This window comes from Pseudarthrobacter sp. CCNWLW217 (genome assembly GCF_037203985.1).
Classification (GTDB): domain Bacteria; phylum Actinomycetota; class Actinomycetes; order Actinomycetales; family Micrococcaceae; genus Arthrobacter.
The window spans coordinates 212,184-257,095 of sequence record NZ_JBBCBT010000005.1; the positions used below are offsets into that span (position 1 = coordinate 212,184).

Consider the following 44,912-nt stretch of genomic DNA (forward strand, 5'->3'; position numbering starts at 1 on the left):
CGACATCAACCTCGGCCTCGGCCTCGGCAACAGCGTCCTCGGCGGCACCAACGACGGCGGAACCACCGCCGACGTGGCCGTCGCAGCCGACGTCGCACTCGGCCTCGGTAACGGCAGCCTGACCGGCACCGACACCACAGCCGATGTGGCCGCCGCAGCCGACATCAACCTCGGCCTCGGTAACGGCAGCCTGACCGGCACCGACACCACCGCCGATGTGGCCGCCGCAGCCGACATCAACCTCGGCCTCGGCACCGACGGCACAACCGGCACCACCGGTGGTGGCCTGGACGCCGCAGTTGATGTCGACCTGGGTCTGGACACCTCAGGTCTTTTGGATGACGTGACAGCCGGCGTCGGTGGATCCGTCATCATCGGAGGCGCCACGGACGGCAGTGTCACTCCCGGTACGGAAACACCCGGCACTGAAACCCCAGGAACCGAAACGCCGGGCACGGGAACGCCGGGCGGAACGGGCACTACCGGCGGCACCGATACCCCGGGAACCGGCACCACCGGCACCACCGGAAATACCGGCACTACCACCGGTACCACCGGCTCTGACAGCACTGGAATCACCGTTGTCCCGGCTGGGGGCACCACCGGCACCACTGCAGGCTCGGCATCCGCAGCGGCCAACACCCTGGGAAACGCCAGGGGCAGCACCACAGGCCAGAGCGGCACCGCCACGCTGGCCAAGACAGGAATCGATGCATCGCTGATCCCCGTCGCCCTGCTCCTGCTGGTTACAGGCCTGCTGATGTTCCGCCGTCGCAAGACGTCCTAATAATCAGAAGGTGGATCAAGAGGTTCTGAAACTCGACAAGCACCAACAATCGCTGCCGTTCGCGGCAGCCGGCGAAAGGAGGTGGCCGCCAGCCAGATAGCATATGTCCTTGTGACCAGTGGTCCGGGTGCGAAGGCCTCCATGCCTCTGCACCCGGACCGCAGGCGCGCACGATAACCACTTCAGGAGGCGTTACCGGCCGGTATAATTTAGGAACAATAGTGCCGCAGCGCACCGGAGGGAGCTGGTCATGGTGGCGGATTCGCCTAGCTCCATCAAGAATGAAGTGGTTGGCGGACGGTATCGCCTGGGAGAAGTGATCGGCCGGGGCGGCATGTCATCGGTGTACTGTGCCAGGGACGAGCACCTTGGCCGGGATGTGGCACTGAAGCTCTTCGCGCCGCAGGCCCCGGACTCCGATGAACTCAAGCGGCAGGAAGCCGAAATCCAGCTGCTGGCAACCCTTAACCATCCAAGCCTGGTAACACTGTTCGACGCCGGAATCGATACCCGCATCCCGGATGAGCCCCGGCCGTTCCTGACAATGGAGCTGGTGGACGGGCAAGACCTTCGCAGCCGAATCAGGCACAGTGCAGTTCCGCTGGACGAGCTCGCCGTCATTGGTGCAGGAATCGCCGATGCCTTGGCCTACGTGCACAGCCTGGGCATCATCCATCGCGACATCAAACCAGGCAACATCCTGTTGGTGCAGATCCGTCCGGGGGAACCCCTGCGGCCCAAACTGACGGATTTTGGCATCGCCAGGATCGCGGACTCAACACGGCTTACCACCACCGGAACCCTGGTGGGCACGGCCGCGTACCTCAGTCCGGAGCAGGCCATGGGGGCTCCCCTGTCACCGGCAACGGATATCTACTCGCTGGGCCTTGTCCTCCTGGAATGCATCAAGCAGACCATAGAGTACCCGGGAAGTGCCGTCGAATCAGCTGTGGCCAGGATTCATCGTGCACCGGAAATACCGGACGACGTGCCGGCAGAGTGGGCTGACCTCATCCGCTCGATGACTGCTGTCGAACCGTTGGAACGCCCTACAGCAGCGGATGTGGAAACGGCACTACGCCAGGCCCTCGTATCCCCCGTCTCCGCACCTGGCGAGCTCGCACCGGAAACCACGCGGGTGCTTCCGGCCATGCCGTTCAGGCCCCCGACAATCACCACTGAAACCAAGCTCCCCGGCTACCAGGAGCACATGGCCGAAGCGGCAGCGTCCAGCGGTTCAGAAGCGCGCGGCCGAGTCCCGGTACTCTCCCGGCTTCGCCACGCCGGAAAGCGAATCTGGCTCGTGCTCGTCCTGGGCATCCTCACCATAGGAGCCATCGCAGCTGCACTGACGTTCAGCCTGGCACCACAGCCAACGCCCGACGTCGTCCCGTACCCGTCCGTCACCGGCACCTTGGGTGACCACCTCAAGCAGCTTCAGGAGAGCGTCGAGCCATGAGTCCTGCCCCTAACGGACACCGTCGCATAGCCGCCGCCCGGGCCGTGGCCGCTGGGGCGGCGCTTCTAGTCGCCGGATTCCTGGCGGGTTGCGGCTCCGCGGATAGCGGCCTCCAGCCCGACGCCGCCCGGCAGCTCCAGCAACGTGTTCTTGGCGTGACCCAGGCCGCGGCGGGCAATGATCCGGCGAGCGGGCTTGCCGCTTTGGACAGTCTTGAGGCAGATCTAGCCTCCGCCGTCGGGAACGGACAGGTATCCGAAGACCGCAGGCGGAGCATCATGACCGCCGCCACCGCTGTCCGGGCTGACCTTGCGGCAGCCAAAGCGGTGGCCGACGCCGCCGCGGCGAAGGCTGCAGCGGAAGCTGCCGCAGCACAGGTGCAGGCCGAAGCCGAAGCTGCTGCTCAAGCCGCAAAGGAAGCCCCTGCCCCCGCGGCACCGGCGCCGGCCGACGGCAAAGGCAACGACGGCAAAGGCAAGGGCAAGGAGGACGACTGACAAGAGGCGGTGCCCCGGTTTCCCGGGGCACCGCCTCTTGTTTCGTCTGGCTTGGACCTAGTTCAGGGTCGCAATAACTTGGTTCAGCGTGGCCGACGGACGCATGACAGCGGAGGCCTTGGCCTCGTCCGGACGGTAGTAGCCCCCAATGTCCACCGGCGAGCCCTGGACCGCAGCCAGTTCACCCACGATGGTCTCCTCCTTGGAGGACAGCTCGTTGGCCACTGCGGAGAACGATGCCGCGAGGTCGGCGTCCTCGGTCTGCTTGGCCAGTTCCTCGGCCCAGTAACGGGCGAGGAAGTAGTGGCTGCCGCGGTTGTCCAGCTCGCCGGCGCGGCGGCTCGGGGATTTGTTCTCCAGCAGGAACGTGCCGGTGGCCTTGTCCAGGGTGTCAGCCAGGATCTGGGCGCGGGCGTTGTCCGTGGTGGTGGCCAGATGCTCGAAGCTGACGGCCAGGGCAAGGAACTCACCCAGGCTGTCCCAGCGCAGGTGGTTTTCCTTGAGCAGCTGCTGGACGTGCTTGGGGGCGGATCCGCCAGCGCCGGTCTCGAAGAGCCCGCCGCCGTTCATCAGCGGGACAACGGAGAGCATCTTGGCGCTGGTGCCCAGTTCCAGGATCGGGAACAGGTCCGTGAGGTAGTCCCGGAGCACGTTGCCGGACACGGAGATGGTGTCTTCGCCCTTGCGGATGCGCTCCAGGGTGAACGCCGTGGCCTTCACCGGAGACATGATCTGGATGTCCAGGCCTTCGGTGTCGTGGTCCTTGAGGTACTCCTTGACCTTGGCGATGAGGTTGGCGTCGTGTGCGCGGGTCTCGTCCAGCCAGAACACTGCGGGCGTCTTCGACGCGCGGGCACGGGTAACTGCCAGTTTGACCCAGTCGCGGATGGGGGCATCCTTGGTCTGGCATGCGCGCCAGATGTCGCCCGGAGCTACCTCGTGTTCGATCAGCACGGCGCCGGACGCGTCAACGATCTGCACTGTTCCGGCTTCCTGGATCTCGAACGTCTTGTCGTGGCTGCCGTATTCCTCAGCGGCCTGGGCCATGAGGCCCACGTTCGGGACGGTGCCCATGGTGGTGGGGTCGTAGGCGCCGTGGGCGCGGCAGTCGTCCACAACAACCTGGTAGATGCCGGCGTAGGAGCTGTCCGGCAGTACGGCCAGGGTGTCGGCTTCCTTGCCGTCGGGACCCCACATGTGGCCGGAGCTGCGGATCATGGCGGGCATGGAGGCGTCCACAATGACATCGGAGGGGACGTTCAGGGTGGTGATGCCCTTGTCCGAGTCCACCATCGCAAGGGCGGGACCCTCTTCGAGGCCCTTCTTGATGAGTGCCTGGACGCCCTCACGGACGTCTTCAGGCAGGTCTTCGAGGCTGCTCAGGATGGCGGCGAGGCCATTGTTGGGGCTGATGCCGGCGGCGGCGAGCTGCTTACCATAAGTGTCGAACAGCTCGGAGAAGTATGCCTTCACCACGTGGCCGAAGATGATGGGGTCCGAGACCTTCATCATGGTGGCTTTCAGGTGTGCAGAGAAGAGGACTCCCTCTTCCTTGGCACGGGCCACTTGTGCTGCCAGGAACTCGTCCAAGGCGGCGGCGCGCATGACCGTGCCGTCAATAACTTCTCCGGCCAAAACGGGGAAGGCCTTCTTCAGGACCTTGACCGAGCCGTCTTCGCGAACCAGCTGGATGGCGACGGTGCCCTCAGACTCAATAACCACGGACTTCTCGTTGGAGCGGAAGTCGTCCTTGCCCATGGTGGCCACGTTGGTCTTGGAGTCCGAGGACCACGCACCCATGGAGTGCGGGTTCTGGCGGGCGTAGTTCTTGACGGACAGCGGCGCCCGACGGTCCGAGTTGCCTTCGCGCAGGACAGGGTTCACGGCGGAGCCCTTGATCTTGTCGTAGCGGGAGCGGATGGCCGTTTCCTCGTCCGAGGAAGGGTTGTCCGGGTAATCCGGCAGGTTGTAGCCCTGGCCCTGGAGCTCGGCGATGGCGGCCTTCAGCTGCGGGATGGAAGCGCTGATGTTGGGCAGCTTGATGATGTTGGCTTCGGGCGTCTTTGCCAGTGCACCCAGTTCAGCAAGGGCGTCACCGATCTGCTGTTCCGGGGTGAGGTAGTCACCGAACACGGAGATGATGCGGCCTGCGAGCGAAATGTCACGGGTCTCCACCTCCACACCTGCGGTCGAAGCAAACGCCTCGATGATCGGCAAAAACGAATAGGTAGCCAGCATCGGCGCTTCGTCGGTGTGGGTATAGATAATCTTGGACATGCGCGGGCGTCTCCCTGAAGGTCGGCTGATTTTTTTCAAATCCGGTCTATTTCACCATGGTTAACTTACCCGAGGACGCGGCTTTGAACCCTACCCGCGAGCTTTGGCGCCGCTCCATTACTGCCGGATTACAGCGTTGGAAAACGCACGACGGCGGTCGCACGCCCAGGCGGGCAGGCCGTCGTCGCGCTTTGGTTGCGGGAGTCGCCGGTGACGGCGTGGGAGCAGTCAGCGCCGCCTGTGGGGAACATCACTGGGCCAGACCTGCACATACTTGGCATTCCGGCCGCGCAATTCCTCCGTTGAGGTGAAGGTGTGGACCGGGTCAACGTCACGGAGTTGGAAGGTTTCCGCCTGAGCTGCAAGGTCAACAGCCGCCGGCTGCGTCTCGGCAGCCGAGAAATGGCGGCCGTTGAGGGCGGGTTTCTTGCCGGACTTGCGGAAGGAAAACATGACGAGGACCCCAATCTCTATTAGGTCCGGAGCCCAGTCGGACAGCCAATGCTGTGGCTCAAATTACTCCGCTGCTAGGAGTTACCGCCAGAGCTGGAACGTGGTTTCAGAACATTATGCGGAATGTTTGTGGGAGTGCTGCGGCTTTCACGCAGGTCAGGGACCGCACCATACATGAGACGTCACTACTATTTACAAACTTGTCATATGCGGATAAATTCGGTAGGTCACTCGGCGGGCTTGACTGGAGCCCTCCCCCACCCGTTTAGACAGGACAACCATGACACGTACGAGGTCTCTGGCTACCAGCTTTCTGAGCCTTTCCGCAGCCGCACTGCTGGCGTTGACCACGGCCGGCGGAGCGACGGCAACACCCTCCGCATCCAGTGACAAGGAGCAACCCTCCGTCACCAGCGCCGTCGTGGACAGCACGGGAGCCGCAGATTACTGGACCGCCGACCGCATGCGCAACGCCATTCCCGGCGATGTCCTGGCGGGCAAGGCACTGGAACGGGGCAACACCAGCGCCGCGCCCGTGGAGAAAGGCAACAACACCAAGATCCAGGCTGGCAAGGGCAAGACCACCATCGCCGTCAGCGAAAACCCCGTGGACCATATTGGCAAGGTCTTCTTCACCCTCGCCGGGAGCAACTATGTCTGCTCCGGCAATGCCGTGGTCTCGAACAACAAGAGCACCGTTTCCACCGCCGGCCACTGCCTCAACGAGGGGCCGGGAGCATTCGCCACGAACTTCATCTTCGTTCCCGCCTACCTGAACGGTGCCGCCCCCTACGGCAAGTGGACCGCAAAGGCCCTCTACGCCCCCGCACAGTGGAGCAACGACGGCAACATGCAGTACGACACCGGGTTCGCTGTCATGAACACCCTCAATGGCAACTTCCTGTCAGACGTCGTGAACGAATCCGGCGTCGAATTCAACGCTGCCCGAGGCCTGACCTACAAGGCATACGGATACCCCGCCGCTTCACCCTTCAACGGTGAGAGCCTCAAGAGCTGCTACGGCCCGGCGTCCAACGATCCCAACAACCCGCAGTTCCTCACCCAGGGCATCAGCTGCGACATGACCGGCGGATCCTCGGGCGGTCCATGGTTCATCGGAAGCAACGCAGGCGGCCTCCAGAACTCCATCAACAGCTACGGTTACAGCCGGTCACCGGTCATGTACGGCCCTTACTGGGGCACCGTCATCCAGCAGACCTACACGAGTGCGGCCGCCTCCTAAGGAATCCTCGCCACAGGAGGACACCGTTAGCCACAGCAAAACGGATCAGTCGCACGAGGAGATCCTCGAGTACTGGACGGATGAGCGGATGGCGGAAGCCAGGCCCCGGGAGCTCCGGCTTCCGGAGGAGGGGTCCGCGCCTCAAGCAGCGGGGCGCGGATCCTCATGCGGTGATGATGACTAGCAGTTAAAGCCCGACGGCGTCCGTCCCCCTCAAAGGGGACGGACGCCGTCGGGCTTTAACTGGGCCACGCCGGCAGGGTTCCGTGGCCGAGCCTGCGGGGCGAGGGTGCCGGTGGGGCCTAGTGGAAGAAGTGGCGGGCACCCGTGAAGTACATGGTGATGCCGGCCGCGTTGGCGGCGGCGATGACTTCCTCGTCCCGGACGGAACCGCCCGGCTGGACCACGGCGCGGACGCCGGCGTCGATCAGGATCTGCAGGCCGTCGGCGAACGGGAAGAACGCGTCCGAGGCAGCCACTGCGCCGCGGGCCCGCTCTGGTGCGCCGCTCGCGGCGGCGTTCGAGGCACCGCCGGCACCTTCGACGTCGGACTCCACTTTCACGCCCAGAGTGTTGGCACGCTCGACGGCGAGGCGGCAGGAGTCCAGGCGGTTGACCTGGCCCATCCCGATACCCACGGCTGCACCGTCCGCGGCGATCAGGATGGCATTCGACTTGGCAGCGCGGCAGGCGGTCCAGGCGAAGGCGAGGTCTGCCAGAGTCTTCTCATCTGCGGCGTCACCGGCAGCGAGGGTCCAGTTGGCGGGGTTGTCGCCGTCGGCGTCCACCTTGTCCGACATCTGCACCAGGACACCACCGGAAACCTGACGCATTTCCGCCGGGTAGCGGCCGTAGCCTTCGGGCAGGGCGAGGAGGCGGATGTTCTTCTTCTTGGACAGGATCTCCACAGCTTCCGGCTCGAAAGCCGGCGCGATGACCACCTCGGTGAAGATGTTGGCCACGGTGCGGGCCATGCCGGCGGAGACCGTGCGGTTGGCGGCAATGACACCACCGAAGGCCGAGACGGGATCGCAGGCGTGGGCCTTGGCGTGGGCGTCGGCAATCGGGTCTTCAGCATCGGCTGCACCGACGGCCACACCGCACGGGTTGGCGTGCTTGATAACGGCGACAGCCGGCTCGGCGAAGTCGAATGCAGCGCGGAGGGCGGCATCGGCGTCGACGAAGTTGTTGTAGCTCATCGCCTTGCCGTGCAGCTGATCCGCCTGCGCAATACCTGCGGGAGCGGCCTTATCAACGTACAGTGCGGCCTGCTGGTGGGGATTTTCGCCGTAGCGGAGGACCTCTGAGCGCTCCAGCGCAACGCCTGCGTAGGCAGGCCAGTCGATGACGCCGTCGCCGTCCTCGTCCAGGAACTGGCTGGCGGTCCACGTGGCCACGGCGTTGTCGTACGTGGCGGTGTGGGCGAAAGCCTTGGCTGCGAGCCGGCGTCGCGTTTTTAGGTCAAAGCCGCCCTCGGCCGCGGCTGTGACCACTTCTCCGTAGAAACCGGGGTCAACAACAATGGCGACGGCGGCGTGGTTCTTCGCAGCGGAGCGCACCATGGCGGGCCCGCCGATGTCGATCTGTTCGACGACGTCGTCCTGCGCGGCACCGGACTTGACGGTTTCCACGAACGGGTAGAGGTTCACTACCACGAGGTCGAAGGTTTCGATCTCCATGCCGGCGAGGGTTTCCATGTGTGCCGGGACGCGACGGTCGGCCAGGATGCCGCCGTGCACGCGGGGGTGCAGGGTCTTGACGCGGCCGTCAAGCATCTCCGGGGAGCCGGTGACTTCCTCGACTTCCTGGACCGGGATGCCGGCCTCGGCGATCTTCTTGGCCGTGGAGCCGGTGGATACGATCTTCACGCCCGCTGCGTGCAGGCCCTTGGCGAGCTCCTCCAGACCGGTCTTGTCGTATACCGAGATGAGGGCCCGGCGGATGGGAACACGGTCAAGCTGCGTGAAGCTCACAAAAGTCTCCGTCTTATCTCGCGGAACAGTGCCGCGGTTGGTGGGGATACGGCCAGTTTATCGCGTTGCCGGACTTCCCCCCGTTTGCCCGGCGGAGTGTGAAGGTCTGTGGGCACGGATAGAGTTTTCACAGGAGGCCAAAATGAATACTTACACCACTGTGCCCAGCGGCGAACAGGTGGTCCAGGAACTGCCGTGGCGGTGGAAGGTCCAGGGGCGGATTTTCCTCATCGGGGGGCTGGGTTTCATGTTCGATGCCTGGGACGTGACGCTGAACGGCATCCTCATTCCCCTGCTGTCCACGCACTGGGCCCTGGCCCCGGGCGAGGTTGCGTGGGTGGGTACGGCGAACCTGATCGGGATGGCGCTGGGTGCCTTTGTGTGGGGCACCATAGCGGACACCATCGGGCGCAAGAAGGCCTTCACAGCCACGCTGCTGATCTTCTCGCTTTTCACGGTCCTCGGTGCTTTCTCCCCCGACTTCGTTTGGTTCTGCGTTTTCCGCTTCATGGCCGGCTTTGGACTGGGTGGCTGTATCCCGGTGGACTACGCGCTGGTGGGTGAGTTCACTCCGCGGAAACAGCGTGGGAAGGTCCTCACTGCCATGGACGGCTGGTGGCCTGTCGGCGCCGCCCTGGCAGGCTTTGTCTCCGCGGCGCTGGTGGCCGTGTTCGGCGATTGGCGTCTGACCATGCTGGTCATGGTGTTGCCGGCGCTCCTGGTGTTCTGGGTCCGCCGGAGCGTCCCGGAATCCCCCCTGTTCCTCATCCGCAAGGGACGGCGCGAGGAAGCCGCGAAGGTCATCGACGGCCTGGTGGCCGCAACCGGTGCCGAACCCCGCGCCTACAGCCTGCCCGATGCCCAGGAAGTTCCGCGTCTTTCCGCCGGCAGCGCCTGGCATCAGTTGCGGCTGGTGTGGCAGTTCAACTGGAAGATCACGGCCACGGCCTGGGCCCTGTTCTTCAGCATCCTGCTGGTGTATTACCTGTCGCTGACGTGGATGCCGCGGATCCTCATCGGTGCCGGCTTCGCTGAGTACAAGGCGTTCGTGACCACGGCGTCCATGGCCGCCGTCGGACTTCTGGGTGTGATCGTAGCCGCGCTGCTGGTGGAACGGGTGGGCCGCAAGTGGATCCTGGCAATCACAGGGCCGCTTTCAGCCCTGACCCTGGTGATCGTGGCGATTGTGGTGGACATCCCCACGGCCGCGGTGTTCTGGCTGCTGGTGTTCGGCTTCGTGGTCCAGGTGGCCATCCCGGTGCTCTACGCCTACGTTTCCGAGCTCTACCCGACGGAGCTACGCGGCACCGGGTTCGGCTGGGCGTCGACCTTCTCCAGGTTGGGCGCAGGCTTCGGCCCGCTCATTTTCGCGAACTATTTCTGGCCGGAGCTGGGCCTTGCCACCTCCTTCGCACTTGCCGGCGGGCTGGTCCTGGTGGCCGTGCTGTGGATGGCGTTCTTCTCCCCGGAGACCAAACAGCGCCGCCTCGAGTAAATCCTCCCCCCTCCCCAACTAAGTAGCAGCAGATGTCGTTTTGGGGGCTCAAAACGACATCTGCTGCTACCTACTTGGGTGACCAGCCGCGGCTCGTAAGCGCTGAGCGGACTTTGGCGACGGCGGCCCTGGCATCATTCAGCATGTGGCGTTTGGAAATTCGGACCAGCAACCAGCCGGCCCGCACAAAATCTTCCTCCCTTGCGATGTCCCGGACGATCTGCGCCGCCTCGGAATGGACTTCGCCGTCGTACTCCACGGCCACCTTTTGTTCCGGATAGGCCAGGTCCGGTTCACGCACGACGCCGGCGCTCAGGGCTGTGGGCACGTTCAGTTGAGCTTCGGGCAGGCCGGCATACACGAGTTCCAGCCGAAGCCTCGTTTCCGGGGCGGAATCCGAGCCCACGCGCGCCAGGTCCAGGGCAACCCGTGCTTTCTGGATACCGGGTGTCCCCTTGTGCCGGTCGAGCATGTCAGCAAGGTCCTCGCGCGTTGCGAACGGTTCCGATCTCGCTTCGAAGTCCGGCCTCGGAATCCTCAGCAAGTGATCGGCAACAACGGTCAGTTCCTCGATGCTCATCTTTCGGGAGCAGTCCAGCCAGGTCCTGGTTCGCGAGGTGATCAGGAGGCCGTTGTGTCTGACGATTTCATCGGCAAAGAACTGGCCTCGATGCCCCCGGACTCCGGTCCGGCGGGGCATGGCCAAGTTGTCCGGCCTGGAGATGTGGGTGAGGGATTCGTCCGCGCCCGGAAGGAAGCCCGGAAACTCCCACAAATTGAACGCCGTCGCATGGGAAGCAGCCGAGAATTCCGTGACCAAAGTCAGCGGCCGGACTACCGACGCTTGTTCGGCGAACGTGTGGTGCGCTGGCTGCCTGACCCCTCGGCTCGGTACGACCAACGAACGGTGCCGCAGACGCGCAACCGTTGCACCGGCGTCGACCGCTTCCTGGAAAGTAAATGCCGCCGCACGCAGCTGTCCCGGCAGTGGCTGCGGAGTTTTCATGGGGCCATCGTGGCAAATTTTGCGCCGGGCCGCATAAGTTATCCACAGGTACGCCCCACTGGCCCAACTAGGTAGCAGCAGATGTCGTTTTGAAGGCCCAAAACGACATCAGCTGCTACCTAGTTGGGTGGGGTAACGGGAGGGGTGTCGGGGCGGGGGCGGGGAAGGCGGTTAGGACACAGGAGCCGCGGCGAGGGCTGCGAGCGTGGAGACCAGGAGGCGGCGCTCCACCACTTTGATGCGTTCGTGCAAGGATTCCTCGGTGTCGGAGTCCTCGACCGTCACAGCTTCCTGGGCAATGATGGGCCCTGTGTCCACCCCTGCATCGGCCCAGTGCACCGTGCAACCGGTGACCTTCACGCCGTAGGCCAGGGCGTCGCGGACACCGTGGGCGCCCGGGAATGAAGGCAGCAGCGCCGGATGCGTGTTGAGGTACCTGCCGTGGAATGCATCGATGAACTCCGCGCTGACAATGCGCATGAAGCCGGAGGAGACCACCACGTCCGGGGCGTAGGACGCCACCCTCGCGGTCAGCGCTTCATCCCATTCGGCGCGGGTGGGGAACGAGTTGAAGTTGACCACGAATGTCTCCAGTCCCGCCTCGGAAGCGCGTTCGACGCCGTATGTCCCCTCGCGGTCGGAGCCCACGGCAGCGATCTCCACGTCCAGCTCCCCGGATTTGACGGCGTCGATGACTGCCTGGAGATTGGAGCCAGTACCGGATACGAGGACTACGATGCGCATGGGTCTAGCTTATGGGCAGGCTCGCGTAGGCTTGAAAACATGAACTCCCTCCCGGAACCCGCTGGTCGGCAGCGGACCAAACCACCGCTCAGCGAGGCAGCCAAGAGCTCGCTGAGCACCACGCACAATCTGTTCCGGGCGTTCATCGTCACCGTGCTGGGAGCCTTTTTCGTCTTCCAGCTCGACGTCAGCTACCTCTGGCTCACCGGCATCCTGACGGCAGCGAGCTTTGTCCTGGGCATTCTGCTGCTGATCCGCGCGGTCCGGCTCAAGGAGTCCAAGCTAGTGCTGGTCGGCACCATCTCCGGGCTGGTGGTTTCCCTGGTCATGGTGGTGGTCATCCTGGCAGCGTCCGTGTTCTTCGATGAGTTCCGCGATTACCAGCAGTGCATCCGACAGGCCATCACGGACCAGGCGATGTCCTCCTGCAGGGTACAGATGGAGAACTCGCTGCCGCGCCTGCCCTGACGCCGCCGGCAGCTAGAGCGCCAGCTCCGCTTCCTCTTCCACCTGCTGCTGGCGTTCCAACCACGGGCCTGCCGCGTACCCGATCACGACGCCGATGCCCACCTCAGCGGCCACCCAGGCTGCGGTCCACAGCGGGTCCGGCCCGATATCCGTTAGGCGTCCCAGGCCGGCTGAGCCGCGTGCCAGCCAGGCCAGTGCCGCGGACAGCAACCCGGCGACTACACCGACCAGCACGCCGAGCGCCAGCGTCGACACGGTCGCTGTGAACCAGCGGGCGTGGATCTTGATGGAAAGCCACTCGTCGAAGTGGTTCTCCCCTTCGCGCAGGAACCACCAGCCCGCCAGCGAGCCCGCCAGAACCGGCACCACCAGCGCCACAAACCCGTAGTCCAGCGAACCTGCAGGGATGGCAGCGAAGACGGGAATGGACGGCAGGGGCCCGGTGGCGGTTCCGAGCGGGCCCACCTGCGAACCAACGCCCATGGCAAACCCGGCTCCGGATGTCCAGGCGAGGGCAAAGACGGCGAGGTTGGGGAGGTACCCGAGTTGCGCGATGGTCAGCGCCGCACCTCCCAGGGCGCCGGCGTCGAGCGCTTCATAGACCGCCACCACCAGGTTCCAATGAATAAACAGGTCCGTAGCAAGTAACACGCACGCGAGCGCCAGCGCCGATGCCAACGCCACGAATCCGGCCTTGGCTGCGGAGGCCAGATAGGAACCAGCCCAGCGGGAATGCTGGCTGGTGCGGGAGATCCAGGCCACGGCGTCCACACCGATCAGCCGGCTCCACGACCCTGCCTCGCGCCGGGCACCCACCACCATCCCCAGTGCGTAAGGGATCAGCGGGACCAGCATGGCGTACCAGAGGTTGATGACGACGTCGGCGGTACGGCACACGAATCCGGTGGCCGCGCCGAAGGCGGCATAGACCATCCAGGACCCCAGCAGGGCCTGCCATAGCTGGTCAGTGTACGAAGCGCGCGCCAGCCGCCGTCCTGCCCGCCACGCGAGCAGGAACGGGATCAGTGTCAGTCCGAGGGGAACCAGGGTCAGCATGCCGGACCCTGCGCTGCCGGCCGCGCCAGACCCGACGTCGGCCAGTACCAGGGGAACGCCGTGGATCAGCAGCCACGCCTGGCCCGCAAGCCTGGCCAGGACGTCGAACTCGGCGTTCTGGAAACCGGCGGTAGCCCAGACGGCGATGATCGGCGCGATCACCACGAGGGCCGAAATGATGGCTGCCTGCGCCGTTTCAAGCGCCCCCTGCAGCCATAAGGGCATGGGAAGGCCTCGGTCTCCGGTCTGATCAGCGCGCAGTTTCATCGTGTTCCATGGTGTCACGGAGCGGCCTTCCCACGGGTCTGCGACAGGCTTAACGCGCCTACGAGACCCGGCTCACCAGAGTTCGTAGCTGCAGTGCGCCAGTTGGCCCGCGCCATGGCCCTACAGCGCTTTTTTCACACGTCAGCCGTAAAATTGGAATGTCCGCAATCAGTGGTTGGAGGCAGAAAAATGACTACCGCATCCCCACATGCACACGGCGTTCATTTCGGGCGCGCAGACGTCCAGAATGCCGGCATGGGTGTAGGTATTCTCTTGGTCGTGGTGGGCATCCTGGGCTTTGTCCCGGGCGTCACCACGCAGTACAGCGAATTGATGTTCCTTGGGCCTGATTCCCACGCCATGTTCCTTGGTTTGTTCCAGGTGTCCATGCTGCTCAATATTGTGCAACTGGCCATCGGCGCAACGGGCTGGGCGATGTCCCGGACCGAACATGGCGCGCGTAATTTCCTCTTGGGCGCCGGCGCGCTGTACATCGTCCTTGCCATTTTTGGGCTCAGTGTGGGTGTTGATTCGGCAGCCAATTTCCTGTCGTTCAACATGGCTGACAACTGGGCGCACCTGGTGCTGGGCGTTGCGATGATTGCTGGTGGCTGGCTGTTGTCCCGCAACATGGCCAGCGACAGAAGGTAACCCGGAACCGAACCCGGGAAATAGGAGCCGCGTATGAGGTTAGTTCAATAAATTCTGAATATTCGTCCTAAGGGCTGGTGCAGTTGGCGCGGTGACGCGGACAGCTGCACCGGCTTTCCTTGTGCCTCCTAAAATTTCTGCGGCAAGTAACGGCAAGTAACGGCAATCACGACGGCGGCACGAAGACGCCGGGGCCGCTCACGGCGGCTCCCGGCGTCGACCGTGCACGAGACACCCGGAAGTCAGCGGCTGTCAGCCGACGGCCCCCGGAGGTGCGTCAGCGGCGCATGTCGTCGATGTCGCGCTTGCCCTCAAGACCGTCCGTCTCGATGCGCTCCTTGCGGACTTCGTCATGGACCGTGACGTCATCCGTGACCACGTCCTTGTCGAGGCGTACCCGCTCCACCGGAACGGTTTCCTTCTCGACCACGGGGCGTTCCTCGTGGAGGGTCACCTCGTGTTCCTCTTCACTGATGTCCGGACCGGACATGGCCGCTCCACGGTTGGCTTCCGTGATCGGCTCGCGCTCCAAGCGGACTTCCTCGCGCTGCACGGGCACAGTCTTGGTGACATTCTCCGTGGTGACGTACTTCCGAAGCCGGACGCGGCCTGCGGCCTGCCGCTCTGTGCCGACGCGCAGGCGCTCTTCGGAGCGGGTCATGGCGTCGTCCGTCGTGGGACCCGACGTGTCGTGGCCGACGGCGCCGGCAGCCCGGGTGCCCGCATTCAGGTCGGCATCGCCTGCATAGTCGGTGTCCCTGTCGGTATCGGAGCGCGTCTCGGAGTATGTTCGGGCCTCGCGTTCGTAGTGGGCGTAGAGACGGTCCTCTTCCTCGGGTTCAAGGTGCCCGTCCGTATCCACCCGCGGGGCGCCTTTAACATGGTCTTTCGTGTACGGGACCACGAGGTCATCGCCTTCGGCCCGGGCGCCTTCCACCGGAACGAACGACTCGTGTGTGCCGAAGAGCCCGGTCTTGACGGTGACCCAGGTGGGCTCGCCCGTGTCGTCGTCGGCGTACAACTGGCCGATCGAGCCGATCTTCTCGCCGTCGGCTCCGATGACGTTTCCACCCCGATTGAGCAGGTTTTCGATGTTTTCCCTCGTGAGCATGACTTCTCCTTTGGATGGTTTCCTGGCTTGCGGTTGATCCACCAACCCGAACTACATCGGTGTCCGGAAAGGCTGGCATCCGCCCCATCTTCTTGAGGTTTCCGCTATAACTGCCCCTATACGATAAGCATGCTTATCATCGAAAGAAAAGCCTACTTAGTATTTTTTCCTCCCCTTCTTTGCGGGACCGCTAAGAAGGGGCATTTAGGGGGTCGACGGACGGCGCCACTCGGCGTAGCCTGTTGTCCACATCGAGAGGGGGGATGGGATGGGAGCGACACCGAAAGCCCGATGCCGCTCCGCCGTCCGGCCCCTTCTGCTTGCCCTCCTTGCCGCGGTGGCTTGGCTTGTGTGGGGAGCCGGAGCAGCCACCGCATCCAGCCTCGCCCCGGACGCCGGGGATCTCCTTAAGCCCGCGGCGTCCCCTCTTGCCGAGCCGCTCCCGGCCATTGAGCCTCCCCCCGTTGTCAGCGCCGGCGAACTTGCAGAGGCCACCGCAACCTCGGTCACGAATTCAGCAACAGGCGTCGTCACTCCGTTGGCCGCACCCGCCCTGCCGGTGGTCTCCGGCACTGTCGATACAGTCACCGACCTCGCGCCCTCGCTTCCAGAGTTGCCCCTGGTGCAGGCGCCCCTTCCGCTTCCCCTGACCGACGTCCTGCCTTTGCCCGACCAGTTGCCGCCGCTGCTGCCGGAACCCCTGCCCGCGCCCCTGCCTTTGCCGCTCCCGGACCTGGCGCCCGTTCCAGGGATAGCTCCGTTGCCCAGCCCGCCACCGCTCCCGACGCCGGCACCCGGCCGTGCGCCCACCGCGGCTCCCAGCCTCCCGGCGTCGGACGCTGTCGCGGCTGATGGCGTTGGCACCCAGGGCTCGGCGGCTGCCAACATCATCGCGACACCAACGGAACCGGCGAATGTCGCCGTCGAATCCAATACCTTGGGCTTCGGGTTCACCCCCGCCCAGGACCGCCCCGGAGTGGCCTCGCCTGCCGCGGCAACGGCCAGCCCTTCCGGGCCGGAAGACCGGGACCACATTCCCGGCAGGCTTGATCTGCCGGCCGCGGTTAATGCAGCGGGGACGGCCAGCTCCGGGTCGGCCGGAGGCGCCGACGGCGCGGCCGACCTTGGTGGGTCCTGGACAGCACTCCCCGCTGCCGTAAACGGACCAAAGATGTCCGGCGCCGAGACGTTGCCGGCCGGCCCTTCCTTCGATCCGGGGTCCTCACCCGACTGAACAGGTCACCCCTGCCCATTTCGCGGCAGAACATGACCACCGCCCACCATCGGTGCGCGGAAACCACATTCAGTCAGGAGACACCGTCATGTCCATCACCATCACTGTGATCAACCGCGCCTGCATCATCTCGACTGTGGGCAACTGGCCAGACCCGATGCGCAAGCTCGGCTAAGGGCCATGTTGGGTGGGGCGGTGCTGGGGGCCGCCCCACCGAACACGAGCCGCAGGACTAATGGAGCATTCCAGCCGCTCCACAGGCCGGGCACTGGAACAATGGGCGCATGAGCACCATCATCCTGGGCTGGGACCCGGTCCGCTGGAACCGCTGGAACTACGCGGCGGTTGTTGAACAAGTCGCCGATACAGGGCTGCACCTTGAGCCCTGGAGCGTGCGCCGCGGCTTTGCCACCGGCACCGACGTGTGGCTGCTCGTCGTGGGAGACCACGCTCCCGGGCTGATCGGTCACGGCGTGGTGCTGTCCCAGCAGCGGGAGCCCCTGGAAGAACCAGGGCCGCCCGAACCCGACGCCGCCCCGGACCATCCCGGATTTACGGTGCAGGTTGCCTTCGACGCGCTGCTGCCCCTCGGCGACCAGGTTCCTGCAGGACTTCTCCGGGAGGTGATGCCCGATGTCGCGTGGGATACCGCCGACGTCGCCGGCCTGGAACTCGGGCCCGGCGATGCTGCGGCCATCCGGGCCGTCTGGACCAGCTACGGCCCGTCGCAGGGAACTGACGCGACACAACCTGTTCCCGGCACCTACCCCGACAATGCTGTCGCACGCGTCGCGGTCAACCGGCACGAACGCGACCCCGAGGCACGGCGGGCCTGCATCGCGCATCGTGGCATCAACTGCGCGGCCTGCGGGTTCTCCTTCGAGATGGCCTACGGCGAAATTGGCGCGGACTTCATCCAGGTCCACCACGTGGTACCCGCTTCCCAACTGGGGAACGACTACGTGCTGGACCCGCTCACGGACCTCGTTCCGCTGTGCGCCAACTGCCATGCCATGGCCCACCACGGCGTCGGCTCACCGAGGACAGAAGCTGAGCTGCGGCACATCATCGCCAGCGCCGGATACCTGCGGGGAAACACCGTTGGCCCCGAAGAGCTTGAGGCCCAGCGGATTGCCCGCGAGATCCTTGGCCAACAGGCTGAATAAAGATCCCGGGCCCTGGCCGTGCGCCCGGTGCCACCAGGCGCCTCTGATCTGTTAACCCAAGCTTTCCCTGCGCTCTACTCCCGCGACCCCGGACCGTCAGCCCGGGCACCCACCGTGGAGGGGTGAGGATCGCAATTGTCGCTGAATCATTCCTGCCACTGATGAACGGGGTGACCCACTCCATCCTGCGGGTGCTGGAGCACCTGGAGGAACGGGGCCACGAGGTCCTGGTGATTGCCCCCTCAACACTGGACACCAGGGACACCGCGGTCCCAGAGGCTGTGAACGGTGCATTGGTGCACCGGCTTCCCTCAGTGCCGCTGGCCGGGTACACCAATGTGCGCGTGGCGATGGGCGGTGTGTACCGGGTCAAGCGAATCCTTGCCGACTACGCACCCGACGTCGTCCACCTGGCATCACCCTTTGTCCTGGGCTGGCGCGCGGTGCAGGCGGCGCACCAGCTGGGCATCCCCACCGTCGCCATCTACCAGACCGAAGTCCCCAGTTACGCCGCCCGGTACGGGGTGCCGTTCCTGGAGAACTGGGCCTGGAACCGGGTGGAGAACATCCACCTGCTGGCCACCCGGACGCTGGTCCCGTCCACCTTCGCCCTGAACCAGCTCCGCGGCCGCGGCATTCCGCGCGTGGACATGTGGCGGCGCGGTGTGGACACGGCCCGGTTTTCGCCTGGAAAGCGCGACGACAGGTGGCGGGCTACCGTGGCGCCCGGCGGTGAGCGGATCATCGGGTATGTGGGCCGGCTGGCCATCGAGAAGCAGGTCGAGGACCTGGCCGCGCTGGCCAATGTGCCCAATACAAAGCTGGTGATCGTGGGCGACGGCCCGCAGCGGGCAACCCTCGAGGAAGCCCTGCCGAACGCCACGTTCACAGGATTCCTCGGCGGCGAACAGCTTGCACGCGCGGTGGCCTCCTTCGATCTTTTTGTCCATCCCGGTGAGTTTGAGACGTTCTGCCAAACCATCCAGGAGGCCATGGCATCGGGCGTTCCCGTGGTTGCCACCGGACGCGGCGGTCCCCTGGACCTGGTGGAGAACTCCCGCACCGGGTGGCTGTACCAGCCCGGTGATTTGGCTGGACTGCGCGGACATGTCATGGACCTGATTGGCGATGACGCCAAGCGCCGCGCGTTCGCAGAGGCGGCCCATGCCTCGGTCCAGGACCGGACGTGGCCTGCGCTCAGCGCTGAACTGGTACGGCATTATCGCTCAGTGATCAGTGGTGAGCCGATGCTTGCGCAGGGCCCACGCCCACGGGTTCCTTTGGCCGAGCCTGCAAGTCAGAGCGCGGCCCTGACCTAAAATGCGTAACTATTGAAGGATTCGCGGGCCAGCCGCCGCGCGATTTCGGGCTTTTCGCGCCCCGCCGGGGCCAATAGTCCCGCAAACTGGGGCGCCAACGGGCTAATTGTCGCCTTTTTGATATCGGGGAGTCCTTGCGGAGTAGTAAGCACACTGATTGAATTGGATCACGGGGTGAGGCGTCGGCACCAATTAAATCGACAAGGAAGTGTGATCATGGGAATTCTTGGATTTCTCATTTTGGGCCTGATAGCTGGAGCGATTGCCAAGGCAATCCTGCCCGGCAGGCAAGGAGGAGGCTGGCTCATCACCCTCGTCCTGGGTGTGGTCGGCGCTATCCTGGGCGGCTGGATCGGCTCCCTGATCTTTGGGGGCGGACTGGCCGAATTCTTCGACCTGCGCACCTGGCTGCTGGCCATCCTGGGCTCCATCATTGTCCTGCTCATCTACGGCGCAGTCACAAGGCGCGGCAGCCGCGTCTGACACGTACGTCCTTGAGGCGAAAAGGCGCCGCTCCCCCGGACAGGGGACGGCGCCTTTGCCATGCCCGCCATATTGCGCACAGAACAGGAAACCGATTCCACCTGCCGCATTGATATCCCGGATTCGCACTTTATGATGTGCGTGGGGGTGATTGGGTCATGGGGGGTTCGGGACGGCACAGCGAAGATTTGCCGGTAGGAGCTTTTGGCGATGACGCTGCCGCGCCGGGGACTTCCCAGGCGGGCGGTTCGCCGCGCGTTGCTGGTGACCCCACGGGGAGCCACGCCATGTTCGAGGCCAGTCCCGATGCCCTACTGGCGATAGCCAAAGACGGCAGCATCCGGATCGCCAACGCCGCAGCGTCCCGGCTGTTCGGCGTCGCGGCCGATGAGCTCGTGGGGAGTGACCACCGGACCTTGCTGTCGGAGGGCTTCCGGAACGAGATCGAGCAGATCTTCCGGCGCCTCAGGGACCTGGAGCCGATCCCGCCACGTGAAGTTTTTGGCCTTCACAGTGACGGCACCGAGTTCGCAGCCGAGATGGCCGGCGCCTTGCTGGAAACCGACGATGGCCCCCAACTGCTGGTGTCGATCCGCAGCACCTCCCACCGGAAGGCTGCTGACGCAGACCTGCGCGAAGCCATGTCGCTGCTGACGGCAACCCTCGAATCCACCGCGGACGGCATCCTGGTGATCAGCTCGGACGGCAGTGTGGCCGGGTTCAATGACCAGTTTCTGAAGATGTGGGGCATCTCGCCCGAGCTTCTGGAAGGCGAAAGTGAAGAGCCCGTCATGCGGCTGATCGTCTCCCAGATTGAGGATCCTGAGGCTTTCATCGCGCGGCTCAACGAAGTAGCGTCCAGCCCGGATACGGAAAGCCATGACGTGCTGGATTTCAAGGACGGCCGGACCTTTGAACGATACTCCCGACCGAGGCGCGTGGGCGAAAAGATCGTCGGCAGGGTGTGGAGCTTCCGCGACGTCACCCCGCGCCGGAAAGCCCAGGAACAGGCACAGCAGGCCATGCTGGACCTCGCCGCCCAGGCCGAGAAACTCCGGGCGCTGGCCTTCCAGGATCCCTTGACCGGGCTGGCCAACCGGGCAGTCTTCAACGATGGAGTGGCCACAGCCCTGCGCGAACCCCGCCTCAAGACCGTGGACGTGCTCCTGATCGACCTGGACGATTTCAAGGAAGTCAACGACATCCTGGGCCATCAGGCCGGCGACGACATGTTGGTGGAAGTGGCCCGCAGGCTCCGTGGCTGTGTCCCCACCGCGGATGTGGTGGCCAGGCTGGGCGGGGACGAGTTCGTGGTGCTGCTGACCGCCTGCCCCGACGCCGATGCCATCGCGGCTTGCATCGTCAGGTGCCTGCACGTTCCCGTAACCATCAGCGGCACCGTGTTCCGCCCCAGCCTGAGCCTTGGGCTGGCATCGGCCAGCGCGGATGCCATTGGCCCGTCCGAACTGCTCCGCCAGGCCGACATTGCCATGTATGCGGCCAAGGCCGCGGGCAAGAACCGTTTCCTGCGGTTCCACCCCGAGATGATGACAGCCCTCGTGCAGCGCACGGACATGGAGGCCGGGCTCCAGTTGGCCGTGCCGCGCGGCGAAATCTCCGTCGCCTTCCAGCCCATCGTGTCCCCGCGGATGGGGCAGGTAGTGCAGTTCGAGGCGCTGGCCAGGTGGGACCGCGGCGGCGAGCGCGTCCCGCCGTCGGTCTTTATCCCCTTGGCGGAACGCAGTGGGCTGATCAGCGAGATCGGTGAGGAAGTGATGGCGCTCGGCCTGGTGCAGCTGGCGTCGTGGCTGAGCGAGGACCCCACACGCTCGCTCGCGGTGAACGTTTCCGGAGTGCAGCTGCAGGACGCCCACTTTGCCGACGGCGTCCTCCGCCTCACCGAGGCCGCCGGTGTGGGCGCCTACCAGCTGGTCCTGGAAGTGACCGAGAGTGTATTTTTCGACGCCGACCAAAGCCTGATCAGGCAGCTGAGCAGCCTGCGCGAGGCCGGCGTTCGGGTGGCACTGGATGACTTCGGCACCGGCTACTCCTCGCTGGGCCGGCTGCAGGAACTCCCCGTCGACACCGTCAAAATCGACCGGACCTTTGTGTCCATGGTACGGACCGGCGAGGAACGGCTGCCCATCCTCAGCTCGATGATCAATATGGCCCACAGCCTGGGCCTGACCGTCACCGCCGAGGGTGTGGAGACGGCGACGCAGGCCGACTACCTGACGGCGCTGGAGTGCGATTCGCTGCAGGGCTACCTGTTCTCACTGCCGGAAAATGGGAGCCGGCTGGAGCTGGCCGTTCGGCAGGCCAAACAGGCAATCGATGCGCTCGATGCCCGCACGGACCGCTCCTGAACGAGGGCATCACGCCCACCCAAGCAAGGCACAGCCGCGAATCCCGCATGCGAGGACAATGAATCTATGGACGTCGTTGTCATCGAAACCCGGCCGCTCGGGGACCGCAGCTACCTGGTCCATGACGGGCAGGTGGCGCTGGTCATCGATCCGCAGCGGGACACGGACCGGGTGGAGGCCGCTGCCGCGGAAGCCAACGTCAGGATCACGCACGTTGCCGAAACCCACCTGCACAACGACTACCTCACCGGCGGGCTCATCCTGGCCCGCGCCCACGGCGCCGCCTACCTCGTGAACGGAGCGGACGCCGTCGAGTTTGAACGCGTGGAGATGGCCGACGGCGGCACGGTCCAGGTGGGCCGGCTCACCGTGAAGGCGGTGGCCACGCCGGGCCACACCCACCACCACCTCAGTTATGTGGTGACGGACGGCCGGGAACAGGCGGTGTTTTCGGGCGGCAGCCTGCTGTACGGATCGGTGGGCAGGACGGATCTGGTCAATGATGGCGACACCGAACAGCTGACCCACGCGCAGTATTCCTCGGTCCGCCGCCTCGCCGCCGAGGCCAGGCCGGACGCAGCCCTCTACCCCACGCACGGGTTCGGCTCCTTCTGTTCGTCCGGGCCGGCGTCGGGCGTTTACGGCTCCACCATCGGCGAGCAGCAGGGAACCAACCACGCCTTCACGGATCCTGACGAGGAGCACTTTGTACGGGAGCTCATCAGCAACCTCACCGCCTACCCGTCCTATTACGCGCACATGGCCCCGGCCAACCGGAGGGGCCCGGACGCCCCGGACCTTGCCGTACCGGAGTCGTTGGATCCGGACGAGCTCACCCACCGGCTGGCAGACGGTGAATGGGTGGTGGACCTCCGCCACCGGGTGGCCTTCGCCAGCAGCCACCTGCAGGGTTCTGTCAGCTTTGAGTACGGCCGCGGTTCCAGCTTCACCGCCTACCTGGGCTGGGTCCTGCCGTGGAACCGGCAACTGACGCTGGTGGGAGCCCGCGACGACGTCGAAAAGGCCATCCGGGACCTCTCCCGGATCGGCATCGACTCCCCCGACGCCGCTATCGGAACCGAGCCGTCGGCACTTGCGCCGGGCACCGCCGTCGCGCACTATCCACTGGTGGGCTGGGCCGAACTGGAGCACGGGCGAGCCGCCGGAGATGTGGTGCTGGATGTGCGGCGGACGGACGAGTACGACGGCGGCCACGTGGCCGGGGCGGTCAACATCCCGCTGCATGAGCTGCTGGGGCGGATGGCCGAGATTCCAGACGGCAGGGTGTGGGTGCACTGCGCCACCGGGTACCGCTCCGGGGTGGCTGCCAGCCTGCTCCAGCGCGCCGGCCGGGACGTGGTCCACGTGGACGCAAAGTACGGCGCTCTTGAGGTGTGAGGGATATCATAGGGGTGCGTCTCCGCCCAGGTCTCGGGCGGGCCCAGGTCTCACGTTTTTATGGGTAAAGGGCGCACCTATGGGGAGGGATCCGCGTGTCTCAGACAGGTCTCCTGGAACATCGTCCCGCCACTGGCAGGCGCACGGCCAAACTGGGTTGGCTGATTGCGCTTGGTGCCGTGGTGATGGCGGTTCTAGGGCTATATTTTGCTGCCAACAGCAGCACTGCAACCGCCATCGTGGCGGGTGATTTCTCCATCCTCCTGGCCGCGATCCTGGCTGGTCGAAGCTGCGCACACGCCGCACGCCGCGGCGGCGTGAATGCCCGGGCCTGGACCCTGATGTCGGTGGCAGCCTACGTTTGGGCGGCCGGCATGCTCGTCTGGACGTACTTCGGCCTCACCAACAACCACGTCTACCCCTTCCCCTCCCTGGCTGACGCCCTGTTCCTGTCCTATTCCGTGCCGGCCGCCATCGCCCTCTTCAGCTTTAAGCGTCCCGGCGGCACCACCCGGGTGGGGATGGTCCGGACTGCCTTGGACGCCGCTGTGATCGCTGGCTCCGTCCTGGTGGTCAGCTGGTATACGGCGTTGGGCCCGGCCTTCAGCGCGGAAGGCGACTTCCTGACCCGGCTCACGTCCATGGGCTACCCTGTGGTGGACGTGGTCATGACGTCCCTGGTGCTGGTCCTCGGAATGCGCAGGCAGCCCGGTGAGCGCCTGCCGTGGCTGTGTTTCGGCGGCGGCCTGCTGGTCCTCACCATCACGGACAGCATCTATGTGCGGCTGACGTTCGAAGGCGTCGCGGGCGTCACCGGATCACCGCTGGCCTTGGGATGGATTGGCGCCTTCCTCCTGATTGCGCTCGCACCGCTGCTCCCCTATGCCGAGAAACCGCGGCCGGACCGCAAGGCCTTTGCACTGGCCCTGGAGCTGCTGCCCTACGTTCCGATCCTGGTGGCCGTGATCATGGTTGCGGCCCCGCACGTCAGCGAAATGAGCGCCTTCCTGCTGGTGGTGGCAAGAATCACCGTCGCCTGCATCCTGGTCCGCCAGGTCCTGATCATCATAGAAAACCTCACCCTCACCACCGGACTGGAGCAGGAAGTTGCTGCCCGGACGGCGGAGCTCGAGGGACTGGGCGCGATCGTCAAGTCCTCCTCGGACGCCATCTTCAGCACTACGCCGGAGGGCATCATCACCAGCTGGAACCCGGGGGCGGAGCGGCAGTACGGCTACATGGCCGCGGAAGCGCTGGGCCGCGACGCCCGGTTCCTGCTGCCGCCGGACAGCACAGCCGCGGATGATGAAGTGTTCGAGCAGCTTCGCGACAGCGGCGAAGCCATGAGCTTCGAGATCGAGCACCTACGCAAGGACGGGACAGTCATCCCGGTGTCGCTGACCATCTCCCCCATCCGTGAGGCCGGGAACGTGCGCGGGGTCGCCGTTATTGCCAGGGACATCACCCTGCGCCGGGCCGCCGAACAGGAGCTGCAGGCGGCGCGGGAAGCCGCGCTGGAATCAAGCCGGCTCAAATCAGAGTTCCTGGCCACCATGAGCCACGAGATCCGCACACCCATGAACGGCGTGGTGGGACTGACCGCCCTACTCCTTGAGACGCCCCTGGACGAGACACAGAAGCAATATGCCCAAGGCGTCAAGGGTGCCGGTGAAGCGCTGCTTGCCCTCATCAACGACATCCTGGACTTCTCCAAACTGGAGGCCGGCAAGGTGGATTTGGACGTCCGGCCGTTCGATCCCCGCATGCTCGTGGAGGAAGTGGCAGGCCTGCTGACAGAGCCGGCGCAGGCCAAGAACCTGGAACTCATCGCCTACTGCCAAGCCGATGTTCCCGCCAGGCTGAACGGGGATTCCGGGCGGATCCGCCAGATCCTGCTAAACCTCGCTTCCAACGCCGTGAAGTTCACCGCGGCCGGGGAGGTGTCCATCCAGGTGAAGGTGGAGAAGCCTGACACCAAGCCCGGCACCACCGCGATGGTCTGCTTCGAAGTCCGTGATACCGGTATCGGCATTGATCCCGCCCATCATGCGAGGCTGTTCGAGTCCTTCTCGCAGGCGGACGCCTCCACTACCCGCCGCTACGGGGGCACCGGCCTGGGCCTGGCCATCTGCCGTCGGCTGACTGAGGCCATGGGTGGCGAGATCGCGCTGGAAAGCGTGCCCGGGGAAGGCAGCAGGTTCTGGTTCCGGATCCCACTGCCGGTGGCACCGCCGTCGACCGATCCTGTTCCCGCAGCCGGCTTCCTCACGGGGCTGAGGGTGCTGGTGGTGGACGACAACGCCACCAACCGCCTGGTGCTGGAATCCCAGCTCCGCGGCTGGAAGCTCCAGCCGGAAGCGGTTCCCGACGCCAAAGCTGCCCTCGCCCGGGCACGCGAGGCATCAGCCGCGGGGAAGCCGTTCGACCTCGCCGTGCTTGACCTCTGCATGCCGGACACCGATGGCCTGGAGCTCGCCCGCACCATGAAGGCCGACGCCGGCCTGGCTAACATCCAACTGATCATGCTGACCTCTACGATGCAGGTCAACGCAGCGGAGATCGCCGCCGCAGGGGTGCGCGAATGGCTCATGAAGCCGGTACGCAGCTCCGAGTTCTATAACCGCCTGGTACGCCTGATGTCCACCCGGGAACTCGCCGCGGACCCCGCTGCGCCTGCCGGGTCGGTCCCGGAGCAGTCCTCCGCTGAGCTGACCATGGCGGAGGCGCCCTCCCGCGGCCGCATCCTGGTGGTGGAGGACAACGCGGTGAACCAGCTGGTGGCCCGGGCCACCGTGACCAAATTCGGCTATGCCGTGGACGTAGTGGCAGACGGCGCCGAGGCGGTCGCAGCCACCGCCCGAAGCCAGTACGCCGCCATTTTGATGGACTGCCACATGCCGGTCATGGACGGCTTCGAGGCTACCCGGGTCATCAGGGAACGCGAGGGCAAGCGGAGCCGCCTTCCCATCATCGCCATGACTGCCGGCGCCCTCGACGGCGACCGGGAACGCTGTCTGGCTGCGGGCATGGACGATTATCTCTCCAAGCCCGTGGACGCTGCGGAACTGGAGGCCGCGCTGGCCCGTTGGGTACCCGATCTGGCTCCCCAGCTGCTGGCTGTCACGGGCGGCGGACCGCCGTCGGTGGATCCGGACCGGCTGGCCATGCTGCGGGGCCTCGGCCCGGAGGATGGCCTGGGCCTGCTGCCGGCCGCCGCGGCGGCGTTCCGGAAGGACGTTCCGGCCCGGCTCGCAGTGTTGCGGGAGTCCGTGCACAATGGCGGCGGCCTGGCCCTGGCGCAGGCCGCGCACACGTTGAAGGGCGCGGCGGCCAACATTGGAGCAACGGCCGTGGCCAGCCTGTGCGGCCAGCTGGAAGAGATGGGGCGCAACGGAAATCACGACGGCGGCCCGCAACTGGTCAGCAGGCTGGAGGCTGAGCTCGCGCGGGTGAACTTCGAACTCGATCAAGCACTGGAGGTGGCGCAGTGAAAGTCCTGGTGGCAGATGACGACCCGGGCTCGCTCTTAGTGGCCAGGGCCGCCGTCGAACGCTACGGGCATGACTGCCTGGCGGCGGCCGACGGCGACGAGGCGTGGGCGCTGTACCTGGAACACCAGCCGGACGTGGTGGTCACGGACTGGATGATGCCGGGGATGGATGGGCTGGCGCTGTGCCGGGCCATCCGGGCGCGGGACGCGGACCTTTACACCTACGTGGTGCTGCTGACCTCGCAGGGGTCCCGCGACGACGTTCTCGCCGGGCTGGAGGCCGGCGCGGACGACTACGTCACCAAACCCCTGGACCCTTTCGTTCTGCACGCGCGGCTGCTGGTGGCGCTGCGAGTGACTACGCTTCACGCCGACCTGGCCCACTACCGTAAGGTGCTGTCGCAGCAGGCGAGGACGGACCCCCTCACCGGCCTGCACAACCGACTGAAGCTGGCAGAGGACCTGGAGCAGCTGCACGCCCGTAGCCAGCGGTACGCGGAGGTCTACTGCCTGGCCATGTGCGATGTGGACAACTTCAAAAGCTACAACGATATCTACGGGCACCAGGCGGGCGACCTCGCGCTCCGGGCCGTGGCTGCGGCCTTGGTGGGCGCGGCGCGCAAAAGCGACGGCGTCTACCGGTATGGGGGCGAAGAGTTCCTGCTGGTCCTGCCGAACCAGTCGCAGCTGGGCGCCAAGGCTTTTATGGAGCGGGCGCTGGTCAGCGTGCGCGACCTGGAACTGGCCCACTCCGGCGACCCTCGTGGGCAGCTGACGCTGAGCGCCGGCATCGCCGCCTACAGTGCGGATCACCAGGCCGACACCGAGACCCTCCTGGGTGAAGCCGATGCGGCGCTCTATGCGGCCAAGGCGGCCGGGCGGAACCGGGTGGAGCTGGCAGTGTAGGCGCTTTCACCACCAGTCCTGGCTGGCCGCTTTCACCACCAGTCCTGGCTGGCGGCTGGGCTACGCGGCTTTCTTGCGCTGTTTCGACTGGGCCGGCTTCTTGAGCGGCTGGCTCTTGGCCGGGCGGTTCTGCGTTGGCTGGTGGTTCGTTGACTGGTGGTTCGGTGCCGGCTGCTTGGGCACAGGACGGCCCTGCGGTTCGAGGCGGCCCTGCTCACGCTGGACCGGCACAGGCTCGGGCTCGGCTGACGGCACAACGGCAGGCTCCGCTGCAGTTTCCGGCTCATCCGCCAGGTCAACATCATCCTGCACGCCTGCCACAGCCTGCGCGTACTGACGGTTGCGCTGCCAGCGGCGGACCAGGTTGATGGCGGCCAGGACGCCGGCGAGCGGTGTCAGCACTGCGGCCGCGTAGACGAACAGCAGCCATGTCAGGGTAGCCATCGGCGGCTGGTTATTGTTCAGGAGCGAGAGCCCGCCGAACATGGCGATGACCCAAAACAGCACCACTGCCACGAGAACCGCGGCAGCAGGAAAATACTCGTTCTTTACAATCTTCTTCAGGGTTTCCACGCATTTCCTCCTGCCTGGCCGGGGGCTGCGGCGACAGGCCGCATCAACACCAGTATGGGGCTGCCGGAGCGCGGATTCGGGCAACACGCAGGCAGTGGTGACGAACCTAACTCCAGGCCGTCTCGGGGAGCGATTTCCGTGCCAAGGAAGGCTGCCCAAAATGCGTCATTTACGGACGCCTGCGAAGCCGCCGGCCTCGGATCTACGCCGGTGGCGGGTGCCCACTGGGCCTAAAGTTACGCATTCCGGTCGAGCTGCCGGAACAGTAGCCGGTTCCGCGGCCCTTCCCTGCCAAGGAAGCACCGAATACGGTGGATTTGTCCGGCCATGCCGCCGGACCGATACGCACCGTACGCACCCTTCTTGGAGGTCCTCATGCGCAAAGTAACTGCTGGCCTGTTCCACTCCGTTGATGGAGTGGTGTCGGACCCGAACCTCTGGCAGTTCGACAGCTTCGACGAAGACCTGGGCAAGGGCATGACGGAGATGATGGAGCGCGTGGACACCGGAGTCCTGGGCAGGGTGAGCTACCAGGAATGGGCGGGCTACTGGCCCAACGCGACCGTGGACGACGACTTCGCCGGCTTCATCAACCCGATGGAAAAGTTTGTGGCCTCCAGGACTCTGCCTGAGCCGCTGGAGTGGCAGAACTCGCACCTGATCCAGGGCCCGCTGGAAGACTTTGTCGCGGAGCTGAAACAGCGCGACGGCGGCGAGATCGCCGTGTTCGGCAGCATTTCCGTCACGCGTCAGCTGTTGTTCGCAGGGCTGCTGGACGAGCTCACCCTGATGACTCATCCGGTAGTGGCCGGCAGCGGCAGGCGCCTGTTTGAGGACGGCGACCCCGTCACCCGCCTCACCCTGAAGGATGAGTACAGGACCAGCAAAGGCAACGTCATCAGCACGTACAGCCTGCTGGGCGGCTGAGCCACGGTCTTCGAGCGGGCGGCCTACAGGAGTCCTACAGCAGGGACGGCGAGCGCGGGGCCTTCGGTATGCGGGGCACCCAGCAACGCACCGTGTCCCGGTATCGCTCGAAGTCTGCGCCGAAGCGGTCCAGGAGGTCAGCTTCCTCAAGCGGCCGGACAACATAGTTCCATACCAGGGAGCCAACCACCGCGTAGGCGATAACAAGCCACGACTGCAGGATGATGCCAACCGCGGCGCCCTGGACGATGCCTGCGACGGCCATCGGGTTGCGGATCCAGCGATACGGGCCTGCGATCACCAGGCGGTTGGGCATCGCCGCCGGCAGCGGCGTGCCATTTCCCAGGGCCGACATCACCACTGCGGACCAGATGCCCAGGGCGCTGGCGAGTACAAGAACCCCCACGCCCACAGGACCTGCCACTGAGGGAAAGGGGATTGCCACCGCCCAGCGCTGTTCGAAAAACGCGATGCCAAGCGGAATCATCGCCAGGAAAAACCCCCAGAAAAGGACGATTTGACCGAAAGTTGAAAGCACGTGGATTGCCGGGCTGGAGCGAACAGTGGCGGGACGGAATGCGAACGGACCACGGATGATCCACGAGGTCGGTACGCGCCCGCGCAGGATGACGCCGAGCGAGGCCAGCGAAGCTCCGGCGGCGGCACCCATGGTGAGCACGCCCCAACCCGCTTCGGTTGTGACCGTGGCGTAAACCGCCATGGCGATGGCGACGGCACACGTCCAGCCGGCACCCACCACCGCGGCAGCCCGGACGCCTGCTGCGGCCATAGCTGAGGCAATGACGAACAGTGGAATGTCTAAAATGGCCACGGTAATCGGGTCGAGATTTCCGAGGGTCGCTTCACGCACTGCTGGCGACATGAAGACCGCAACCCACCAGCAGGCACCGGCTACCGCCTGGACGCCAAAATAGGCCCGGGCCCACCGAACCAACTCCGTCACCGGTTCAACCCCCACCCATCGTCCTTCGGCTTGCTGGCCTAAGCCTACTGACTTCCAGCCAGCCTTCCGCTGGCTGGTTTTCGGCCGCGGGACGGTTGGCGCGGGCGGACCGGTGCGCAATAGTGGATACATGCCAGCTTCCCCGTCTCAACCCACGGTTCGACGTGCCCTCCTGACCGGGCCGGATTCGAGGCAAGTAGGACGCCTCATTGGGACTTACTTGCGACAAACGGAGCATGAGAAGGCCGTGAACCTGTCGCTTCCGTCGCTGGGGCCGGATGAGGAACTTCCGCCAAACTACCAAGCCGAGGTCGACTGCCCCGAAACGGTATTCAAAACGGCGTTGGTGTACCTGGCGGAGATCGACGCCGAAGCGGTTGGAGTCGCCATCGCCTCAAAGGCCCGCGGTGCCACCGAAATCAAGCGGCTTTGGGCTGACCCGCAGGTACGCGGCCGCGGCATCGGCTCCGCGCTCCTTGATGCTGTCCTGCGGGAGAGCACCGGCGTTGTGCGCCTCTCAGTTTGGGATTGGCGGACACAGGCCGCGCGGCTATACGAATCAAGGGGGTTCGTCACCGTCCCCTCGTGGGACGCACGGCCCGGGCTGGTGTGCATGGAGCGCCGCCCTGAAGCCCTAACCCCTGTTCCGCTCCAATGACTGGCCGATGATCCGGGCGCCTTCGGGAAAGGCGCCCGGGTTCGTTCCCGAGTAGTTGAGGCGGATAAACGGGCCGGCCGGTTCGGCGGGAAACCACTCGTTGCCGCCTGCGATGATCACTCCGGCCGCTTCACAATTGCGGGTCAGGCGTTCGAGGTCGGTCCCGTCGGGAAGCCGTGCCCAGAGGTTCAGGCCACCCTTGGGCACCTGCTCGATGTGTGCCTGCGGCGCGTGCCGGCGCAGGCTGGTGACCAGCAGGTCGCGTCGGGCTTCGAGCTGGTGGCGGAGGCTGCGAAGGTGCGTCTGCCACCCGGGCTGCGTGACGACGTCGAGCGCTGCCGCCTGCAGCAGGCCGCTGACGTACATCGACTCGGCCGCCCGGTCCGCCAGGATGCGCTCTCGCGCCGGGCCGCGGGCGATCACCGCGGCCACACGGATCGACGGAGAAACGCTCTTGGTCAGCGAGCGCAGGTAGACCACATGCCCGGAGTCGTCGCGGGAGGCGATTGGAACCGGGTTGGAGGTGATGCCGAAGTCGTGGGCCCAGTCGTCCTCCACAAGGAATGCGCCCTTCGCGCGCACTACGTCCAGGACCTGTTCGCGCCGTTCGGCTGACCACTGGGCACCAGTGGGATTTGCGTAGTTGGGCTGGGCGTAGAACAGCCGCGCGCCGGTCTCCTCGAAGGCGCGGGCCAATTCCGCGGTGTCCGGACCGTCCGGCCCGCTGGGCACCGGAACCACGCGCACGCCGGCCTGGGCCGCAGCCAGGATGGCACCCCAGTAGGACGGTGATTCCATCAGCAGCGGCTGTCCGCGGCCAGCGAGTGCGCTGAAGATGGAACTCAGCCCACTTTGGCTGCCGGGAAGTACGACGACGTCACTCGGGTTCGGCGGTGTGGTCCCGGCAGGCGTCAAGGCGCCAAGCTCCTGCGCGAACCACGACTGCAGTTCCGGCATACCGGCTGCGGGCGGGCGGGATAGCGCTGCGTCGCCGCGGGCTGCCCTGGCGAGGGCGGCACGGACCAGCCGTTCTGGCAGGAGTTCGCGGTCCGGGTAGCCGGAGTGGAAGGAGATGGCATCGTTGGCCACCGTGCGCATGGTGCTGGAGGCAGGGGGAAGCGGCGCCAGCGGTGACCGGAGGGCCGCGCTCTGCCAGCCGTAGTCGGACGGACGCGCGGTCCGGACCGCCCGCACGAACGTCCCGACGCCGGGCCTACTCTCAATCAGGCCCTGTGCCGTGAGGGTCTGCAGGGCCTTCTGCACTGTGACGGGACTTGCTTGGTACTCGGCCACCAGGGAACGGGTGGATGGCAGTTTCGCACCGGGCGCCGCTGCGGCGATCCATTTTTTCAAGTGCGCCACAATCCGGGAACTGCTATCGTAGTTCATGAGAGACAATAGTAGCGCTACTCAGTCGGGACGCATAGTGCTATCCCCATCACCGCCGACCGGACTCTGGTTGGGCCTGATCGGAGTAGCGGCCTTTTCCTTCACCGTTCCGTTCACCAAGGTCGCCGTCGCCGGCCTGTCCCCGCTGTTCATCGGTTCCGGCCGCGCAGTGGTGGCCGCCCTCCTCGCAGCCTTCGCCCTCGCACTTACCCGGCAGCGGCTCCCCCGAGGCGTGCAATGGGCGCGCCTGGCAGTCGTGGCCGCCGGCGTCGTCGTCGGGTTTCCGCTGCTCACGTCCTTTGCCCTGACAAGCACCCCAGCCAGCCACGGCGCCGTGGTGATCGCCCTGCTCCCCGCCGCGACCGCGACGGCGGCTGTCCTCCGCGGCCGCGAACGTCCGCCGCTGGCATTCTGGCTCATCACCGCCGTCGGAGTCCTCGCCGCCGTCGCCTTCGCCGCCCTGCAGTCCGGCGGCTTCGGACAACTGCACTGGGCTGACGTACTGCTCCTCGGCGCGGTGGTGGCTGCCGCTGTCGGTTATGCCGAAGGCGGTTTGCTGGCCCGTGAGCTCGGTGCGTGGCAAACCGTGTCCTGGGCTTTGGTGCTGGCCTCGCCGCTGATGGTGGCACTGACGGCCGTCTCCGTCTCGCTGCAGCCGCCTTCCGCGACGCCGGTCCAGTGGGCCGCCTTTGCCTACCTCGGCGTGGTGAGCATGTTCCTGGGCTTTTTCGCCTGGTACCGCGGGCTGGCCATCGGCCCCATCGCCCAGGTCAGCCAGGTCCAGCTCATCCAGCCGGTGCTGACCATTTGCTGGGCCGGACTGCTGCTGGGCGAAACCCTGACGTGGGCCACTATGGTGGGCGGCTTTGCCGTCATCCTCTGCGCGGGGGCCGCCGTCCGGGTCCGGCTCAAGCCGCCTGCCGCACAGCCCGATTTCCTCCCCACTCCCCGAACCCTCCAACCTGCAAAGGATTAGCATCATGTACGTTCCTGCCCATTTCGAACCTGGCCCCGAGGCCGTCAAGGACCTGCTCCACCAACCCGGGGCCGCCAACCTGGTCACCATGACCTCGCAGGGCCTGCTGGCTACGCTGATGCCGTTTGTCTACGATGCTGCGGTGGGCGAGCACGGCGCGCTGCAAGGGCATCTGGCCCGGAACAACGCACAGTGGTCTGAGCCTGCCATCGGCGAAGCGCTCATGATCATCCAGGGCGCGGACGCGTACGTTTCGCCTTCCTGGTACGCATCCAAGGCTGAGCACGGCCGCGTGGTGCCCACCTGGAACTACTCCACGGCCCACGTGTACGGCACCCTGGTGGTCCACGAGGATCCGGCATGGCTCGCGGGCCAGGTCAGGCGCCTTACCGGCGTCCATGAGGCCGGCTTTGACCATCCATGGAGCGTGGACGACGCGCCAGAGCGCTACATCGCCGGCCAGTTGCGCGCGATCGTGGGCATCGAGCTGGTGATCTCCAGGGTTGAGGCGAAGGCCAAGCTGAGCCAGAACCGGCCCGACGCCGACATCGACGAGGTGATTAATGGGCTCAGCGCCCGGGGGCAGTCGGAGAGCGCTGCCGACGTCGAGCGGGCCCGTCCGACGCGCCCCTAATCTGGGTGCCCGGCCGCCCAACTAAGTAGCAGTAGATGTCGTTATGGAGCCTCAAAACGACATCTGCTGCTACCTACTTGGGGTGGGCGGCAGGGCGGCGGCGAGGGCAGCGATGTCCCTCGGCGTGGTGCGGCAGCAGCCGCCCAGGATGCGGGCACCGAGCTCCCGCCAGGCACCGGCTCCTGCCGCAAGCCCTGTTGGCACGCCTCCTGCTCCGGAAGCCCCGCCTTCAGCGCCCGATCCGGCGGCCCAGGTCTTCGTGGCGGCGTCATAGGATTCGCCGGAGTTCGGGTACGTGACCAGCGGCTTGGTGCCCGCCTCGCCGAGGGCTCCCAGGGCGGCCGGGACCAGGTGCAGCGGCACGCAGTTCACACCTACGGCCACCACGCGATCATCGGACCCGCAGAGTTCCGCTACCGCAGCCAGCGGTGTGCCGTCACTGATGTGCGCTCCGTCCCGCAGCGAGAAGGAGAACCAGGATTCGACGTCGAACTCCCCCGTCAGTGCCAGCAGCGCCTCTGCTTCGGCAAAGGACGGAAGCGTCTCGCACGCCAGGAAGTCGGCGCCGGCGTCCACCAGCGCCGCGATGCGCGGACGGTGGAAATCCTTAAAGGCTTCGGCATCCAGGACATAGTCCCCGCGGTACTCCGAGCCGTCTGCGAGGTAGGCGCCGTAGGGGCCCACCGACCCGGCCACCAGCAGCGGCCCTGCTTGCGGATTCCGGGCAAGGTGTTCGAGCCGGGCCTCATCGGCCAGGCGGACCGAAAGCCTGACGAGGTCCAGCGCCGCGTCTTCTGAAAGCCCGCGCTGCGAAAACCCGAGCGGCGTGGCCTGGTAGCTGGCGGTCGTTGCCACATTTGCGCCGGCCTCGAAGTAGTCGCGGTGCACATCGCGGATCAGCTGCGGCTGCTCCAAAAGGACTTTGGCCGACCACAGCGGGTCATCCAGGCTGCAGCCGCGCGCCTCCAGCTCGGTGGCAAGGGCGCCGTCGGCCGTGAGGTACGCCCGGGCATCGAGAAGCCGGGATAGCGTGCTATTGCGGGGCATGGCATGAACTCCGGAAGTTTGCGGAAGGGTCCGTTGTTCATCATAAACAATTCAAGATGTATTTAATGATCATGGCGAACTATGACCGGGCTGGCTGACGGCACCTCCGTTAGACTCTGGCCTATGTCGAAATCCTCCAGCATGGGCCGCGGCATGCTGGCCATCCTGGCATTGGGTACACGGCAGGGCGCAGGACTTGCCGGCGGCACTGTGGCAGGGATCGCCGCCGATCTGGACAAAGACCGCAGCCAGGTCTCGCGGAACCTCCGCACCGGTGAGCAGGAGGGATTCCTCAGCCGGACTGGCGAGCGCACGTACACCCTGGATTGGTCCCTCCTGACCGATGCGCAGCAGTTGACCGCCCGGAGGCTGCATACAGACGGTGCCGTGGCTCTGGAGCACTTGGCCCGAGACACCGACGAGGCCTGCTTCCTTGGGGTGCTGCACGGCGCGGGCACGGTGACCATCGGCGAAAGCGTTCCGGCCAGCAGCAACCTGGTGGGCTCGTGGCTGGGCAGGCCCTACCCCGCGTACTGCAGCGACGCCGGGCAGGCTGCACTGTGGGAGTCATCGGACACCGAGGTGCGGACGGTGTTTGCCGGCGTCGACTTTGTGCGGCACGGCCCCAATACCCCGTCCGACGTCGACGACTTCCTTGCGCGGCTGGCCGCGGCGCGCTTGCGGGGTTACTCAGTGGTGGATGAGGAAGCGGAGCCGGGACTCTATTCGCTGGCCGTGCCCGTCCGGGACTTCAAGGGCGAGGTGGCGGCAGCGCTGCAGATCGTCGGCACTAAAGCCCGTCTGGAACCGCGGCGGACTGAGTGCGCCGCGGCTTTGGTGGCACAGGGAACATGGCTTGAGGCCAGGCTGGGGTACCGGCAGCCGCGAAGCAGCCGGGCCTAGGCGGATCCAGGACTAGCTGGCAGCAAAGGAACCCAGCCGCTCCGCTGCCCCACGCAGAACGGTGGCAACTCCCGCGGCATCCAGTCCCATTTGGGCACGGCTTCCCAGCACGCTGAGCGAGGCGAGGATGGCGCCGTCGGTCTTCCGCACAGGGACGGCGACTTCCACAATGTCGTGCTCAAATTCCTCGTCGGAAGTGACGTAGCCCCTGGGGACGTCGCGGGCCATCAGGTCCCACACTTCATCAATGGAATGTGCGGCGCCGGGGCCACCCACCCCGATGAAGTTCACCTCGTGCAGCAACTGGTCCAGGGCGGACTTGTCGTGGTCCCAGAGCAAGGCCCGCCCGGCACCAGTACACCACACCGGCGTCACCATCCCCGGCGCTACGAAGCTGCCCAGTCCGGCGTCGTTGCTGGAAGTGCGCAACAGGATCGCCCGGAAGCCGTCCCGAATAGAGAGCCGTGCCCGCAACCCCAGGGCGGAAACCAGCGACTCCAGTTCTGGCTTCGCTTCACGTACCCAGCCGGTGTTGAGCGAAGCGGCCAGGCTGAAGAACCGCGGCCCGGTCAGGAACGGTCCCCGGTCCGCCCGCTCCAGCAGGCCCAGATCGCACAGCTCCTGCGCGAGCCGGGACACGCGGCCCTGGTCCATGTCCAGTTCCGCCGCCAGCTGGGATACGCCGGGCTGCTGCCGGCCGCGTTTTTCCCGGTCAACCACCAGCCGGAGAATGCGGAGCCCCTGCGCCAACGATGACGCCTCTGCGGACGAATCCACGCCTGTTACCCCTTACTGCCGGTGCCCGCACTATTGTTCCACGGCAATCCCCGGCGGTCGCGGAGGCGACGTGCGCTGGTTACGGAACTGCCGACGTCGTACGTTCACTTCCGGGCCCCTGATATCCGGGGCTGCCTACATGACCCAGCCCAAAATAGTCCCCTCATCATGGAACCGGCGCCGGCGACCGGACACTATGAGGTATGGGCGATCCATCGGATGTCTCGGATGAGGTTTTGTGGTGCCAGGTGCTCAACGGTGATGGCGACGCCTTCGGGATACTTTTTGACCGCCACCATGACCGGGTCTGGCGTCACGCGACAAAAGTGCTGGGCCAGCCGCATGTGGCTGAGGACGTCACTGCCGTGGTCTTCTACGAAGCATGGCGACGGCGGGCCAGCATCCGCATGGTGAATGACTCAATACTGCCCTGGCTCCTGGTGACGACAAACAACACCCTTCGCAACCATGTCCGCCAGCAACGCCGCTACAGGCACTTCCTCAGCCAGCTTCCCCCGCCCGCGGATGAATCCGACATCGCCGAGAGTATCGCCGAAGCCGACGAGTCCACCTTCAAAACTACTGTGCTGAGGGAGGCCTTCACCCGGCTGAGGCCACCGGAGCGGGACGTGCTCACCCTTTGCATCATTGAAGGCCTTGGAGCCAGGGCCGCTGGCGCCGCCCTGGGCATCGCGGACGGAACGGTGAAGTCACGACTCCACCGGGCAAAGTCCCGGCTGGGGACCCTTTACAGCCAGATAGTGCAGGAACACGAGCCTGATGCCCAGGCAATCCTTGGACGGAGAACACCATGAACACTTCCCAGTTCCAGTCCGACCGGCGTGAAGCCCTGCGCAGGCAGCTCGTCGAGCTCCCCGGTCTCGCCGTGGTCGTCCCGCCGGCCCGTCCCCGCCCGACGCGACGGATCCTGGTCACGGCGGCGGCAGCCCTCGCCGGTGCGCTCGTGGTAGGGCAGATCAGCGTCACCGCCCAAAGCGCGCACGCAGCAGGCGTCCTGCGGGCCGTAGCGGACCAGTCCATGACCTTCGTCGATCCTGTGCCGGGGCCGGGGCAGTACCTGCTGGTGCACACGCACGCCAACTGGTCCGTCACCGGAATCGACGAGGCAGGAAACATGAATCACGGCATGAACGCCCAGACCATCGACGTCTACCGTCCGGCAAACCCCGACGACGACTGGGTCCTCAGGCGCGACTGGGGCGACGGACACCCGGTGCCCATGGAAATTGAGGTCATCCGGGCGAAGGACGGACATTTCTATGGCGGCCCTTGGACGCTGATGCCAGACGACGAGCTGGCTGCCCTGCCGAGGGACGGGCAGGCCTTGTATGACCACTTCAACTCCAGCTATCAGGGCGGATCAGCCTCACGGGATGAGAACAACTTCGTCCGGATCACCGACATCCTCAGGATGGGGCTCATTCCTGCGGACCTGCGTGCTGGGCTCTACCAGGCGCTGGCCCTGATCCCCGGAGTCACCGCCAGCGAGCAGGCCAACTTCGATGGCAAGGTTGGCGTGGCGATCGGGCGGACGGAGCCCCTTCGCGCCGGACAACGGGCAGAAATGATCATCGACCCCGCGAACGGGCTGGTCATCGGCGAACGGACCATCATGACCTACGCTGCCTTTGGCTTCGGGTCCAATGAGGTGACCGGACACACCGCCATCGACTACCGAATCGTGGATTCAGCTCCCCAGTGAGGGCCTGACCGGCGTTTGGCGGCCGTGCCGGAAGTAGAAGTAGCCGTAGCAGGCCGCGACAAACGGGACGCCGAAATAGAGTGCGGCCACCTGGTTGGGGTCCAGCGCGATGCCCACCAGCGAGATGACGCACAGCGTGAACGCCAGGATGGGCACCACGGGGAACCACGGAGCCTTATAGTCGAGGGCCGCAATGTCTCCGCCGTTCCGCACAAAAGCGCGCCGGTGGAAGAAGTGCGAGGCGGTAATTGACATCCATACGCCCACCACAGCGAAGCCGGCTACGGAGACCAACACCAGGTACACCGTTTCCGGGGCCACCACGCTGCTGACCAGCGAGGCGATGCCGCCCACCATGCTCACCGAGAGTGCGATCAGCGGGATGCCGCGGCGGGTCAGCTTCTTCAGGGCCCGGGGTGCGTGCCCCTCGTCCGCCAGGGAGTAGAGCATCCTGGCACAGGAGAAGAGGCCGCTGTTACCGGCGGACAGGAGCGCGGTGATGATCACAAAGTTCATGATGTCGGCGGCGAACGGGATCCCGACGGCGGAGAAGACCGTAACGAACGGGCTCTCGTCCAGCCCCACTTCGGTGTACGGGATGGTGGCGGCGATGACAGCTATGGCCCCGACGAAGAAGATCAGCAGGCGTATCACGGTGGTGCGCATGGCTTTGGGGATGCTTGTGGCGGGGTCCTTGGTTTCGCCGGCCGCCACGCCGATGAGCTCGGAGCCGGAGAAGGCGTAGAACACGGCGAGCACGGTGACCAGTACGCCGGTGAAGCCGTTGGGGAACAGTCCGCCCTCAGTGGCGAAGTTCTCGAACAGACTGGGGTGGCTGCCGCCGTCGCTGAGTGGGCGGAAACCGAACAGCGCGGCGCCGCCGAGGACGATGAGGCCAATGATGGCGCCTACCTTGACGATGGCGAACCAGAACTCGGACTCGCCGAAGAACTTGGAGGACACAGCGTTGAAGCCGAACAGCACGGCGGCGAACACCAGGCACCAGACCCACACGTCAACGTCCGGGAACCAGCGTTGCATGAGGAGCCCGGACGCAGTGAACTCGGAGCCGATGGCCACGGCCCAGCAGAGCCAGTACAGCCACGCCGTGGCGAAGCCGGTGGCTGGGCCGATGGAGCGCGCGGCGTAGATGTGGAATGCCCCGGAGACCGGATACGCGATGGCCAGCTCCCCCAGGCAGGCCATCACGAGGTACACCACAAACGCGCCCACCAGGTAGGCGAGCACCGCGCCCAGCGGACCGGCCTGGGAGATGGTGTACCCCGAGCTGAGGAACAGGCCGGAGCCGATAACGCCGCCCATCGCGATCATCACCAGGTGCCGGGAGCCCATGGATCTGCGGAGTCCGGGTTGAACAGGTGCCAGCCCGGTCGGCGTCGTAGCGTCCAGCGTGAGGGGTGATGGGGATTCCACGATCGTCTCCAGGAGGGGTGGTCAGCAGGTGTGCGGCAGATGCGCGCACTCCAGTCCCGTCCCGGGTAACGAAGATATGCACGTCAACAGAGAGAAATTAGCACAATCACCGAATTACGATCGTTAAAATCATGCGAACTTGTTCATATTGCACACTTGTTACCTCGGGTGACCCGCCCCCCTGGAGATCTAGGGTGCCACCAACGCTTCGCTGGCCTCCCACAGCCCCTGCGCCAGCCCGGCGTCGTACGCCTGCGGGTTGGCCTTGGCCAGTGCGCGCTTGGCATAGTAGGCGCCGGAGACCCAGTCAGTGCCCGCGGTGCCGTTGATGAGCCACAGCATGGTGTCGGCACCCTGGTCCGGACTGAGCATAAAGCGGTTGAGCAGGGTCTTGTAGGCGTGCCGCCACGGGCTGGAGGAGTCTGCCGCGAAGTTGGTGCGGACCACGCCCGGGTGGAATGCCGCCGTCGTGATTCCCTGCTCGCCGAACCGGCGGTGCAGTTCTGAAGTGAAGAGGATGTTGGCGAGCTTGGCGGTGCCGTAGGCACGGTGCGTGGAGTAGCTGTGCTCGGCGTTGAGGTCGAAGAGGTCCAGTTTGCCGAAGTTGTTGGCGCCGCTGGCGGTGTTGATGACCTTGGCGTTGCTGGCGGTGAGGACGTCCATGAGCTCGGTGGTGAGCAGGAACGGTGCCAGGTGATTGATCTGGAAGGTGGATTCGTTGCCGTCCACCGTGAGCTGGTGCCCGCTCCGGATGCCGCCGGCATTGTTGGCCAGGACGTCGATCCGGTCGTAATCGTCCCTGAGCTGCGCGGCGAGGGTGCGGACCTGGGCGAGTTCGGCGAAGTCGGTGACGAAGTAGTCCGCGTTCAGTTCCTTCGCGAGGGCCTGGGTCTTTTCCTCGGAACGGCCGACGACGACAACCCGGTCCCCTGCCTCCGCCAGCGTCCGCGCGGCTGCTGCGCCGATGCCGTCGCTGGCGCCTGTGATCACGATGGTGCGTTGGGTCAAGGGGTGTCCTTTGATCGGGATTCAGCGCTCGGGTAGAACACGCTGCCTCTGGGCACAACGACGGCGGGCCGGCCGGTGTTCCCCCTGCCCCCCAAGCCCCCCCAACTAAGTAGCAGCAGATGTCGTTTTGAGGGCTCAAAACGACATCTGCTGCTACTTAGTTGGGCTGGGGCAGGCGGAAGTTAGCCAGCCACCCCCGCGAGGAAGAACAGGGCCGCCGCGATGGCGAAGCCCATCACACCGATCAGGGTTTCCATCACGGTCCAGGTCTTCAGCGTGGTTTTGACGTCCATGCCGAAGAATCGGCCCACCAGCCAGAAGCCGGAGTCGTTGACGTGGGAGACAACCACGGAGCCAGCGGCCACGGCGATGACCAGCGCGGCAACCTGCATACCGGTCAGGCCGGCCAGTGCCACGGCCGGGGCGATCAGGCCTGCGGTGGTGGTCAGTGCCACGGTGGCCGAGCCCTGGGCGATGCGCAGGATGGCGGAGATCAGGAAGCCGGCCAGAATCAGCGGGATGCCCAGGTTGCCCAGCACGTCCGCCAGGGCCGCGCCGATGCCCGATGTGCGCAGGACGCCGCCGAACATGCCGCCGGCGCCGGTGATCAGGATGACCGAGCAGACCGGGCCGAGTGAGGATTCGAGCAACTTCTCGATGGCGCCGGCATCCTTGCCGCGGCGGGCGCCCAGGACAAACACAGCCACGAGCACGGCGATCAGCAGGGCCACCGGGGTTTCGCCGATGGTGCGCAGGATCTGGAACCACTGCTCGTTCTTGACGCCTTCGGACAGCGCGCCCGAGGAGGCCAGGGTGTTCAGCCCGGTGTTGAGGAAGATCAGGACGAGCGGCAGCAGCAGCAGGCCAACGATGGTGCGGAAACGCGGTGGGTGGGACTCGGCTTCAGCGGTGGCGTGGCCGAGGATTTCCGGAACGGGCAGGACCAGCTTCTTGCCGGTCCAGAGGCCGAACAGGTAGGCGGTGACGTACCAGGTGGGGATGGCGGTGATAAGGCCGGCGATCATGACCAGGCCGATGTTGGCATCGAAGAAGGCTGCGGCGGAAACCGGGCCCGGGTGCGGCGGCAGGAAGATGTGCATCACGGAGAACGCGCCGGCAGCCGGGAGGCCGTAGCGCAGCACTCCCCCGCCCAGGCGGTGGGCGACGGCGAAGACGACGGGCAGCATGACTACCAGGCCGGCGTCGAAGAAGATGGGGAAGCCGAAGATCAGCGATGCGAGGCCCAGGGCGAACGGGGCCCGCTTCTCGCCGAAGACACCAATCAGGTACTCGGCAAGGACTTTCGCTCCGCCGGACGTTTCAACGATGCGGCCGAGCATTGCGCCGAGGCCGACGAGGAGCGCCACGGTGCCCAGGGTGGTGCCGAACCCGTTGATCAATACCGGTACCACCTGGTTGGCGGGGATTCCGGTGGCAAATGCTGTGGCGAGGCTGATCACGATCAGGGCGACGAGCGCGTGCATCCGCAGCTTGATGATCAGGAACAGCAGCACAACAATCGCTGCCGCGGCGATGAGCAGCAGGGGGCCTGCGCCCAGCGTTTGGGTCCATCCTTCGATGACCATGGTTCTCCTTTGAAACAGAATTTATGGGGGGAAATCGGGGGTCCGGCGAGCCCAAGGGCTCAAGGACCGATCAAAATTGAGGGGGTCAGCTAGCCGCCGGCTGTGCGGGCAGCTTGAGCGCTGCGATCACGGCGGCGACGATCTCCTCCGGGGAGAGGGAGATGTCCAGCCGGAGGCTGCCGGCGGCGAGTTCGCCGTCGGTCAGCGGTTCCAGGGTGGCCAACTGGCTGGGCAGGAGCGTGGGCGGCATGAAGTGGCCTTCGCGGCCCTGCATGCGCTGGCCGATCAGGTCGGCCCCGCCGTGCAGGTGCAGGAACAGGACCCGGCCCTGCGCATCGGAGAGCAGCCGTCGGTAGCTCTGTTTGAGCGCTGAGCAGGTGAGCACGGTGCTTTTCCTGGCGGTGGCCTGGGTGGTCATCCAGTTCTGGATCTCCCGCAGCCAGGGCCAGCGGTCCTCGTCCTGCAGCGGAATGCCCTGGGTCATCTTGTCGATGTTGGACTGCGGGTGGAACTCGTCCGCTTCGGCACATGCCCAGCCAAGCTGCCGGGAAAGAGCTGCCGCAATGGTGGACTTGCCGGAACCGGCAACGCCCATTACCACCAGGTGCGTGGCTGGATACTGCATGTTTTACCTCCGAAGAAGACGCCGTTGGCTTAGTGAAGAAAGCTCGTTGCACATCTCACAGTGAGGTGCGCTGGAGATAAGGTATCACCATTTCGGCCCACAGATACTATCTTTTGGTGTCACAAGTCATACCTTTACGACTTTCTCGGTACGATTGCAGGGCGCGCAGGCGCAGAGGAAGGTAGGCCAGATGTCGACGGCGACACCACAGGACGCGGAAACCGCGGACGACGGCGGGGCCTCCCCCGCGATGCATGAACGCGTTCTGGAGGCGGTTGGCATAGCCATCGCGTCCGGGAGCCTTCCGCCCGGAAGCCGGCTCACGCTGGACTTGCTCCAGCAGGAGTACGGGATCTCCCGCACCGTGGCCCGCGACACGATGAAGGTCCTCGAATCCATGAACCTCGTGTATTCCCGCCGCCGGGTGGGCATCGTGGTGCAGGAGCGCGCACTGTGGAACGTCTACGACCCCAAGCTGGTGCGCTGGCGCCTCGCCTCGGACAACAGTGCCGAGCAGTACAGCAGCCTCACGGAGCTGCGCATCGCCGTCGAACCCATTGCCGCGGCGGGGGCCGCGCGCCGGGCGAGCGCCGCCGAGCGCGCCAAGCTGCTTTCGTTGGCGGGCGACCTTCGCCGGCTAGGTGAGGCCGGCGATCTTGAGGGCTTCCTGGCCGCGGACATCGAGTTCCATCGGATGCTGCTCCATAGCTGCGGCAACGAGATGTTCACGGCGCTGGAAGGCATGGTGGCCGAGGTCTTGACCAGCCGAACCAAGCAGGGGCTCATGCCGTTCAAGCCGCGGAACGAAGCGCTGCAGGCGCATGAGGATGTGGCTGCCGCGGTGGCCGGTGGGGACGCCGTCACCGCTGAGTCCGCCATGCACCACATCCTGGACGAGGTCCGGAACGCGATGGGCCTGCACTAGCCTCTCCTCTTCCCGGAGGCCGTGTTCCTGAGTAGCCTGCAATTAGGGACTCAAACTAGGGACCCTGTCGCGCCATACAGGAATTCTGTGAGGTGGAAAATGGCCATCGCCGGACATTCACAAAGGACAGCCGCTTCCGTGCCCGCAGCAGTACCGCGGCGCAAAGGCAGCATGGTGGTCAGATGGATCACGTCCACAGACCACAAGATCATCGGGTATATGTACCTGATCGCCTCGTTTGTGTTCTTCATGATGGCCGGGGTGATGGCCCTGCTCATCCGGGCCGAGCTGTTCGAGCCCGGCATGCAGATCCTGCAGACCAAGGAGCAGTACAACCAGCTGTTCACCATGCACGGCACCATGATGCTGCTGATGTTCGCCACCCCGCTGTTCGCCGGCTTCGCCAACGTCATCATGCCCCTGCAGATTGGTGCACCTGACGTCGCGTTCCCGCGGCTGAACGCACTGGCTTTCTGGTTCTTCCTCTTCGGCTCCACTATCGCCGTCGCAGGCTTCATCACCCCGCAGGGCGCGGCGGCGTTCGGCTGGTTCGCCTACGCACCGTTGAACAACACCACGTTCACGCCGGGCGTGGGAGGCGACCTGTGGGTCTTTGGCCTTGCGCTGTCCGGTTTCGGCACCATCCTCGGTGCCGTCAACTTCATCACCACCATCATCTGCATGCGTGCCCCGGGCCTGACCATGTGGCGGATGCCGATCTTCACCTGGAACACGCTGGTCACGGCAATCCTGGTGATCATGGCCTTTCCGCCGCTCGCCGCAGCACTGTTCGCCCTCGGTGCGGACCGCAAATTCGGTGCCCACATCTACGACCCGGAGAACGGCGGCGCCGTCCTGTGGCAGCACCTCTTCTGGTTCTTCGGCCACCCCGAGGTGTACATCATCGCCCTGCC

General features: G+C 65.5%; 39 protein-coding genes and 1 pseudogene. 25 read left to right on the top strand and 15 right to left on the bottom strand.

Annotation, left to right across the window (positions count from 1 at the left end; genetic code table 11):
- From V9L18_RS08275 to V9L18_RS08285, 3 genes and pseudogenes are all read left to right on the top strand, one after another.
- A pseudogene (locus V9L18_RS08275) lies at positions 1-787 on the top strand (hypothetical protein); the annotation flags it as partial.
- Positions 788-1,037: 250 nt separating this feature from the next.
- Positions 1,038-2,246 (top strand): serine/threonine-protein kinase, encoded by a 1,209-nt coding sequence (locus V9L18_RS08280; protein WP_337346706.1) that lies wholly within the window; start codon positions 1,038-1,040, stop codon positions 2,244-2,246.
- A complete protein-coding gene (locus V9L18_RS08285; protein WP_337346707.1) occupies positions 2,243-2,743 on the top strand; it encodes a hypothetical protein in 501 nt (166 codons plus the stop codon). The genes V9L18_RS08280 and V9L18_RS08285 overlap by 4 nt, the downstream gene beginning before the upstream one ends.
- A 57-nt stretch (positions 2,744-2,800) precedes the next feature.
- Here the strand turns inward: V9L18_RS08285 and V9L18_RS08290 are convergent, their stop codons facing one another.
- Positions 2,801-5,020, bottom strand: a complete 2,220-nt coding sequence (locus tag V9L18_RS08290) for an NADP-dependent isocitrate dehydrogenase (RefSeq protein WP_337346708.1) — start codon at positions 5,018-5,020, stop codon at positions 2,801-2,803.
- A 315-nt stretch (positions 5,021-5,335) separates the two neighbouring features.
- Between V9L18_RS08290 and V9L18_RS08295 the strand changes: the two genes are divergently transcribed.
- Together V9L18_RS08295 and V9L18_RS08300 are read left to right on the top strand one after the other, a co-directional pair.
- Positions 5,336-5,497: a hypothetical protein gene (locus tag V9L18_RS08295; protein ID WP_337346709.1), complete on the top strand. Its 162-nt coding sequence runs from the start codon at positions 5,336-5,338 to the stop codon at positions 5,495-5,497.
- A 256-nt stretch (positions 5,498-5,753) separates the two neighbouring features.
- Positions 5,754-6,716, top strand: a complete 963-nt coding sequence (locus V9L18_RS08300; RefSeq protein ID WP_337346710.1) for a trypsin-like serine peptidase — start codon at positions 5,754-5,756, stop codon at positions 6,714-6,716.
- A gap of 302 nt (positions 6,717-7,018) precedes the next feature.
- Here the strand turns inward: V9L18_RS08300 and purH are convergent, their stop codons facing one another.
- The gene (gene purH, locus V9L18_RS08305; RefSeq protein WP_337346711.1) at positions 7,019-8,689 is read right to left on the bottom strand and encodes a bifunctional phosphoribosylaminoimidazolecarboxamide formyltransferase/IMP cyclohydrolase; all 1,671 of its coding nucleotides are present in this window, start codon (positions 8,687-8,689) and stop codon (positions 7,019-7,021) included.
- A 142-nt stretch (positions 8,690-8,831) separates the two neighbouring features.
- Here purH and V9L18_RS08310 point away from each other — a divergent pair, with 142 nt between their 5' ends.
- Positions 8,832-10,184 (top strand): MFS transporter, encoded by a 1,353-nt coding sequence (locus tag V9L18_RS08310; RefSeq protein ID WP_337346712.1) that lies wholly within the window; start codon positions 8,832-8,834, stop codon positions 10,182-10,184.
- A gap of 70 nt (positions 10,185-10,254) precedes the next feature.
- On the opposite strand, the gene V9L18_RS08315 is transcribed toward V9L18_RS08310, so the two are convergent.
- Positions 10,255-11,190 carry a hypothetical protein gene (locus V9L18_RS08315; protein WP_337346713.1) on the bottom strand — a complete coding sequence of 312 codons (936 nt, stop codon included), beginning with the start codon at positions 11,188-11,190 and terminating at the stop codon, positions 10,255-10,257.
- 171 nt (positions 11,191-11,361) lie between these two features.
- On the bottom strand, positions 11,362-11,934 hold the full coding sequence (gene purN, locus V9L18_RS08320) for a phosphoribosylglycinamide formyltransferase (protein WP_337346714.1): 573 nt from the start codon (positions 11,932-11,934) through the stop codon (positions 11,362-11,364).
- Between the two features lie 39 nt (positions 11,935-11,973).
- Here purN and V9L18_RS08325 point away from each other — a divergent pair, with 39 nt between their 5' ends.
- Complete coding sequence (locus tag V9L18_RS08325) at positions 11,974-12,402, top strand: hypothetical protein (protein ID WP_337346715.1); 429 nt, start codon at positions 11,974-11,976, stop codon at positions 12,400-12,402.
- Between the two features lie 12 nt (positions 12,403-12,414).
- Here V9L18_RS08325 and V9L18_RS08330 read toward each other — a convergent pair whose 3' ends face one another.
- On the bottom strand, positions 12,415-13,725 hold the full coding sequence (locus V9L18_RS08330; RefSeq protein WP_337346716.1) for a cell division protein PerM: 1,311 nt from the start codon (positions 13,723-13,725) through the stop codon (positions 12,415-12,417).
- 189 nt (positions 13,726-13,914) lie between these two features.
- On the opposite strand from V9L18_RS08330, the gene V9L18_RS08335 reads away from it, so the two are divergent.
- Positions 13,915-14,376 (top strand): DUF4383 domain-containing protein, encoded by a 462-nt coding sequence (locus tag V9L18_RS08335; protein ID WP_337346717.1) that lies wholly within the window; start codon positions 13,915-13,917, stop codon positions 14,374-14,376.
- Positions 14,377-14,653: 277 nt separating this feature from the next.
- On the opposite strand, the gene V9L18_RS08340 is transcribed toward V9L18_RS08335, so the two are convergent.
- Positions 14,654-15,487, bottom strand: a complete 834-nt coding sequence (locus V9L18_RS08340; RefSeq protein ID WP_337346718.1) for a PRC and DUF2382 domain-containing protein — start codon at positions 15,485-15,487, stop codon at positions 14,654-14,656.
- A 268-nt stretch (positions 15,488-15,755) separates the two neighbouring features.
- Between V9L18_RS08340 and V9L18_RS08345 the strand changes: the two genes are divergently transcribed.
- The 8 genes from V9L18_RS08345 to V9L18_RS08380 all read left to right on the top strand — a co-directional run bounded on the left by V9L18_RS08345 (position 15,756) and on the right by V9L18_RS08380 (position 27,849).
- Positions 15,756-16,721 carry a hypothetical protein gene (locus V9L18_RS08345; protein WP_337346719.1) on the top strand — a complete coding sequence of 322 codons (966 nt, stop codon included), beginning with the start codon at positions 15,756-15,758 and terminating at the stop codon, positions 16,719-16,721.
- A 284-nt stretch (positions 16,722-17,005) separates the two neighbouring features.
- Positions 17,006-17,887 carry an HNH endonuclease gene (locus V9L18_RS08350; RefSeq protein WP_337346720.1) on the top strand — a complete coding sequence of 294 codons (882 nt, stop codon included), beginning with the start codon at positions 17,006-17,008 and terminating at the stop codon, positions 17,885-17,887.
- 122 nt (positions 17,888-18,009) lie between these two features.
- Positions 18,010-19,206: a glycosyltransferase family 4 protein gene (locus tag V9L18_RS08355; RefSeq protein WP_337346721.1), complete on the top strand. Its 1,197-nt coding sequence runs from the start codon at positions 18,010-18,012 to the stop codon at positions 19,204-19,206.
- Between the two features lie 216 nt (positions 19,207-19,422).
- Entirely contained in the window at positions 19,423-19,689 is a 267-nt protein-coding gene (locus V9L18_RS08360; protein WP_337346722.1) for a GlsB/YeaQ/YmgE family stress response membrane protein, read from the top strand.
- Between the two features lie 287 nt (positions 19,690-19,976).
- Positions 19,977-22,055: a putative bifunctional diguanylate cyclase/phosphodiesterase gene (locus tag V9L18_RS08365; protein WP_337346723.1), complete on the top strand. Its 2,079-nt coding sequence runs from the start codon at positions 19,977-19,979 to the stop codon at positions 22,053-22,055.
- Between the two features lie 66 nt (positions 22,056-22,121).
- Positions 22,122-23,453, top strand: coding sequence for an MBL fold metallo-hydrolase (locus V9L18_RS08370; RefSeq protein ID WP_337346724.1), 1,332 nt, complete (start codon positions 22,122-22,124; stop codon positions 23,451-23,453).
- Between the two features lie 95 nt (positions 23,454-23,548).
- Entirely contained in the window at positions 23,549-26,944 is a 3,396-nt protein-coding gene (locus V9L18_RS08375; RefSeq protein WP_337346725.1) for a response regulator, read from the top strand.
- The gene (locus V9L18_RS08380) at positions 26,941-27,849 is read left to right on the top strand and encodes a GGDEF domain-containing response regulator (RefSeq protein ID WP_337346726.1); all 909 of its coding nucleotides are present in this window, start codon (positions 26,941-26,943) and stop codon (positions 27,847-27,849) included. Before V9L18_RS08375 ends, V9L18_RS08380 begins: the two co-directional genes overlap by 4 nt.
- A 60-nt stretch (positions 27,850-27,909) precedes the next feature.
- Here the strand turns inward: V9L18_RS08380 and V9L18_RS08385 are convergent, their stop codons facing one another.
- Positions 27,910-28,422 carry a hypothetical protein gene (locus V9L18_RS08385; RefSeq protein WP_337346727.1) on the bottom strand — a complete coding sequence of 171 codons (513 nt, stop codon included), beginning with the start codon at positions 28,420-28,422 and terminating at the stop codon, positions 27,910-27,912.
- A 375-nt stretch (positions 28,423-28,797) separates the two neighbouring features.
- On the opposite strand from V9L18_RS08385, the gene V9L18_RS08390 reads away from it, so the two are divergent.
- The gene (locus V9L18_RS08390) at positions 28,798-29,349 is read left to right on the top strand and encodes a dihydrofolate reductase family protein (protein WP_337346728.1); all 552 of its coding nucleotides are present in this window, start codon (positions 28,798-28,800) and stop codon (positions 29,347-29,349) included.
- Between the two features lie 34 nt (positions 29,350-29,383).
- Here V9L18_RS08390 and V9L18_RS08395 read toward each other — a convergent pair whose 3' ends face one another.
- Positions 29,384-30,328, bottom strand: coding sequence for a methyltransferase family protein (locus V9L18_RS08395; protein WP_337346729.1), 945 nt, complete (start codon positions 30,326-30,328; stop codon positions 29,384-29,386).
- 232 nt (positions 30,329-30,560) lie between these two features.
- Between V9L18_RS08395 and V9L18_RS08400 the strand changes: the two genes are divergently transcribed.
- A complete protein-coding gene (locus V9L18_RS08400) occupies positions 30,561-30,971 on the top strand; it encodes a GNAT family N-acetyltransferase (RefSeq protein WP_337346730.1) in 411 nt (136 codons plus the stop codon).
- Here the strand turns inward: V9L18_RS08400 and V9L18_RS08405 are convergent.
- Positions 30,948-32,360 (bottom strand): aminotransferase-like domain-containing protein, encoded by a 1,413-nt coding sequence (locus V9L18_RS08405; RefSeq protein WP_337346731.1) that lies wholly within the window; start codon positions 32,358-32,360, stop codon positions 30,948-30,950. The genes V9L18_RS08400 and V9L18_RS08405 overlap by 24 nt on opposite strands.
- Here V9L18_RS08405 and V9L18_RS08410 point away from each other — a divergent pair.
- On the top strand, positions 32,359-33,336 hold the full coding sequence (locus V9L18_RS08410; RefSeq protein ID WP_337346732.1) for a DMT family transporter: 978 nt from the start codon (positions 32,359-32,361) through the stop codon (positions 33,334-33,336). The genes V9L18_RS08405 and V9L18_RS08410 overlap by 2 nt on opposite strands.
- 4 nt (positions 33,337-33,340) lie before the next feature.
- Positions 33,341-33,970, top strand: a complete 630-nt coding sequence (locus V9L18_RS08415; RefSeq protein WP_337346733.1) for an FMN-binding negative transcriptional regulator — start codon at positions 33,341-33,343, stop codon at positions 33,968-33,970.
- A gap of 69 nt (positions 33,971-34,039) precedes the next feature.
- On the opposite strand, the gene mmuM is transcribed toward V9L18_RS08415, so the two are convergent.
- Positions 34,040-35,017 (bottom strand): homocysteine S-methyltransferase, encoded by a 978-nt coding sequence (gene mmuM, locus V9L18_RS08420; protein ID WP_337346734.1) that lies wholly within the window; start codon positions 35,015-35,017, stop codon positions 34,040-34,042.
- Positions 35,018-35,140: 123 nt separating this feature from the next.
- On the opposite strand from mmuM, the gene V9L18_RS08425 reads away from it, so the two are divergent.
- Positions 35,141-35,920: an IclR family transcriptional regulator gene (locus V9L18_RS08425; RefSeq protein WP_337346735.1), complete on the top strand. Its 780-nt coding sequence runs from the start codon at positions 35,141-35,143 to the stop codon at positions 35,918-35,920.
- Positions 35,921-35,932: 12 nt separating this feature from the next.
- Here V9L18_RS08425 and V9L18_RS08430 read toward each other — a convergent pair whose 3' ends face one another.
- Positions 35,933-36,697, bottom strand: coding sequence for an IclR family transcriptional regulator (locus tag V9L18_RS08430; protein WP_337346736.1), 765 nt, complete (start codon positions 36,695-36,697; stop codon positions 35,933-35,935).
- Between the two features lie 203 nt (positions 36,698-36,900).
- Here V9L18_RS08430 and V9L18_RS08435 point away from each other — a divergent pair, with 203 nt between their 5' ends.
- Positions 36,901-37,512, top strand: coding sequence for an RNA polymerase sigma factor (locus V9L18_RS08435; protein ID WP_337346737.1), 612 nt, complete (start codon positions 36,901-36,903; stop codon positions 37,510-37,512).
- Positions 37,509-38,420 (top strand): CU044_5270 family protein, encoded by a 912-nt coding sequence (locus tag V9L18_RS08440; protein ID WP_337346738.1) that lies wholly within the window; start codon positions 37,509-37,511, stop codon positions 38,418-38,420. The genes V9L18_RS08435 and V9L18_RS08440 overlap by 4 nt, the downstream gene beginning before the upstream one ends.
- Here the strand turns inward: V9L18_RS08440 and V9L18_RS08445 are convergent.
- From V9L18_RS08445 to V9L18_RS08460, 4 genes are all read right to left on the bottom strand, one after another.
- Positions 38,406-39,854 carry an amino acid permease gene (locus tag V9L18_RS08445; protein ID WP_443197937.1) on the bottom strand — a complete coding sequence of 483 codons (1,449 nt, stop codon included), beginning with the start codon at positions 39,852-39,854 and terminating at the stop codon, positions 38,406-38,408. The two genes, V9L18_RS08440 and V9L18_RS08445, sit on opposite strands and share 15 nt — an antisense overlap.
- Before the next feature lie 189 nt (positions 39,855-40,043).
- The gene (locus V9L18_RS08450; protein WP_337346739.1) at positions 40,044-40,862 is read right to left on the bottom strand and encodes an SDR family NAD(P)-dependent oxidoreductase; all 819 of its coding nucleotides are present in this window, start codon (positions 40,860-40,862) and stop codon (positions 40,044-40,046) included.
- 182 nt (positions 40,863-41,044) lie between these two features.
- Positions 41,045-42,448 carry a GntP family permease gene (locus V9L18_RS08455; RefSeq protein ID WP_337346740.1) on the bottom strand — a complete coding sequence of 468 codons (1,404 nt, stop codon included), beginning with the start codon at positions 42,446-42,448 and terminating at the stop codon, positions 41,045-41,047.
- Positions 42,449-42,533: 85 nt separating this feature from the next.
- Positions 42,534-43,073: a gluconokinase gene (locus tag V9L18_RS08460; protein ID WP_337346741.1), complete on the bottom strand. Its 540-nt coding sequence runs from the start codon at positions 43,071-43,073 to the stop codon at positions 42,534-42,536.
- A 190-nt stretch (positions 43,074-43,263) separates the two neighbouring features.
- Here V9L18_RS08460 and V9L18_RS08465 point away from each other — a divergent pair, with 190 nt between their 5' ends.
- Entirely contained in the window at positions 43,264-43,998 is a 735-nt protein-coding gene (locus tag V9L18_RS08465) for a FadR/GntR family transcriptional regulator (RefSeq protein ID WP_337346742.1), read from the top strand.
- A gap of 99 nt (positions 43,999-44,097) precedes the next feature.
- Positions 44,098-44,912: cytochrome c oxidase subunit I (locus V9L18_RS08470; RefSeq protein ID WP_337346755.1), on the top strand; the 815-nt coding region annotated here is incomplete at its 3' end.

Excerpts from the sequence above, each read along its gene's own strand:
- V9L18_RS08280 (WP_337346706.1), top strand. The coding sequence starts at position 1,038 with ATGGTGGCGGATTCGCCTAGCTCCATCAAGAATGAAGTGGTTGGCGGA.
- V9L18_RS08285 (WP_337346707.1), top strand. The coding sequence starts at position 2,243 with ATGAGTCCTGCCCCTAACGGACACCGTCGCATAGCCGCCGCCCGGGCC.
- V9L18_RS08290 (WP_337346708.1), bottom strand. The coding sequence starts at position 5,020 with ATGTCCAAGATTATCTATACCCACACCGACGAAGCGCCGATGCTGGCT.
- V9L18_RS08300 (WP_337346710.1), top strand. The coding sequence starts at position 5,754 with ATGACACGTACGAGGTCTCTGGCTACCAGCTTTCTGAGCCTTTCCGCA.
- V9L18_RS08310 (WP_337346712.1), top strand. The coding sequence starts at position 8,832 with ATGAATACTTACACCACTGTGCCCAGCGGCGAACAGGTGGTCCAGGAA.
- V9L18_RS08315 (WP_337346713.1), bottom strand. The coding sequence starts at position 11,190 with ATGAAAACTCCGCAGCCACTGCCGGGACAGCTGCGTGCGGCGGCATTT.
- purN (WP_337346714.1), bottom strand. The coding sequence starts at position 11,934 with ATGCGCATCGTAGTCCTCGTATCCGGTACTGGCTCCAATCTCCAGGCA.
- V9L18_RS08325 (WP_337346715.1), top strand. The coding sequence starts at position 11,974 with ATGAACTCCCTCCCGGAACCCGCTGGTCGGCAGCGGACCAAACCACCG.
- V9L18_RS08330 (WP_337346716.1), bottom strand. The coding sequence starts at position 13,725 with ATGAAACTGCGCGCTGATCAGACCGGAGACCGAGGCCTTCCCATGCCC.
- V9L18_RS08335 (WP_337346717.1), top strand. The coding sequence starts at position 13,915 with ATGACTACCGCATCCCCACATGCACACGGCGTTCATTTCGGGCGCGCA.
- V9L18_RS08340 (WP_337346718.1), bottom strand. The coding sequence starts at position 15,487 with ATGCTCACGAGGGAAAACATCGAAAACCTGCTCAATCGGGGTGGAAAC.
- V9L18_RS08345 (WP_337346719.1), top strand. The coding sequence starts at position 15,756 with ATGGGAGCGACACCGAAAGCCCGATGCCGCTCCGCCGTCCGGCCCCTT.
- V9L18_RS08350 (WP_337346720.1), top strand. The coding sequence starts at position 17,006 with ATGAGCACCATCATCCTGGGCTGGGACCCGGTCCGCTGGAACCGCTGG.
- V9L18_RS08360 (WP_337346722.1), top strand. The coding sequence starts at position 19,423 with ATGGGAATTCTTGGATTTCTCATTTTGGGCCTGATAGCTGGAGCGATT.
- V9L18_RS08365 (WP_337346723.1), top strand. The coding sequence starts at position 19,977 with ATGTTCGAGGCCAGTCCCGATGCCCTACTGGCGATAGCCAAAGACGGC.
- V9L18_RS08370 (WP_337346724.1), top strand. The coding sequence starts at position 22,122 with ATGGACGTCGTTGTCATCGAAACCCGGCCGCTCGGGGACCGCAGCTAC.
- V9L18_RS08390 (WP_337346728.1), top strand. The coding sequence starts at position 28,798 with ATGCGCAAAGTAACTGCTGGCCTGTTCCACTCCGTTGATGGAGTGGTG.
- V9L18_RS08410 (WP_337346732.1), top strand. The coding sequence starts at position 32,359 with ATGAGAGACAATAGTAGCGCTACTCAGTCGGGACGCATAGTGCTATCC.
- V9L18_RS08405 (WP_337346731.1), bottom strand. The coding sequence starts at position 32,360 with ATGAACTACGATAGCAGTTCCCGGATTGTGGCGCACTTGAAAAAATGG.
- V9L18_RS08415 (WP_337346733.1), top strand. The coding sequence starts at position 33,341 with ATGTACGTTCCTGCCCATTTCGAACCTGGCCCCGAGGCCGTCAAGGAC.
- mmuM (WP_337346734.1), bottom strand. The coding sequence starts at position 35,017 with ATGCCCCGCAATAGCACGCTATCCCGGCTTCTCGATGCCCGGGCGTAC.
- V9L18_RS08425 (WP_337346735.1), top strand. The coding sequence starts at position 35,141 with ATGTCGAAATCCTCCAGCATGGGCCGCGGCATGCTGGCCATCCTGGCA.
- V9L18_RS08435 (WP_337346737.1), top strand. The coding sequence starts at position 36,901 with ATGGGCGATCCATCGGATGTCTCGGATGAGGTTTTGTGGTGCCAGGTG.
- V9L18_RS08440 (WP_337346738.1), top strand. The coding sequence starts at position 37,509 with ATGAACACTTCCCAGTTCCAGTCCGACCGGCGTGAAGCCCTGCGCAGG.
- V9L18_RS08455 (WP_337346740.1), bottom strand. The coding sequence starts at position 42,448 with ATGGTCATCGAAGGATGGACCCAAACGCTGGGCGCAGGCCCCCTGCTG.
- V9L18_RS08460 (WP_337346741.1), bottom strand. The coding sequence starts at position 43,073 with ATGCAGTATCCAGCCACGCACCTGGTGGTAATGGGCGTTGCCGGTTCC.
- V9L18_RS08465 (WP_337346742.1), top strand. The coding sequence starts at position 43,264 with ATGTCGACGGCGACACCACAGGACGCGGAAACCGCGGACGACGGCGGG.